Source organism: Paenibacillus planticolens (genome assembly GCF_013141725.1).
GTDB lineage: Bacteria > Bacillota > Bacilli > Paenibacillales > NBRC-103111 > Paenibacillus_E > Paenibacillus_E planticolens.
Genome location: NZ_WHNZ01000046.1, coordinates 1 through 42,052 on the forward strand (window position 1 = coordinate 1; position 42,052 = coordinate 42,052).

The following is a 42,052-nucleotide window of genomic DNA, read 5'->3' on the forward strand; positions in this document are numbered from 1 at the left end:
CTGCAATCTTCGCATTCAGCGCTGTTTTGTCCACAACCGGAACAGTAATCTGAACGTTGTAGGCAGAAAGGCTATTTAATGGCGTTTCAACGCCATATTCGTCAGCGACGACAGATTGATTGACGTAAACGGCACTATTTACTGTTTGGTTCATCTGCTGAGCCTGAAAGTTCAGCTTCAAAACACCCATAGTTCCCGTAACGGCACCAGTCGATCCTGAAGCTGCTGCAAGCAATCTCACATGCCCATTAGAGTCAGATTCACCCACAATGGAAAATCCGTTAACGATTGAATCCGCAGAAATAAATCGCAATTGTCCCGGATCAAAGCTAATCGTCAGATCCTGGGCGAAAGCACTCGTAGTGACATTCACCAAACTGTACGTCAAGCTGACAGGCTCCCCGGCTAGTACGGATACAGGACCGGTTAACTGGACGCCGGTTAATGGTTTTTCTTGCAACGAAGAGATAGCTGTCTGTAAAGCGGCTGCCGCTGCATCGATCTGCGCTTGCATCGCTTTCGTGTCGTTGCTCACAATGATGGCAGCAGTCAACGCCGTTTGCAGCGAAGACCAGGATGCCGCCGTGTAGCTATTGCTGTTCAATGCTTGAGCTTCCGCAATCTTTGCATTTAGCGCCGTTTTATCGGCTACGTTATCGGATACATTGACCGTTACGGTTGAGTTTACGACTCCACCTTTAAAGTCATCGACCTTAACTACAAAGCTGTCCGCTCCTGTTGAATCGGTGCTAGCCGTATAGGTCCATCCCCCATTTGCCTGTAAGGTAACCGTTCCTTTTGTCGGTTGGGTTAATATACTATAGATCAATATATCCCCGTCTGTGTCGCTTCCTACTACTGCGCCTGAAACGGGTACACCAGGATTTGCTTTGACACTGTAGTCACTGACTGTAGGAGGCGTATTTGGATTTATTGTCATGTTTACTGTGGTCTGTGCCACCGCAGTTCCAGTACCTTGGTCTACATCAATCGTAAAGCTATCGGTTCCCGTAAACCCTGGCTTAGGATTGTAAACCCATGTACCATCGTTATTTACAAGCACTTTACCATTTGTAGTAGCAACCGTACCATATTCACTTTTCGTACCACGAGCAGCCGTTGCAAAGGTGATCGCCGGATATTCAGGCTGTACGCCTGTTGGTACTACTTTTCCTGACACCGGTGTGTTCATGGTCGTAGCAGAACTGTAACTTGATGGTATTGTCGCAGGAACTAGTTGCGGAAGAACTTTAAAATTAACGATATATGTGGATACAGAACTATCTACTGCTGTTACCTGCACAGTTGCTGTTCCAGGCAAAGTCGCAGCCTGTGTGATAACCACATTTGAAGCAGCTACTTTTGGTGTTGCTGTAACCGTTGGAATTGTAGTCGTTCCAGCCGGCAACTTCACATCATAAGTTTTCTGCCCCCCTGTGAAATAATCAACTGAAACTGTTGTTCCGTTATTATACGTAAGGGCGCTTAAGCTTGAGTCTGGTGAATTATACGGAGGTACAGCGAGAGATGCTGAGAAATTATTAATCTGAACATCATCATAATATCCTGTTGGTGTACCGGCGTATGAGCTTGATATGTTATCTCCCAACTGAATCGTGTCAAATTTTGCATACCCTGAAACAGTACCTATCTTGTTATTGTCTAAATATATGTCTACAGAGCTATTGGAACTATAATCAACCATCACTTTATGCCAACCTATTTTTCTCGAAATCGTTGTTGCTGCGGTCTGAACGTTACTGGTTGTAACTGAATAATAGTTATTACTGATACTGCTATTGATGCCTACTCCAATCAGGCCGATTGGATTTGCAGAATCATATATCAACGCTTGTTGGTTAAGTTCTGACAAACCAGTATCGTAGAACCAAAGTGATGCAATACCATTAATTGGTTGGGGCAGTTTACTTGAAATCGCATCTTTGGCCTCATTAACAACAAAGCTATTTGCACCGTTTATTTTTTGTGCGGCATCTGTTGAAGGTGTTCCAGCTACAGGTGTCCATCTGCCAAAACCTGCTTCAAAATCTTCAAAAAATGATGCTGGTGCGGTTCCTGAAGGCACTGTTGCAAGAGCTGTAATTTCGGCAGCGCTCAGTGCTCTTTCAAAGATCCTCGTTTCATCCATTTTGCCTTTGAAGCTTGGAGAGGTAGAAGTTGGATTCTCAGCACCAAGCGTTTTTCTAGGGCCAGGAAATGCAGCCACAGGAGCCGTTGTACCAGTAGTACTTACAATCCCCTGTGTCCCTACAGCTAACGTATCTGCTAAAGTTCCGTTTACATATAGCTTTGTGCCTGCGGCTGTACCAACGAAGGCAAGATGTGTCCATTTGCCTACTGGTATTCCACTATAATTGCTAAATTGGAAGTCTTTTTTCACTCCATTAGCATCGAGGCCAGAAATTCCAACTTTTTTGCTGCCATTATACTGCTCGCTCTTAATAACGGCGCCGTCGCCAGCGGCCAGAACTACAGTAGAGGGAGCAGGAGTTATATTCTCAGTATAAACCCATTGAGCAAAAGTCCAATCATTGCCTTTAGGTATATCGGATTTACCTATATTGACATAATTTCCTTTGGTACCGTCAAAGGACAACGCATTTCCAAATGCTGGACTTAAATCATTGGGAACCGTTTTAATAGATCCTGATGGCGTTACGCCTGTCGCTACGGATATCGTTGCGTTGTTACCATTAATAACGTCTTCAAGTGTTGAACTTGATGTATTTTCATTCATATTATAGTAAGCATTTGCATTACCAGACGATACGGGCACCTTGACATCAAATACGGCTGGATCAGGATAGAAGCCGATTCCTTGATAAGTCATTCTTGTCGTATTGGCAAGCAGTCTCGCCTTATAGTCGTTCCAACCTGTTGATCCGCTGGTGCCTCTGGGTGACCAACCTATTTCTGCATAACCAGGTAGTCGTGGATAGAACAGCATGTCTAAACCTTCGGGTCTGCCTACGGTTTCAGCCCAAAGAGCAGCTTCTACTCCTAGTATCTGGTCGTCGCTGGTTGCCCCAATCAGATTACGAGGATCATCATAATACGCAACATCTGTAGGAGTTCCACTAGGGGAAGCACCACCGCCTCTACCTACGGGCATATTCGTTGTAGACATTCTCTTGGAAAGATAGGAATAGTTCTGGTTGGATACGATGACCTTCTTGCCTTGGTTAAAGGCATTCCCAGGGACGGCAGGTTTATCCAAGTTATGCCAATACTGCATGACATCGGGAAGATGATAAGTTGAATTAATAGCATCTGCTGAATCCCAGCCAATTACTTTTTTGTTGTACTTAACACCTAGAGATACAAGATAATCAATAAACCAGTTACGATCTGCTAATGTTGTTGAAGCTGCTTCGTCCGTCCCCATATGAATATAAGGGGACGGGGAGATGGCCGTTACTTCAGCGAATAAGTTATCTAAAAATGCCATTGTGGCGGGATCTCCGGCTGTCAATGAGTTGAATCCAACCCCGTTACCGGTATATGGATTCGCCGGAAGGTTCTTCCCTGTGTTACCTGACTGAGCACTGGGTTGACCATTGGGATTTACAAAGCCATAGGTTGACAAAAGCGCATTTGTATGGGACGGCACATCAAACTCTGGAATAATCTGCATATACTGCGACTGTGCGTAGGCTATGATATCTTTAAACTCATCCTGTGTGTAGTAACCCGAAATTCCTCCTGCAGGGCCAGTAGCTGCTTTATAGTAGGCAGCGCTGCCTTTGGTTAATCCGCCAAAATCATTGCTAGCATAGAAGTCGTCAATGACTTGAGAACCGCCGATCTTGGCAAGCTGCGGATAATTTTTCAATTCCAAACGCCATCCCTGGTCATCGCTCAGATGGAGGTGCAGCGTATTCATCTTATACTGCGCAGCATTGTTGATTTGACGTTTGACTTCATCAACAGTAACGAAATGTCTGGCATCATCAATCATGAAACCACGATATCCAAATCTTGGGGTATCGCTGATACTCGCACAATGTATACTCCACGTCACACCATTAGCCAAAGATTTTTTTTCAATGTCAGAGGGAAGCATCTGTCTGATGGTGTCCATGCCGTAGAATAAGCCTGCTGGCTTGTTGGCTGCGACTGTAATGCGGTCTGCGGCTACATCAAGGTTATAACCCTCGTTCCCCATTGCTGAGTAGTCGCCACCTGTTGTTGTAAAGTAAATATAGTTTGTTCCGGAAGGTGCCGATTGTACAATGTTTAACGTATACCCCGCTGCTGTGGCAAATTTGTTTTTCAGATAAGCCCCCACGTTATCAGCAATTTCTTGGGTTTCTGCGCCATCTTTGCCTTGTACGTAAATAATAGTGCTACCCGTTACGGTGAAAGTACCAGCCTTACCATTATAGCTTGCAGGCTTCGGAATAATCGGCGGCATTACATCCACCGTTTCTGCCATGATCACCTTTGCAGGTGATATCATCACCCCGCCAAATGCCATTGTAACTGCGACTGCAGTTGATACCAGCTTATTCATTATCCTTTTTTTCATAACTTCCTCCTTCTCATAAGTAAAGCGCTTTCACTTATCCTTTAATGAGTAAGACTAGCCTAATAATGTTGAGGAGGACGATGAGTCCTCCACTTCTTATTTACTTAGCGAATGTTAAGGCTGCACAGCTTTAATCGCAGGTTCGGTTGTCATGAACTTCTCAGAAGGAACCGTGCTTTGCACCTTGCCGGTATCAACGAACAGCTTTTGTAAGTTATCAAACCATTTTTTGGCGGTTCCATCTTTAAACACTTCCGCTTGCTTCTTGCTGTCAATCCAATCGATGGAGTCTAACTCTTGCTTCAGGCTGTCTTCAGGCACTTGCGTATACGTCGCAGTCAACTTGACGGCTTCGTCCAGATGGCTAATTTTGTAATCCGTCGTTTTGTTCATCGCTTTCATAAATCGCTCGGCAAGCTCAGGCTTCTCTTTCAGGAATTTCGGACTCACGACCCAACTGGACGGAAAGCTGTAATCCGGGTAAAAGCTGCTGTTATCGCCTAGCTTCACGATGTTTTCTTTTCCTACCTGCTTCTCGATTTCCACCGTATATGGGGACCAAATCGCAACGGCGTCTACTTTACCTGCCACGTAAGCAGACACAGCTCCTGCCACATCCATGTTCACTATATTTACATCAGCTGGCTTTAAACCGGCTTTCTCAAGACCTAGGTTGAGGACCATCTCGCCGGAAGTTCCTTTCGGAACGCCTACAGTCTTACCTTTCAAACCCTTCCACTCTTGTATGCCGGATTTTTTTGTTGCAAGAACCATGTCTGCCTTTCCGAGGGAGACCAAACCAATGATGTTGCCTTGACCTTGAGCAGATAAGAACGCTGCGCCGGGACCGATATAAGCGATGTCGATATCACCTGACGCCATAGCTTGAAACTCGGGAGGACCGCTAAGAAATTTAACCGGATTCAATTTAATGCCTTCTTCTTTAAAAAATCCTTTCTCCTCGCCTAACGCTACCGGAGCAGCACCTCCCATATTCGGCATATACGCGAAATTAATCGTCTCCATCTTCACTTCGGCCTTTGCAGGCTGCGGCGTGCTGACAGCTGAAGTGGCCGGTGCCGCAGGCGTCTGTGCCGCGTTGCCGGCGTTCGTAGGACTGCTGTTTGAGCCGCAAGCACTTAGAAGAAGAGTCACACTGAATAATGCAGAAGTAACCGTAAGCTTGGAAATTGATTTATATCGAGTAACCATGGATAAAGACCTCCCTTATGTATTTTGAATAATACCGGCTTTCGCCTTTGAATCCCGTTACTTCGTAACTTCAAGATATTCACGGTATACCTTGGACCAAATTTCGTTTTTAATACTGATGAACCGTGGATCCAGCTTGGTTGACTGATCTCGCGGGTAAGGAATATCGATATCAATAATTTCTTTAATTCTGCCGGGTCTTGCGCTCATGATAATAACGCGTTGAGCCAGAATCACAGCTTCCTCCACATCGTGCGTGATGAAGAAGCAAGTTTTTTTCTCTTTCTGCCATGTCTTCAGCAGTTCCTCCTGCAGTTGCGCTCTTGTCTGAGCATCCAAGGCGCCGAACGGTTCATCCATCAGCAGCACCTCAGGCTGGACGGCATAGGCTCTCGCAATCGCCACACGCTGCTTCATACCACCAGACAGCTCCTTTGGATAGGCATGAGCGAAATCTTTAAGGCCAACGAGCTCCAAGTAATGCTCGGCCTTCTCTTTGCGCTCCTGCTTACTCAGTCCTCTAAGCTTTAAGCCGAATTCGACGTTCTTCTGAACGGTTTTCCAAGGGAACAATGCGTATTGCTGAAACACGACACCACGCTCCTTACCTGGGCCCTTCACTTCGACACCATCCACCTTGACCGAGCCGGAGGTGGATGCCTCAAGACCGCCAATAATGTTTAAGAGTGTCGTTTTGCCGCAGCCGCTGGGTCCAACGACGCAGACAAATTCATTTTGCAAGATCGTAAGATCGGTATTTTGCAAGGCAACCGTATCTCCATTACGACCTTTGTACACCTTGCTTAGATCTCGAATCTCAATTTTAGGGGCCGCAATTCCACATTGTACTTTTAGACCGCTTGTTACCCTTGCCGGAGCTCCTGCCATCCTGTTAGCCTCCTTTCCAGAAATAGAACGAATCTATCCATACTTAATCCGATGATGCCAATTACCATAATGCCGAGTATAACGACATCCATTCGGAAGTATAAGCTTGCTTCCATAATCATATTGCCTAAACCTTTGTTTGCGCCTGTGAGCTCAGCTGCTACTAATGTCGTCCAAGCGGCCGCAAGACCAAGTCTGACTCCGACAAGAATATATGGAAACGATGCCGGGACAATAACCTCCAGAAAAATGTGCTTATCCGTCGCACCCAGCACTCTTGCCGCACGAATGAGCGTTGGATCGACATTACGAACACCCTGAAAGATCGAGATGACCATCACGAGGAACGTCGCTACAAAAATGACACTGATCTTTGCGGACTCCCCGACGCCTTGAGAAACGATAACGAGGGGGATTAAGGCGATGGGCGGAATCGTACGGAAAAATTGAATCCAAGGATCTACAATTGCACGGACAAAGGCGTACCAGGCCATAAGAAAAGCGGCTGGAACCGCGACTATTAATCCAAGTGAAAACCCGCCAATAACGCGCAGCAGACTTGCCCATATATTCGACAACATTCGTCCGCTTTCAATTTCAGCTAGCAATGTTTTTACTACTCTTAGCGGGCTCGTGATAATTGCTCCAACCGCAGGTATGGCAGAAAGCAGGTACCAGATGACAATCCCGATAACGATGGAAATGACGGTTAATAGCCAGCTTGGGAATTTTTTCATAGAACATGCTCCTTCTTGGTCCGATTAGCCGTCATTAGCCGTCATATGCAGGCTGTAGCGCCTCTCTCTGGTATTTTCGTTTGATGGTGTCCGCTGCTTCATGACAACCTGCCTGCTCCAATCTTCTCAACCAGTCTTCCGCTTTCAAATATTTCCACGGACCTGTTTCCAGTACTTTCTGCATAGGATCTACCTTGTAGTCCGGTCTGCGTGCCTGTTCATGCAGCCATGTGGAAAGTCGGTGATCCATCTCTTTCACAACGTCTGGGTAATCACTCGCCACATTGATAGTTTGATTCGAATCATTGACTATGTCGTATAAAATGACTTCATCAAAATGCAAGTATAAGCCAGGATGGTAGGTTCGGATGAAGTACCATTTTTCATCCCGCACGGCCCTTTGGCATACATAAAGCGCATGATCCATGACTAAGTACTCACGGCCATGCCAATGTTCGCCCTTCAGCGCCGGAAGGAACGATTTGCCGTCCCAGCCGGATGGAATTTTAAGTCCAACCAGATCCGTAATCGTTGCAATCACATCTACGTTATAAACAAATCCGTCTACAACTTGCCCCGGTTGGGTAACACCGGGCACTTTAATGATAAGCGGTATATGATGGACTGCTTCGGTTGCGCTTGGGTGCTCGACATAAATGCCTTGCTCGCCCATCGACTCTCCATGATCCGCACTGATGATGAAACAGACTTCATCTTCGATGCCCATCTCCCGCAGAGTATCCAAAAGCTCGCCCACGTACTTATCCATATAGCTGACTCCACCGTCATAACCATCGATAAGATGCTTGAAATCCGAGCGGTTCGCAATTTGCCCGGGCATTGTAGCTGGATATTTATTGCCCCAATGCAAGAATGCCGCAGATCGTGGGAAGCTATGATGCTGTTGACTTGCAATCGCAGTCTCGTCAGGGTAAGGTTTCACCGGTTCATCCTTAAATTGTTCCATATATTCGATTGGATACGTATAGAAAGCGTGAGGATCCCAGTATTGGATGTGTAGGAAGTAGTTATCGTCCTTCCCGTGCTGCTTCAGCCACGGAATTACGGAAGCGTTTACTTCATCGGCGTTCTCGTTCCCTTCCTTCAGCGAATGAGTATGAACTTCATTCCATCCTGCAAAATACCACCAGGCATGGTGCCGATCTCCGAACGTAGAGAAGGTAATTGTTTTATAACCCGCTCCGCGCAAGTGTCTGGTGAAAAATGGAATCCCCTCGCTGTGCCCGTCTCCTTCCGGATACTGAAACTCTCCGCCAGGTCCCCAGTGCGTCAAGGCTCCATGATTGATGCCGAACCGGCCAGACATGAAGCTTGCCCTGGATGGCACGCAAGGGGAGGATGCTGTATAGCAGCTATTGAAGATCATCCCGCTTGAAGCAAGCTTATCGATATTCGGCGTCGTCTTCCTGCTATAGCCATAACAACTCATATGGTCAGGGCGAAGCGAATCGATATCTAAATAAATAATTCTCATAGGGTGCTACCTCCTGATGCTTCAAATAATATTTCATGAAGATGACTTAATTGTATGTATAAATATGTATCCGTATAAGGTTGAATTTTTTTCAACCTTTTTGTCATTCTTCATGCTTGAGGTAATCGATAGAGCAAACGATATATGGAATTAAAAAAAGGGCGTCGAATGTCATCATTCCTCGCCCCTTTTTGTCGTACAACTCATCCATCTCTCGTTTTACAAGATCACTGTCCAAGAATCTTTCTGTCCCGCGCCAATCATTATAGCGGTTAGTTGGGTCATCTTAAATCCATCCTCACTAAGTTGTATCTAACACATTACTTTCGGTACGGAGCAATTCCTATTTCTTGATCTATCGCCCGATTCCCCTTTTTTCGATGCGTGTCGAATGGTCATCAACACCAGCCACCTTCAAATCCGGATAGAGAGAGTTGTATTTTCGGGTAGTCTGCAGCAATGTTCCTTACAAACTCCCCTAGACTAAGCTTTTTTAACATCCAAAGCATTATGCTCCTCAAAAAACTTTTTTCCATAACGCCTCAGCTATCCGCTTGAATCTCTACTGTTGAACATGTCAATAAACCTTTTCCATACGATTACGCTCCTTAGTAAAGCGGATATTTCTGACGCAAGTCTTCCCTGTGCAGCACATTGGAATCTTCGCGGATATAGTGGCAAAATCGTTTCTGAATCATAATATGCAATGTAAAATACAGCAAATCCGTTTAAAATGAGTGATGAACCGCTTTTCTTGTTCGCAGCTGCGAACATTGCTCAAGAGCTGATTAGTGAAATATGTCCGTTAGAAACGGTTTTGATTCCTAAACAAGTTGTTGCCATACTAAACATTTCTGAGACCTTCTCAGAACGAAATTTGCAAGATGCCGCTGAAACGCTAAGACAAACGATTCTGAAAGTCTTAAAGCATTCTGTGACTGCTCCAGACTGTTACCAGCTTTCATCGGCTCAGACTTACTCGCTACTACGAAACGAACCGCCATCTCGCAGCCCTTCGATTCGGCTTTCCCTTTAAGGTTATACCTCCCCTACCTTGTCCACGTTTGCGTCAAGGAGACTACGAGACTTCCCTCAGTCATCCGCACATTCTATTCCATCCATCCTGACCCTAATCACGTCGATGAGCCTTGCAGGTCATATCCCTTTGTTTGTTTCCCTGCAAGATATACATATTTGCATAAGTTTCCCCGTTTGTTCGGCGGGTCACCCAACATCGCCGCCACCTCTGGTTCACCGCATTCCGGGCTGGATTTTGCCTGCAGGCCCTTCGGATTCTCTCTCGCGAAAGACACCCTGCCAATCCTAACCCTGCTGGATTAGGGCCTCTACTTCGGCTACGGCACTTTAAAGGGTAAAGTTACCGAGTGGATTTGAACCACATAGATTGTGCGACTGTGAGGCGTACGAACAAAGAGCTGCCACCCGGCAGCTCTTTCAAAGCGAACTATTGTTCTCCGTAATAACGATTCAGGAAATCAGATATGTTACGTAAAAGTTCGAACCAACAAACTTACCCTAGAAGTCCTACCTCTTTTCACTCATCAGCCGAATCTTAAGGCAGCCTGATGGAAGTTCTATCTTTATTCAATGATAAGTGCATATACAACACCTGAACCATGCACGCCGATCGTCAAATCATTCTCAATGTCAGCCGAACGACTTGGGCCACAAATAAAATGGATGCCCGCCGGTCTATCCATCATTTCCAGTTTATCAAAAGTTGCATCCTGTCATGCCGATATCCGCTTCGAGAAACTTCTCGCGCAGCTTCCTGCGTACATAACCGGCCAAAATACCGGTGTCAGGTGCAAGCTTCTCACCCACATCTTCAGACAGCAGCTCGGCAATCTGATATCGATTCTTATGAATGGCCGGAATAATAATATGCGAAGGCGTTTCGCCAGCAAGTTGAATGATGTATTCGCCGAGGTCGGTTTCAATCGCCTCGACCCCAATTTGTTAAAGCGCATGGCATTCCGCAAGTAATCATTATTTAGTACAACTTTCGATCTTTCCTTGACGGTCCCCCTTACTTTATTTTCGCTCATGCGCCAGCTTCACTCCCTCAGCTAGTAATTCCGCTAAGTGCATGACCTTCACGGGCTTTCCACGGTATGATAAATTTCCAACTATATTCATCAAGTCTTGCTGAACCTCTTGCTTCATCCCAGTAACCACTATTGAACGCTGGTTGTCCGCAGCATGTCTGCACCCCAGGAAAATCCAATTTCACTCCGTATCTGGCCATTAACAGTACCATGGATTCACCAACACCAGGATATACAAGGTCACTTAAACATGTGATGAATAGAGAAACTTTCATGAGATATCTCATCCCTTCTTAAAGTGACCCCAAGGGAAAGCTCTAAATGCCATTCAAAGGATGCTTTTGCCGGTATCATTTGTGCTGTCCCATTGCCGACTGCCATTTCAAGCGAATCGTAATATCCTATGCTAGGCTCCAATGCACAAGTAACTCGATCATTGAACATACCTTCGTCCATCCAAACGCCTATATAGGGTACTTTGTTTTGGGGGACAGATACGATTAGGAAGTTGCCGCTTTCTTCACCGAATAACCCCGACCAACCTACCGGTACTTGACCACCATAATAAAACTTTCTCGCATCGCCTGTAACCGCTGGGGAGAGCAGCGATACATCATCCCAAGAATACAGTTTCCCTGTCTTCAGGGTATGACCTTCGTACACACATAGCATCTCCTTTATGGATTTCGGAAGAAGAATACGAGTTGGTTCCGTCACAGCGAACTGGGGATGGGGCACCCACATAAAAGGAACCGGTTGGTCACTTTCATTGCTAGCACGGTAATCCAGCCGTACCCGATCCGCAGAAGGGAATGAGATTCGTCTCGTGAACAGACATGGAAGTTGCAGACTCCGGACCCAGCAAATCACCTCGTTCTCATCGATCATATATTGCCATGGAAGCGCCCATAGCTCGCCATGGTCGGGCAAGTTCATGTACTTATCCATTCCCGATTTACACGCATTAATTGTCGGAAAACATTCATCCCAACCGCTCATATCCCAATCCGTGAAGGTAGATCCGTATTTCGGCTGTCGTAAAGAACGGTGGCCTGAATCCAGCATCCATTCCTTTCCGGTAGACTTATATACAATAGAAACCAATTTCCCTCCGAGTTCCGGCAACAATTTCAAGCTAATTTGTTCGCTTTCCATTCCTATGGATAAGAAACCTTTATATGACCCCTTTGTAACGTTGACCTTATTGTTTTTCATGACAAGCTCATGCCCAGATGAATTAGCGAGCCCGTATGATTAGCTTCCTGACGAAGCACACTCTCAAACTGTTCTCTCGCCAGTTCCAAATGTCCCAGACCAAGATGCCCGAGCCCCATCATGTAGCGGCAGTGAACTTCATTCCTTACTTTAAGATCATCCTCGAACACCAAGAAGTCCGGCAAGGAAACAGCGAAATAGTCGAACTTCACTTCGTCAAACAGATGTTTCTCAGCGTAATCAATGAGCTTATTGAATCGACTCTTCGCTTCCTTTTCATTACCCAGCGCTTGCCAAGCCATCCCTTGATAGAAAATCATATCAGGCGGTTGGTCGTTGTAATACATTGCGCTAGCTGGTTCCTCTAAACCTTGGGAAGCAATATTAAAACACTCTTGTGCTTGCTTTGAATCCATTAAGCTCTCATGAGCGAGTCCAAGATAGTAATAGATATTGTTCTCTTGCGCACCCGTCAGTTTACCTTCTCCCAGATTATCTGGATAGACGAGCGCTTGCCCCAATAAGATGATAGCTTCTTCAAATCGTCCTTCAGCCAAAGCTCGCTTGGCCAGTTCGACATGGGCAAAAACATGCTGCCCCGTCACTTTGCCCTCACCGCCCTCCCAAGGGTGGAATATGCGTGCATGCAGTGCTTGGACTGCTTTCTCGTGATAACCTTGTGCATTAAGCAGAGTAATATATTCCACGTAAAGATCGTCGCGTTTATTAACCAAATCTTGATGTTCCTCCAGCTTGTCGCAGCGAGTTTCCGCTTTATATCCAAGCTTTTTATACAATTGATCAAGCTCGTAGAATACCCGTGCATCTTCCGGTCTGCAAGCAAAAGCCTTCTCCATGGCAAAAAGTGCTGATGCTGTATCTCTGCGTTTGTTGAAATAAGCCAGAGACAGGTTCCGATGTACGGTTGCGAAATCATCCCGAATGGAACGTGATGCTTCCCAATGGGCGATCGCATCCTCGTGTCTCCTTTTATCATAAAACCAATTTCCCAGGTAATAATGTGCTTTGTCATCCTTAGGATCAGCAGAAATGACACTCGTCAGCACTTGCAGATCGAATAAAGTATTGGGGAAACAGTAATCCGGTGCCGCTGCATTTCCGGCCTTCCTGTAAAGCTGAGCCATTTCCGAATGCCCTGCTCTCTCATGTAGGAAGCCAAGTGTGTAATGAAGCATTGGGTACGCCTCTGAATCATGAGCTTGCACGATTCGATCAAGCAATTCAATCGCTTCCTCATACAAGCCGCAATTCGCATAATCGGAGGCCAGATTCAAATAATTATGAGCATCTCCGCGCATGAGTCGATTAAGCTCAGCTTTCGCTCCACTAGCAAGCGCCTGCTCATCTTGGCAAGAAAGCAATAAATACTGTTCATTGGCAGAACCAAAATCCGCGATATCCAGCACGAGAGTCTCCTGCACAAAGGCAATCGCTTCTTGAATCCTACCCAGCTTGCGAAGAAGCGCAGCTTTCAGGTGACGTGCCTTGTAATTGCGGGAATTGCGTACGAGCGAACGCTCAACCAATTCCAGGGCTTCTCCGAAAGCACCTTTCTCGCAAGCAATTTGTGCAAGCGTAAAGAAGCCAGCATCTTGCCAAGCCGCGGACCAAGTCGATTTGTAGAGAGCTGCAAAGGATTCTTCCAAGCGTCCTTGCAGTTTAAGCGCAACACCTAATTGATAAAGAGCTTCACTGTCATAAGGGTTCGGATTCCGCCAGGTAAGGGACTTCACCGCCGTCCGGAAGTGACCTTCCGCCTCGGCGAACAACCCACGACGAAGCAAAAGTGTTCCGTATGCCACATTAATACGGCTGTCGCTTGGGTCACGCTTCAACCCTTCCAGGTAGTAAGCTTCAGGTTCGAATGTAGCATGGCGATACTGTTCCAGATGCAACCCGGCCAAATAAAGCTGCTCATTCGTTTTCAGCTCCGCAGGCTCCTGCAGCGGCTCAGCTGCATCCGGCACCTGCTCGATCGATGGCTTAGCAGGCTGATAAGAAATCAGCATAGTGCCATTTGCATCACGTACAGTCAGCTTCAAATCGTGTGGACGATCGTTCTCGTCCAGTGTAATCACAGACTTGAACGTTTGAGTAGGAGACAGCTCAACGACTTCCTTTAAATATACTCGGTGACTTCCTTTTAACTCCACTATAGCGCCCTGGAACAAGGAGGTTGCATATGCTAACACGACGGCTTCACGAGTCTTCTCGTCGACTTCTAGATTGACTGCAGCGTCGATCGAAGCATTTTTAACGACACCGATATTTTTGTAAGGCATGAAATATTGTTTGAACGATTTTTCTTCATACGGCTGCAGCCAAGTGAAATCCGGTTGGTTGTCTGTGTAGACGCCGGTCATCAACTCAATATAAGGTCCGTCCTCATCGGTCAAGTTGTGATCCCACGCCTGCCCGAATTCGCCGTTCCCCCAAGTCCATTGTTTCTTACCTGGCGAAACATGATGGTTCGCCACGTGCAGCAAACCTGCTTGAACGCCATGATCATAACCCCCGACAAAGTTATAGTCTGATTTATAGGCCATATAAGAGGTAGGGACGGGAATGTTTTTGTAGCGTGATATATCGACTCCGGCGGAGTAATCCATTTTGTAGTACGTTCCTGTCGCGATTGGAAACCTAGAGACGTCACGTTTACCGTGGTCGAAGACAGCTGTTACATCAGGCGGAAATACGGATTGCGTATCGTCGTTAACAGCAACCGCCGGGTTCGCCCACCACAGGAATGTTTGTGGTTCCGGTGTCCGATTATACAGCTGTGCGGAAATTTCCAGATAAGCTTTGCCCGGATATAACGTGAAACCAGCTGTTACTTTCGTTCCATACATCCGGTCGATTTCGCTTACCCAAACCGTGGCGCTACCATCTTCATTTTCGGTTAGCTTGTATTCAACCGGACCATACGTATTCGGACGGTGATGCTGAGGCCAGTTGAACTCGATGCCGCCGGAAATCCAAGGGCCTGCTAGGCCAACCAGCGCTGGTTTGATAACATGATTGTAATAAACGAAGTCGTAATCATTTGTTTTGTCCAACGCACGGTAAATCCGTCCGCCAAGCTCAGGCATGATCTCGATCCTAACATATTCGTTTTCCAGAATTACGAAACGATACGACTGGGGTTTCTTTTCATCTTCAATTTTATCGATAACCGGATGCGGATATACCTTACCGGAACTTCCTTGATAAACTCGTTTTTCTAAAAACATTGGATTGCGATCAGGCTCTCCGATGCCATAAGTCGGAATCGAAGTCTCTTCTTCCCATATGCGAACTTTCTGACTCAACATCATCACTCCCTTATCTTATTGTCTCTACTTTACCTCGACGGAAAGCAATCGCCAATTGACAAAATGCTTAATATAATGGATTATATTCTTATTTAATAAGGAGAGGAATCTTGGATACCACTAGGAAACCAGAGGGCTTTGAAGAAGAGAAATTGTTTGTTCTGCCTGATTACATGCAGGAGGAGCTATCCCGCTCAGAACTAACGCGTGATTTATTCGTAAGCGATATTGGTTTTTTCCCACATGCCCGACATCACTATCGGGAACGGCCCGAGGGAAGCAACTCCCATATTTTCATTTTTTGCTCAGACGGAGAAGGCTGGATAGAGCTGGATCAACAAAAAGCTTTCTCTTTGACTCAAAATCATCTAGCTGTCATTCCCGCCAAAACGCCCCATCGTTATGGGGCATCTACCCATGAACCATGGAGTATTTACTGGTTTCATCTTCAGGGCGACCATGCTGCTGCCTTTATGCGTATTTACAGGATGGATGCTGGCCCCGTCCATCTTCCGATCGGTGCGCTGTCCAAGTTCAAGGAAGTTTTCGATCAGTGTTATGTCCTTCTGTCCGACAAAACCTATTCGCTGCCCATCCATACGCACGTATCCCAGTCTGTACGCCAGCTGATTAGCGGCATTGGGATAAGCGCAGGAGGTACTGCCAAGGACAAAAAAAGGAAGCAATATCTAGAACACGCCATCCGATACATGAATGATCGTTTGGAGGATTCTATTAAGCTCCCAGAATTGGCCAAGCACACCGGCTTGTCCAAACAGCATTTAATTTTGTTATTTAATGAAGAAACGGGATTCCCACCGATTGAATACTTTTTGCGCATGAAAATTCAAAAGGCTGCCCAAATGCTCAGTTTAACTAGTCTGTCCATCAAGGAAGTTGCTGCGAACATCGGGATAACCGATCCCTATTATTTTTCGAGATTATTTAAGAAAATAACCGGTTCCGCCCCAACCGCGTACCGAAACGTTCCGAAAGGGTAATGTCATTCTCTATGTAAAAACGGGATAATGCACAAAGCCCCATCGTCTCCACGAAAGAGTCGATGGGGCTTTGTTATTGACTTTCTCCAAATGCCATTCGAAAGATCGATCGGCTGGAATCGTGCTTAAGCGTTTTTACCGAAAACTACGCCGCCGTCGATGTAAAGCGGCGACCCCATCATGAATTTCGAGTCGTCCGATGCGAGGAATAAAGCCGCTTGCGCGACATCCTCAGGCTTGCCAAGCTCTCCGCTGAGCTGACGCTGTTTCAAGGACTCAATCGCCGCCGTCGGATCGTCGTACGATGTTTTCAAATAATTTTCAACGAATGGTGTAAAAATTGTCCCTGGCAGCAGCGCATTCACGCGGATATTGTAAGCTGCATAATCAACCTGCATCGATTTCGTTAAAGCAAGCACTGCGCCTTTTGTCGCTGCATACGAAACTCTTCGCGCCAGCCCCATCTCGGCAACGCAGGACGACATGTTGATAATCGAGCCTGCTTTGCGCTCTATCATGTGAGGAAGCGCATATTTCGAAGGCAAAAATACGCCTTTGACATTAATGCTCATGATGCGATCCCATGCGTCTGGCTCAATCTCGTGCAGTGCGCCGACGCCGCTGATCCCCGCATTGTTGAACAACACGTCGATCCGGCTGTACTCGGCAATCGCTGCATCCACCATAGCTTTCACCGACTCAGGATTAGTGACATCCGCTTGAAGGAACAGGGCTTTGCCGCCTTTATCCTTAATTTCACTCACCGTCTCCTGGCCTTTGACCGCATCCAGGTCATTCACAATGACGGTTGCCCCTTCATGGGCAAACAATAAGGCCGTGCTCTTGCCGATGCCTGAGCCAGCACCTGTTATCAGTGTCACTTTATGTTGTAATCGCATATCTACACTCCTTGATTCACTTCATTTTTTTAAAAAATAGGACTGCCCTTATTACAGCGAGACCGGGAATTGGAAATAAACATCTACCTACAGCAACCTCTGCATGCTTCGCCATAGTTTTTCGTTGTCAGCTGCATCGGTCCACAGCTCAAAATGAGGATCCATGACCTCCTGCCAGTTAGCAGGCGTGTTAGTGCTCGATAGCTTGCCTATGCGCTTCATTTCTCCAACTGCAGCAGGATGCTCGCGATAAGAGAATAAGAACGTGCCGTGAGCACCGATGATGTAAGTCTTGTTGAAGCTCTCTGGCCGCTCTTCCTGCATTTGATAGTGATAATAGATATAACTTGCCGCCATGTCCGGCTTTAATCTTGCGATACATCCGATTCGATCGTCTACCTGTCGACCTCCACGCCACGATTCCGGGTCTGTCGGCACACCGTCGTGAAAAATGTCCAGCATGGGAATTGACAGTCGACTTCCCTGCTCTCCAGGCCAAGCTTCCAGCCAATGCGCATAGGTAACTGGCCAGTCCCAGTTATGACCACCTGTATATGTCTCCATATACAGGCATAGATAACGACCACCCAAGAACAAAGAGACGGAGAGCACATTTTCATTTTGCAAATAGCTTCTCAAGTACTCATGATCTAGACGGACTGCTGTGCGAAAGATTTCTTCCATTCCAACTTTCAACTGAGAAAAGTAAAGATGTCTCTGCAATTGCAGTCTCCTTTCGCAAATCTAGATTATTGCTTTCTGCCTTCAAGCAGGACGCCTTTTTCGCGATCTGCCCAAGGCATATCATAGGATGGGGCATTTACATAACGGTTCATAGTCAAAAGCAATGAAGCACCAGTTCCTGCAGGAAGATCGACTTGCAGCCATTTATGGTTAACAGCCGTCATCTCCATGTTTGCATTTACCGATTCTAAGAAGTAAACCTCTTTAAATTGATGTTCCCCGAATGTCCCTGCCTGAATGATAACAGAGCGGTTGTCGAACTGACTTGTATTTACGAGTTCAAGCGTTACAGATTGTGCAGTTAGATCTTTAACCAGCGCAGCGATAGATTCAGGAAGACCTGGACGTTTCGCATCCGCATCATAGTATCTCACTCTTGCATGCTGCAAGCCGCCGTGCGAAATATGCATAGGACCGCCTAACGTCAACTGGACGAGACTTTCCATGTAGATCGGGCACATTTCTTGCCATATGTGAATGCTGGAAAAATCATCATCGCTGAATTGATTCGCCCAGTTATACGGATCGCCCGCTTCGGAACGCATTTTGGTCAACTGCTGCGTGACCAATTCAACGTTCGCATCGAGGATCGTTTGCGGATAATCTGGATTAAGCCCGCGAATAAATTGGAACCAAGGCTGTGTATTACCGATATAATGCTTCGTATTTCTTTTCGTTTTCTTATCTGTGCCTGAGAGCTTCGGAACGATAACCTGATTCCAGTCATGGTCTTTCGGAATACGGTCAATACGTTCCAAATCTTCGTCCGCCATCGACATCGTCCACAAATAGACAGGGTATTGCGGCGCCGCTTTGCGATAATCCGTCCAGCCAGCGTCAAAATGTTTATACGGAACGCGCACCTCGCCGTCTTGCTCCTCGCGCAGCGCCCAATTCTCATCCAATTGTTGACGCGCCAAATCAAGCATCTTCATATCGCCTGTGAGCAGGACACTATTCATGCAAGCATTGGTTAATGGCTCAATGATCGTCATGAACCCATGCGGCCAGCGCCAGCCGTAATAGCCACCCCACCATTTGCCGTCGTTATACTCGCCGATTTCGCCGGACAAGCCGACATTATCTGGAATAATGCCGCCGTTCTGACGTGTTCTTTCCTGCCAAGCAGCTAAATAATCCAGCACCCATTTGCGATATTTCTCTTCCTGCGTATGGAGGAATGCGTGGGTCACCAACCCCGTCGCATTGAGGTTCAACGGCACGTCACCGCGCGTCATGCGTTCATTCATCATGCGAATAATATTCGCATACACCTCATTGTTCGACCATGCACATTTGCCACTAGCAAAATCCACGCCTGGAATATCTTCATACGGTGCCAAATAATCATCCAAAATGCCGCGGTGCGTGCTCCAATCTTCTTCCGTCAGCACGAAGCGCGGCCCCATACTCCCTGAAATCGCCGAGCGAATCAGCTTCCGCTCTGCATCGTAATTAAGCGCTTCTGTGTCTTCACCGGTGTACATACCAGCGAAGCGCACTGCACGTTGGCGATCCTTTAACGTAACCGGGCCAGCAAGACCTAGGAAGTACGTGAACAAATAGCCCTCACCGTGATGCATCCAATCATAATAAGCATCAAACTCGCGGTGAATTTGTCCGTACTCCGTCCACTGCCACGTAATCCCTTCCCAGATTTTACGCGCAAGTCCATGCAGCTCGCTGCTTCCGCCAATCATATAGAGAAGCGCGAGATTCATGAATCCTTCATACGGATCGTCCGAGCCATCCATCCCTGGCCAATCTTCACGCCAGATTAAGGTACCGTCCGGCCGCGTATAGCGTTCAACAAATTCAAAAGCCGCTTTATTCAATTGATCGATAAGCAGTCGTTCCGTTAATGCCCATTGTGGCGGAACTACCTGACGCTTAGCGGCAATCCGTGGAATCGCATGTTCCGGATTAGACGTTGACACGGTTATCACTCCCTGATCTTAAAACTTGTGTAGAAGGAGTGCCTTTATCCGCAACCATCGTGTTAGTTAAGGAGCCCAGCTTCTCGATCTGGATCGTGACTTGATCTCCGTCTTTCAAATACACTTGCTTCTGGGGCGGGTATCCGAGTACAACACCTTCCGGAGTCCCTGTGAAAATGATATCGCCAGGCTCAAGTGTCATGTGTTGAGAAATATAGCTGACAATCTCATCGCAATAGAAAATCATATCAGACGTATTCGAGCTCTGACGAACCTCGCCGTTCACGATGCACCTAATATCGAGCTTGTTCGGATCGCCTACTTCGTCCGCTGTTACTAGGTATGGTCCAAGCGGAGAAAACTTGTCGCAGATTTTGCCCAGCATCCATTGCTGTGTACGCAATTGCAAGTCACGTGCGGATAAGTCGTTCACGTTGCAATAGCCGAATACATGGGACAGCGCGTCTTCACGGCTTACATACTTTGCTGTTTTGCCGATAACGATCACCAATTCCGCCTCATAATCCACCTTTTGCGAAACCGCTGGAAGCGGAATTTGTTCACCTTGGCTTGCCAATGTATTGTTGAATTTATTAAATAGAATCGGAAATTCCGGAATCGCAGCATTCGTTTCTTCCGCATGTTTACGATAATTTAAACCGACGCAAATCATTTTGTTCGGGTTTGTCACGCAAGGCCCTAATGTCAGCGCAGTTTCATCTAATACATACGCTTCCTTGTTATCTACTAAACTCATGACAGATTCCGCATACGCGCCAAGTAGTTCCACAGCCTCGCTGCCGCCTTCAATGACTTCGTGAATCGTAGCAGGAAGTGTTTTATTCGAAGGCACAGCCTGTAAGGCAGCTTGGACGTCCAAAACGTATTGCTCCAATTTAATTCCAAGGCGGTATTCGCCGTTTTGAACAAAAGTAAGCAGTTTCATTGCAGTAATCCTCCCCAATATGTTCTATACATGCTTGACTCGTTCTTATTCCCACAATCCCAAGTAGGGCAATTCCGCAATGCTGCTGACATCTATGTTCTGAGCCGTTTGCTCATCTGCTTTCAAATAGATCCCCTCATCGGTTTTTACAAAGACTGGCTGGTTCGGGAATAAGAAATGTTCCGGAAGTGCACGTTCTCCACCAACCCAACCCAGATCTCGCCCAAACACGGCTTCGTCTTTGCGGCCAATCAGCTTATACACATCCTGAAAGTAATAATCGTTGATCGCCCATTGCTTACCATCTTCCACCCACATACATTGGTCGCCCAGCAGGACGGATATACGCGGATAAGGCTCTTTGAGCTTAGAGCCCATCTTCTCTCCAAGTCCATGACGGTGCAACAAGTAATAAAAATCATGCGTATGCCATGCCGAGCATGGCGCAATGTCAGCTTCGTTCTGCCAGCCGGTCGCCGAAGCCATATAACCTCGGGGGGTTTGATAGTAAGCGTAGGTTTCGTCGCATTTATCTAGAAACAGCGCCAGTTCTTCATCAGCTTGATGCTCCAGGTAACGCGCAATCCCGTGTAGAGACATGCCCATTCCTGCAATAAGCATAGGCTCTTTCAGTCGAATCCATTCTCCTCCGCGAAGCAACCATTTGCGATTAAAACGCGTCTGTTCCTTCGCATCGATCCAGGCGGATCGGGCCAAGTGACGGCATAGACCGCCTGCGTGCTGCAAATAGTGTGGCTCGCCGAACATTTCATAAGCCTGCACCAGCGGCGCAATCATTAAGCCGTAATATTCAGCGGGCTCGACCATCGTCGCGTCTCCCAAATAGCGATTGCTGGCTTCACAATCCGCATCTGGAATGCCTCTAACATGATAATTCTTAATCATAAAGTTCAAATCGTCTTGAATGCCTTCGCGCCAAGGCGAATCCGGGAACAGCTGCTGATACAGCAGTTTCCCCCATAGACGGCAATATTCTTGATTGCTGATATTTCTTGTTTTTTTGAACGGATAGATCTCATCACACGCCTGCAAGTTGCGAAGCATCGCTTGCTGAATGCTTTCCAACGCTTCCGCAGGCAGCCATGAGCGACCATGAATCGCCGTTAGTCCCAAAGCAACGTTCGGCATCATGTTGTGAATTAACCCACGACCCAGCATCTCGCCGACCTGAAATCCGATGTGCTTGTACTGCCCATCCTCCTGGAAACGTGTCGTTTGAAACTGGATCATTTGTAGTACCTGATCTTCAAGTGAGGAATCTCGCTGCTCAGCGACAATTCGGCTCAAAGCCGCCATCAAAGGGCTTGCCCATGTGCTGTGCCCGCTTGTAAAGTCTGACCATCGGTATGGATTGGATCCCCAAACAGAATGATTATGAAAGCCGTGAATGGCTCCGTCCTCTTGTACCCAGGACATCAACCAATTTCCGAGTGCGTTAATGTTCGATTTCATGTTGCGCTTCCTCCCTACCAAAACAGCTCCGTACGTCCCCGCAGTTTGGCAATCGCTTCGGCATAGTAATAATCGCCGTATATAATAGGTACATTTACGTAGGCTCTCTTCGGAAAATTTGCAGTTGCCATCGTCAAGATGCCCTCTTCGTCTTCACCCCACGAGACGTATTGCTCTGTGAGCAACAGCAAAATACGCTTAGCAGCATCGATGTAAATATGTGCCTCGTTCTCAGGAACAGCGCGGCTGATTTCCAACAATCCAGTGGCTGCACAGGCTGCCGCTGATGTATCAAAGGCCGTTTCCGGCTCAACCGGGGCGCGGAAATCCCAATAAGGCGCAGCATCTGCCGGCATATTGGCGATATAGAAATGAGCGACACGTTTCGCTGCGTCCAAATAACGCTGATGGCCTGTATACCGATAGCTGAGCGCCATACCGTACAGTGCCCATGACGTACCGCGAGCCCAAGCCGAGTCCGGCGAGTAGCCTTGTCCGCCTCTAGCCTCAATTCGCTCGCCTGTCTCAGGATCGAAGCAGACGATATGATGCGAGGAGCCATCAGGACGGATAAACTCGCGAAGCACGGTATCTGCATGTGCCACCGCGATATGACGAAAGCGCGGATCATTGGTTGTTTCACTTGCCCAGTAGAGCAGAGGCAAATTCAGTAGGCAATCGATAATTGCCCAGCCCTGTTGATTTTCGCCATTCCATGCGCGAATGAATTGGCCTTTAAGGTTGAAACGGCCCGCAAGATGGCTGGCTGCCATCAGCCCGCGGATTTTAGAAGCTTCCGTGCCCAGCAGCTTATATTGCGCCACAGACGTCAAGCTCCACATAAAGCCGACGTCATGATGAAGCTTTTCGTACCCTAACAGCGTTTCGTCCATCTGATTCTCTACAGATACTGCGATGTCACGAAAATCTGCATGCTCGTTTTCTTTGTATATCAGCCACAGCAAACCTGGCCAAAATCCATTGGTCCACCAATCATTCGATTCCGAGTTATAGGTGCCATTCACCGATGCATATGGAAATGAATCTCCGATCCGTTTGCTTGTTCGTTCAACTTTCGCAACGATCTTTCCCCACACATCCTTAACCCATGCTTCATTAACGACGCCTGTTGTCATGTTCATTTCCTCCCACATAATCTGCTATAACAATCGCTGTCCAGGGAACAACGCAAATACTTTCTCAAGTTCCTGATCCAATAATCCTACACCATCACAATAGTTCGCATTGGCTTCCAACGAACGGATGGACGTGGTTCCCGTTAACGTAATCGCGATTTCCGGACAAGTTAAGCTAAAGCGCATTGCCGGCTCCACGAGACCTTTCGGCTCAGTCTTGCGCAGAAATTGCAGCTGTTCCATCCTTCTGTTTGATTCTTCAAGCAAGGCATGATTTTGTTGTAAAAATGGCGCAGGTTGATCCGCTAATATGCCCATGCATAGCGGACTGCCATGAATGACGCCGATATTTTTTTCCTTGGCGAGCGGCAGCAGTTCGTCTTTGGCTGTATAATCAACCAACGTATACTTCGCGTAGGTCTGGATGGTATCGACCAAATCCTCCTTGAGGAAAGGCATCAGAAGTTCGAGCTTCCCCGCGTTAACACCGATGGCTCTCACCTTGCCTTGTTCCTTCAGCTTTAGAAAAGCAGGAATCGTCTCGTTCACCGCTTGTTCGTAGCTCGTTTGCTCCAGTTCATGCAGCTGAATGAGATCGATATAATCCGTCTGCAGTCTTTGTAAGCTTTCTTCTACGGATTGAATTGTGTTCTCATACGAATATGGAGTTCCTCTCATCACAGCCTTCGTCGCCAATATGACTTGATCGCGCTTCCCTTTCAATGCTAGTCCGATTCTGCGTTCGCTCTCTCCACGACCGTACAATGGCGCTGTATCGATAAAATTGATACCCAAGTCCAGAGCGGCATCAATGACACGCGTCACCGTCTCATCGGTCGTCCCACCGAAATCTCCGCCAAGTGGAGCGCCGCCTAAACCGATTTTCGAAACTTTAAAGCCTGTTTTCCCTAGAAATGTATACTCCATTGATATCATCGTCCCTTCATGAAAGTATTGAAACTAAATCTTGACTTTATTCCCTGTTCGCACAGATTCTAAAGACGCTTGAATCATACGAATAACCGGCTGAAACAATAAAATATCTAAGTCAGACTTTCGTCCTTGTTTGCATGCATCTATAAATTCATTCACAATACCCTCGCGCAATTCAAAGCTATAGGCATCATCCGGTGCGATCTTCTCCTCTGCCCCGTCACGGTGGATGAAAACCAGGCCGTTGCTGCGCAATTGCAAACTTCCCTTCGACCCGTCGATTTGGAATTCTCCTAGCCATGATGTTGCCGCGCCGTGCGCAGCCCAGGAAGCGTAATAATTCAAGTTTAGCCCTTCGTCACTCTGTGCAAGGAGTGATACAACGGATGGCGACTGCTCAATAGACCATGAAGGAAGCACGGAAGTCGCATAGACTTGCTTAAATCGTTCGACACCGATCAAGTAATGGATTACACCGAGATGATGGTAGGTTAAATCCTCCAACATAACGTGCTCATACTCATTCATCCATGCTGCACGAATATTCGGCCGTTGGCATCGCCATACGATTTGCTCCAAATTGCCGAGCCTGCCGCTTAAAATGACTTGCTTCGTTTGCTCAACAAATTTATCGAATCTGTATGATTCTCCAATTGCAATCTGCCTGCCTGTCGAACGGGAGAGCGAAATCATAGTCGCCCCGTCTTTCCAGGACTGCGGTCTGAATTTCTCAAGATATATATCGAATCCGCTATCCAGTACTGTTCGGATTGTCTCCATACAAGTTTTGGCAGAAGGCGGCGTCACCATCGTGACTAGGTCAGGCTTCAGCAAGCGAAGCGCGCCAGGTATATCCTCGAACTGAGGTAGATGGGCACAATGCTCAGTCGCTTCCCCATATCGGTTGCTGACTCCGGCCACCTGAACATCCGGGCGAGAAACCCAGTGTGAAAGCCAGTGATTGTTCAAGCCGATACAAAAGACCCGAAGCGGTTGTTGCTCCATACGGTCTCCCCTCCTCAAAAATCTAGATAATAAGATGCTCTCATTATCAGCTTTATGAAACCCAGCTACTACTGTAAAAAATGAATAAAGCTCTACTTTTTGTCCATACAATACGGAAAACACTGTATTTTTCAAGTTTGGGCAGACACACGAGTGAGCGGTGGCGATCCCGCCACCTATAGCATAGCAACCGTGCGGATATCTGCTTGTAAATTCCCTCCACCGTATCTAGATCACCTAAAAACAAACACGGTCAGGAGCATCAAGCCCCTGACCGTGTTTGCAACAAGCTTATGTTGCGGCATTCTTTACTACTGTAGCAAACGCTTCAAAACTGTTACTGCTTCTGCACGTGTAGAGATGCCTTGCGGATCGAACTCATCAGCCGTGCGCCCGTTGATCAAACGAAGCGTTGCTGCAGATTGGACGGATTCCGTTGCCCATGAAGAAACTTTACTCGCATCCTTGAACCTTAAAGTTGAAGGTGCAATGGATTTATCAGCATGCAACAACGCATAGGCACGCATCATCATCGTAACCATTTCTTCACGGCTGATGGAACTGTTCGGATCGAATGTTTTCGCATCTTTACCTGTTACAATACCTGCTTTTACTGCTTTGGAGACTGCTTCTGCATACCAAGCCAAGCTCGATATGTCAGCAAACGACATCTCGCTTACATCCTTCAGGTTCAACGCTCTAACTAGCATGGCTGTGAACTCGGCACGTGTAATCACACGTCCAGGTTCGAATGTTGTTTCCGTTGCACCGGTCACAACATGCTTGGAAGCCATTTCTTGAATCGCATCGGCTGCCCAATACGTAGAGGAAACGTCAGTGAACGATTTTGTGTACTCTAGAGCTGCATATTTACTGAAATGATGAATTTCAGCAACTATCTCGCCATCTACATATTTGCCGCCAATGAATTCAAGCTTCCCGTTGTCGTCAATGTAGTAAATTCCCGTCAAGTTCGGATTTGCTGAAGAATTTACTTTTAAACGAATTGTAATCGGCTTGTTGAATATGGTTACGTTTGTTTCAGTTCCGTCTTGTGCGACTAGTAACAGTTTCAAGTCAAACACTTGACCGCCAGCTTTCACTTGCTCTTGCTTGGAAATGTTACCTTTCGCAAGCAAATCCAGTGCTTCAGCATCATTCAGAGGTTCAACTTTGACCACAATTTTATTGTTCTTCTTGTCATCATTCGTTGCCGTATCTACCAATTGTCTGAGTAGATCTGATGGAATATTCATCGTGATATTATCCGAAGAAATCGACAGTTGATTCTGACCTAGCAAGTCAGCTGTGTTGGAAGGAAGCACAATTTCCTTCACTTCATTCGATACTTCGATGACGACTTTGTTATCATCAGAGGATTTCTTCAATTCATCTGGCTGTACGACGACTCGTTTTGGATCCTGTTCTTTTTTAGGCTCATCCTGGTTAGTTTCATCTCTCGGACCTACAGGTTCAATCGGCGTTTGTTTAAATGTAACACTGATCGTATGATTGCTTGTTACGTTAGTAAATGTATACGTACTGCCTGTTACCGTTGTGCTATCTACGGTTAGCGTATCGATCATATAGCCGTTGTTCGGCATAACCGCGAAGGTTTGGTTGGTTCCTTCCGTTACGATAACACTGCCGCGCGGGCTGATAATACCGTTGCTTCCAGCACTTGCCGTGATTGTGTATTCCGTTAGAGGCAATTGTGTTGGATCTTGCTTAAACGTAACATTGATTACGTGATTCGTTGTTACATTGGTAAACGTGTACGTATTGCCTGTTACTGTTTCGTTTGCACCGTCTACGATCAAAGTATCAACCATATAACCGCTGTCTGGTGTGAACGTGAAGATTTGGTCTGTTCCTTCCGGAACAGAAACACTTACGCTAGGACTAATTGAACCATTGCTTCCTGTACTTGCATAAATCGTGTGAACTGTCGTTGCGATTACGGTCACTTCACATGTGGCCGTGTAATTACCGTCCTCAGTCGTTACCGTAATCGTTGAATTACCAGGAGCAACGGCATGAACAACGCCATTTACTACAGTAGCTACAGCTAGATTACTGGAACTCCATGTAACGTTTTGATTTACGGCATTGATTGGTGCAATTGAAGGAACCAGCGTTGCATCTTGCCCTCCTACAACCAAAGAGAGTGTACCTTGATCAAGTACTACACCCGTAACAGGGCTTGCTGTAACATTGATTTGAATGACAACTGCTTTCCCCAAATTGATACCATCATAGCCTACAAAACTCAAACCACGTGATGCAAAAGTTGGAGTTGGGCTAATTGTTTTATACTGCACAGCTTGCAAAGCAGCCTGCCATTGAGCAGCATTTGCAGAACTTGCAGAAGAAAGCGTAAGAATACCTGTGGTTGCATCGTAGCTGCCTGCAATATCTCCCATTGTGCTAGGAGCATTGGTAAGCTGCAATACATCTTCTGCACTCTTGAAGCCATCCACGATACTAATCATTACTTTTGCAGTATTGGGTATAGTGGGGGTATCCATGTCTTTAAAGGTGATAGCGCTATCAACAACTACATCAGTTGTATCCGCAAAGTACGTGGTCGCATTGGCTGATGGTGTGATCACAGGACCCATGGTGTCTGTTGAGTTGGTTACAGCTACATTGTCCCAGTAGGTGGTTAGAACATCTGATAAGGCATTACCCCAAAGGCCACCAAAGGCAATGAAATCGGGAGATTCTGTCGTCAGTGTTTCTGTATGCACCAGTGTACCATCAATAGATTCTTTTAGCTTACCTGATTCGGTTAAATCAAACTTAAATTGATGCCATCCTAATGATCTTGTGACACCAGATGGAACAAACTTATTACCACCAGTACCGAGGCTCGGTGCTCGTTTAGCATACTGGTTTCCTGTGTCTTGTGCAGCATCCTTAAACTGTGCAAGGAACCAAGAGTTGGTAGGAGTAACAGTATTCGATTTCAACTGAAGAGCCTGATTAATCTGAGTGGCATCTGGCTTACTGTCGTAAAACCAGCCGCTAAGAACCTTATTATTTAGATTCCAGCCTGATAGTATTTGAGAAATACCATTCCTATTAGCGTTAGTTGCACTCGTAGAAGCACCCGTAGAAGCAAAACTTTGATAACCATCGAAGCTATTTGCTGTACTCGTATCAGGTACCACTGCGGTATCAATGGCCGTCCAGTTACCAAGCTTTGAAGGGCTTGTTGATGTATTTGCTTTAATATTTTCAAAGTTTTCAAAGAGGTATGTTTGGATTACATTCACAAAAAATGTCTTTGTGATGACTGTAGCCCCATCTCTTACCGTACAGGTCATAGTGGACAAACCAACAGGAAGAGAACCACCAGTTGTAAATGGCTGATTGGTACCAGCGGCATTTGTCACAGTCATGGTTACCTGTGGGCTATTTCCACCTCTAACTTTGGGTACAAAGTTTACTGCGGCACTGGTGTCTGTCGCAAGGGCCGTTCCCACGGTCAAATTTCGGGGTACAGTGAGGTCAAGCGGTGGTTTGATAGTGGTTGTATCCGCAACAGAAACATTATCAAAGTTGCCTGTACTGTTTACACCTGTGAAAAAGTCGCCCAACGCAATGGTATTAAAAGAAGATGCCTTGTCGGAATACCCAATCCAAGTTTGATCAATATACAGATCCACGCCGTTACCGGATGAATAATCAAATGTCAGCTTATGCCAACCTGATGTACGAGCAACACTGGATGTTGCCCATGCTCCCGTACCCATTGTATACGAGTAATATTGTGCGGAATTGTCTGTATGAACTCCCATGCCATACATGTTGCCGAGTGTAGCAAAACCACCTGCACCACTCTTATCTACATGTGCAATCAGACTCTTGGTCGAAGCCATGTCATCATAGAAATCCACAGTGGCAACCTTTGAATAGGATGTCCCGAATATCTTGTAAATTGCACTTTGGTCGGCACTGCCGTCCAGCTTGTAGCTATGAGTACCTTCTGTATAAAGAGATGTATCCAGTGATGCCGGTGTGCCGAGACCCCATACCCAATTTAATGGGTTCCATGTCGTGTCTTCAAAACCATCCTGATAGGTGTAAGGTGCTGGATAGGCTGGGAATACAGACTCTGTCAAACCAAACACATCCACATAACCTCTTAATTTGCCGCCGGTACCTTTTTGAGCAGCATAGATGGTAACACTCGTGTCATTTGGTCCTGTCGTAAAGGTGACATTGATCGGACGTGTTGATGCGCCAGCAGGACCATAGCTGGAAGAAGAGTACTCCTTTTTCATTAAACCGCTGCTTAACCCTTCGACTCCAAACTCAATAAAGTCTGTAGTACTATCAGGTGTAGAGTCATAAAGTACAAAGTCACTGAAATAGCACGTTCGTGGAGTCGATGGTACAGTGTTCGTAAATTTCAAATAGACATCGTATTTCCCAGGTCCAGGTACATTACTAAGAGTGATGGCAGTTTTATATGACCATCCAGCTGTAGTGGAGTATCCTGTAAATGGTTCTGTCGCAATCAATTTACCACCTGCAGCCGGATCGCCAATGTACATCTCGATCTTACCAGTAGTGGAAATAGCCGTTGTACCAAAATATACTTTATCCACGCCCGGTGCAAACTCAACATCTTTGAATTTCAAGGTAGTGTTTGCTCCAGTGATCAAGTAACCGTCAGATGAACGGAAGCTTAGGGGATTAATTAGCGTACTGCCTGACGGATCTCTATCACCTGCGAACACGCGTTGTCCCATTTCTCTACCCCAAACACTTGCATTGTATTTGGTGTTGGGTTTCACAGGAATCGTTTGGGTAATCTTGTCACCATTTTCTAAAACAACTCCGGTAAACCCATCTTTTACTAGTCCACCGGTTTTGGCTCTGTAGTCCCATGCGTTATGCTTCACAACTTCCGGACTTCCTGTTGCAGTCCATCCAGCCAAATCGTCATCAAAACCGCCATTCTTCACCAACTGCTTATAAGGAATATTGTGAATCTGGAAAGTTGGGTTGATATTGGCAGCATTGGCAAAGTCATATCCTGCTTTCCATGTCACACCAGGTTGGACTGCACCCGGTACAGCGTAAGATGAGGTATGCCCATCAGTAACACCAGCGATCTCAGCACTACGGTAGCTGTCTGGATTGACCAATGCAAAATTGCGGTTAGCTGCATCTACAAACTTAGAACCAAGTGCAGCAACAGTACCGAGTACATTGAGTTGCTCTACCGCTCCGCCCGCCGCTTGTGAGTTAAATGTACCTGTGAAGATATTGCCCATAATCACGGTTCCATAATTGTCGATTGTATCGTTGGAGTCACCCCAGCTGCTATAAGCCGTAGCATTGTCATATGCCGTATTGTTCAACACGATCATACGCTCGCTAGGTGTGTTAATGAGAAACCCTGTGCTAGTCTTATAAACGATGTTGTTATAAATCATGGCATTATTTGTCACGTTGTCAAAATAAATACCTTCACCGTTTGGCGTATCATGTACCGTATTGTGGTGAACTTCTGAACCACCAAAATCATGGTTCACAAAATAAAGGACGCCACCGTCATAGGATATCTTCATGGCATCATAGATGTCATTGTACTGAATGACGGAGTTGCTGAATTTGCCGCCAATACCACTACGACCTGTAGCATGTATGGTGTTGTGGCTAACCAACTGATTGTACCCATATATGGTTACACCGTCAGCATACAAGCCATAACGGTCAACATCGTGAATGTGATTGTTAATGACCTTGTTGTCATGACCTTTCATAATGATTCCAGCGCCAAACATGTCTTTGATTTCACTATCACGTACAGTGTTGTTATAGCCATCCACTGTAAAACCGGAAACCAAGCCATCCGTAATAATACTTACATCAAAAAGCCTGTTGAGGGAGTCCACTTTTTCAATAACAGCACCTTTAAACATGTTGTCATGCGAATTGGCAAAGTTGATTCCTGCAGCACGTACGTCAATACCTTGGATGGTAATACCTGAACGACCATCTAGGTTAAAAACAAATGCTCTATTCTTTGCCTCAACGGCACCGCCGCTAGGATCCACCACAACATTGGAGGCATTCGTCAGAACCACATACAGTTTCCCAGCGGCAACATCCTTATACCACGCTGCTGTGTTGGCTGTTGTAGCTGCTGCGATCTTCTTCAGTGCAATGAGAGAGTTGGTGAGATAAAAGCCATAGCCTGGACTCGCACTTTTCGGGGTATACCCCCCGGTAAAAGGCCACTTAAAAGTTAATTTTGTATCACTGTTCGTAACCTCACCTGTATAAGTGGTAAATCCATTACTTACTGACGAAACCAGTAATGCACCTTTCCAAGCATCGGCTGTCGTAACAGGCAAGCCGCCAGTGACAGCTATGCCAGAATACGTCATATATAGACCATCAGATGTTCCGACAGGCGATGTAGGATCGGCAGTAAATTTTGCATACTTTGTCTTGTCAAACATCTCGCTATCCTTGATGTTTGGCCATCTGGCTTGGCTCATGGATATGGGATTCCCCGCTGCATCTGTATAAAAGAGAATATTGCCATTACCATTATCAAAATCCCAAGACATCGGCGCCTCATAAATATTAGCACCAGCAGCTGACGGTGCCCATCCTGTCACCAAGTCGCCTCCGGACATGATAACTTTTTCACCGTTGTAGTTTTTAAATGTTACATTGTCACTTGCAGGGGTAACAGTCTCACGGTAAACACCACCCCTAATCTCGATTGTGTCACCGCTAGTTGCCACAATAGCGGCTTTTTGGATGGTCTGAAAAGGTGCTGCTAAAGAACCAGCATTAGCGTCGCTTCCGTGTGTACCATCAACGTAGTAGCTTGTTGCCGCTGCTGCAGAAGCTTTGGACGGGAATGATAAAACTGGAGTGCAAATCATTAGCAAAGCTAATACCAGGGACATCCATTTGTAAGTCTTGGTCGCGCTTGCTTGAAGCATTTTCTTTACCTCCTAGTGGCTTTGTTAGCGTTATCATTAGCTTGATAAAAATAAAATCTATGTTTCTAGATGCTGTTGATCACAAACCGGAATGGACTCTCCATACTTGCACTTACGCATGTTCGATTACACATCAGACGATAATACTTACTTTCTACCCCATAATGAGATGTCGCTGTTACCTCTTCTACTTCAATTAACCAGTCGCTAGGGCTAAAGTGCATCTCCACCGTACCGATCGCGATTCGGCCCTTCTCGATCTGCTTCGGCTCAACACCGCAAATGAACACTTCTTGAAAAACCGAGGGCGTTTCACGGAATGCCGCTTTATCCGTAATGATCAACTGTGAGGCCTCATCGCTCGGGCGATGCCACAGAAACTCGCGCGTAAGCGATTGCAAGGTTGAACACGCATAGGCTTCGGTTAAGTCGAGTTCAAAGCGCACCTCGTCTTCCGTCACCTCGTGCTGCAGTAATTGAGATCGGTACTGCCTCCCGAAGCCTTGTCGATGGCCGTCAACAATGGGCACAGAATGTCCATGCGAGCCTGCATGAATCGTTTCGTAGCGGTGCTCCGGCTGGAAGTACTGCTTCGTGTATACGCCGATTCCCACATCTGCAAGCACGTTTACACCGTCAACATGCAGGATAAAATGACCCAAATCATTATGATTATGCGGTTCTTCATTGTACCCTCCCTTTGCAGCAAAAGCTGCGATACGTCCATCTGGCTGAAGCACCTTCGAAATGACCCATTGATTTCCTGTAAAAATCCGATCCTGAACGCCTTCTTGTCCCTCCGAAGAATGCTCCGTTTCAGCATCCTGCTGATCTGATGACCAGAACATCAAGCGCGTTGCTTCCACCCATGAAACCGGAATGACGTTCATCCGATATTCGTCTGGCGGTAGCTGCAACGTAGGGAAGTATTCGCACAGCCGCTGCATCAGCCCTGTATGAAAACGAGCTTCATCTGGTGCATCTGAAAAGTTAACAACCTTTCCGTTTGTCAGCAGGCAGAATTGCGGGAATTGGGCAATCTTCCCGATTTTGTGCTCATCAAGCATCGTGATTTGTCCACCTGTACGCTCTTTCAGCAATTCGGCAAAATAAACGAGATGCGAAAAACCGAATTGCCAGTAAACCGGCCCTTCTGGCGTCCCTCCTTGCTCATCAAAGCCTGATAAGTATTGGCGCAGCACATTTATGACACGCCAGAGCATGCCGGCGAGCTTTTCACTGTCCTCAATCAAATAAATCGCCATTGCGCCGATGCTGGATGCGCAAACTGCAGGCCAGTTATTCGTCTTCAATTCCCAGTTCTGCGGAGTCGCATCATTAAAATACACCTGAAAAATTCGACGCTCAATTTCCGCTTTCGCGCGCTGGGCAACCCAGGGGTGCAGTCGCGGCCCAACCATGTGCAAGACTTCCGCTAGCGCAAAGCCGGCTACAGCCGCATCCAAATCCACCGTTTCGCGAGGCGCGAGCGGTTGATCCCAAATGCCGTTCGGATATTCATTCACATACAAACCAACATGTGCCGGCAGTACCCACGTATATTCATTGCAAATAGCCCAAATTGTATTTTCAAGCCCTTTCTTCCAATCAGGACGCTCATCTGTCATGGCCAGAAGACCGAAAACGTGCAACCCTGAAAAAAGCTGAGTTCGTTTCGTTTGATAAGTAGCTCTATCACCTGTTTCGCCAAATAAGAGAAAGTCGGAAAACGGCGGCGAACATAGGGGTTGATCGGTTAAGCAATCAGCTTCTTTTTCAAGCTTCTCCCAAAACTCCTTGTACTGTTCATCGCTCCGAATTCGCGTCCATCGCTCAGATGAAGCGATTTCAGGAAAAAGCGCAGTGGTTTCAGGCCTCGTTTCTTCCAAAGCATTCTTCAATTGCCGAAGTGTTAACGTTGATAGCATTATTTCCCACCCCTTACTCATCTCCAAAACTAAAATCATGCTTACAGCAACAAGCTCTTCACTTCTATCGCTGCAAGCATGATTTTCACTTTATTAAAGCTTTAAATTACTTCGCTTTTTTCCACTCATCAAGTTGCTTTTGAGCATCAGCGACAACTTTGTCAATACCAGCTGCTTTCAACTTGTCTTGGAATTCTTTCAGTTTATCGCTTGCAGCCACAGTACCTGTTTCAAGACCTGGTCTGTATTGGTCAATTACAGTCGCGATGTTAGCAATTTCCGCTATAACCGCTGTATTCACAAACTTGAAGCCCATAAGCGGTGATGGTTTAGCTGTTTCGTTTTCTTTTTGCGTATCAGCTACAACGTTTGGATCTGTACCTTCAACTAACAAACCGTTGAACGTGTTGCCGAATACCCAACTTGCGTTAGGAACGTAACCAGCTTCTTTGTTAATTTTGATCGTATTATCTGCATTTTTCGTATAGTGCTTACCTTCAACGCCAAAGCTGATTGTGTTATACAGCTCTTTGTCCGTGTTCAGCAAATTAATGAACATCATCGCGCGCTCAGGGTTTTTGGACGTTTTGCTGATCGCTTGCATAGTTGTAATAATGGAACCAGTTCCTGCCCATACTTCAGTTGTCGGAATCGCGATTACATCATTTCCGCCGTTTGCAGTCTTAAACTGTGTTTCAACGCCTGGCTTCAATACGTTGTGGACTTGAACAACTGCGTTGCCTGTTTTCTCAATGTCCGCTTTGTTTTTCAAGGTCGCCGCGTTCTCGTTGATATAGCCTTTATCGTGCCAGCTCTTCGCCACATCTAAATATTGAGCGTATTGTGGAGTATCAAACATATTGATAACTTTGTCTGGATTTTTAAGATCAACACCAATACCTGCATTAGCAACAATTGCTTCTAATCCGTAACCACGGTACATATTACTAAATCTACCTGTACGATCCATCAAGAATGGAACGACGTCTTTAGACTCGCCTGCTTTTACTTTTGCCAAGAATGGCTCAAGATCTTCAATCTTTTTGATAGAATTAACGTCTAGATTGTATTTATCCGCAAATTTCTTTTGGATTAAGAAGCCTTGTTTGTTCGTTACGGTTTGATAGTTTGGAATACCGTAAACTTTGCCGCCAATTTTTGTAGCATCCCATACGAATTGCGGCATGGATTTACCTAGTGTTGGCGCATATTTCGCCATCAAATCGTCTAGTGGAATGAAAGCACCTTTCGATTGATTTGTTACATAGTCCCAGTTCCAGTTAGATACCCAAGCGATGTCGTAGTTCTCACCAGAAGCAGTAGTTGTGTTCATTTTTTGAACATAGTCAGCGAAAGTTTGCGGTTGCAATTTAACTGTTGCATTGATTTTCGCCTTCGTAATTTTGTTGATAGCTTCTTGTACACTTGCCATATCTTGCGGAATCGCGCTTAATGGATAATTCCAAATCAATTCTACTGGCGCTAATTGCTCTACCTTGGTAGTTGCAGCCGAGCTAACCGCTGGACTTGCAGTAGAAGCGCTTTCGGATCCTTTGCCGCCGCATGCTGACAATAGAACAGCAATACCTACTGCGCCTGTTAATACCTTAAACATTTTCTTTCTCATACAATTACCCCCTGCGATAATTTGTTTTTGAATGTTGCATATATATCAACTGCAGCAGCTTATTGAGACGCTGCAGTTTGATAACGAATGACGTGCCTAACCTTTGATGGAGCCCACTGTGAGCCCGCTTATGAAAAATCTTTGGAACATAGGGAAAATAAACATCATCGGTCCCGCTGCAAGCACAGCCATGGCCATTCTTGCCGATAAGCTCGGGAAGTCAGCTAGATTAAAGTCGACGTTCACCGTTGCGAGGTTGTTCGATAAAAATTCAATCGCGCTCATCACGCGGTAAAGCAGCAATTGAAGAGGAATCAGCTTCTGGTTATCGATAAACAATAAGCCAAGCCACCAGTCGTTCCAATATTGGAATGAAATGAACAGACCAATCGTGACAAGTGCTGGTACGGATAACGGAAGCACCATCGTGAAAAATATGCGCCACTCATTCGCACCGTCGATTTTGGACGACTCGAAAATTTCGAGTGGAAGCTTATCCAAGAACCCTTTCATGACGAGAACAAAGAACGGGCTCAGCAAGTAAGGAACGATCAGCGCCCAAATGGTATCCTTCAGGTGCAAATACTGCGATATCAGAATGTAGAACGGAACTAGTCCGCCACCGAATAACGTTGTAAAGAAAACGTAAAGCGTCATGATTTTGCGGTAGCGATAATCGCGTCGCGACATCGTATAAGCTGTCAAAGTTGTGAAGAGCAAACCAACAATTGTCCCTACGATTGTTACGAAAACAGTAACCCCATATGCACGAATCAGTGCATCAGGAGCATTAAAGATAATTTCATAAGCTTTCGTGCTGAAAACCTTCGGAAATAAATGATAGCCATGTGTTAATAGCGATTTTTCATCCGTAAACGAAATGGATATGACCAGAACAAGGGGCACTATAAGCGCCAATGACAATATGCAGAATAACACATTAATGAAATTGCCTGTCCAGTTCACTTTGTTGCTTTCCGTTTGCATGCATGCTTACCTCCTTACCAAAGCGCATTGTCTGAGTTAATTTTTTTGATAATCCAGTTGGACAATAGGACAAGAATGAACCCAACAACAGACTGGTAAAGCCCGATTGCGGTAGACATTCCGACATCTCCGACAACTCGCAGCGATCGATATACAAACGTATCGATTACATCGGTTGCATTATATAAGAAGCTTGTGTCGTTCGGAATAAAGTAGAACAATCCGAAGTCAGCACGGAATATATTACCGATAGCAACGATTAGTAAAATCACGATTAGCGGTGTCAATAGCGGTATAGTAATCTTGCGAATCATTTGCCATTTCGATGCGCCGTCAATTTTGGCAGCTTCGTAATAGCTCGAATCAATGGAAAGAATACCGGCATAGTAGATAAGTGTTGAGAAGCCTACACCTTTCCATATTTGTGTTAGAATGATAATAAACGGCCAGTACTTTGCTTGTTCGTACCATTTAATGGGTTGATCACCAAGTGACTGAAGCATGACGTTCATGAACCCGTTTTTATGATCCAGAAACCCGAAGACGATATACCCCACAACAACCCAAGATAAGAAATAAGGCAGAAATAAAGTCGTCTGGTGAAGCTTAATCCATTTTCGTGGGATTTCATTTAACAAAATAGCAAATGTTAAGGCAAACACTAAAGTTAGTAAGATAAAACTCATGTTATAAAGAATCGTGTTGCGTGTTACTGTGAAAGCGTTGTCGGATTTAAAAAAGAATTCAAAGTTTTTTAACCCGATCCATTCGCTTCCCCATATCCCCAAATCGTATCGATATTGTTTAAATGCAATAACGAGACCGAGCATGGGCAAATAATTGAAAATCAATTTATACAGGATTGCCGGTAATGACATAAAGAACAATTCCTGATTTCGTCTGAAGTGCTTCCACTCCCTTTTCAGCATTTGCTTCCCCCCTTGTGATGTGTTCAACCTCTGTTGTATGCCCTTATTATTGAGGGAAACCGCATAAATAACTACTGTAATAATCAAAAAACACTCCACTTTCGTCCCGCACAATCGCTAAAACACTGCATTTTCAACTGAAAAGGGCAAAAAGAAAAGCTTCTAGGTACTTCCGTACCCAGAAAGCCCTATCAAGCCTACTCTTGAACAACTGTTTTAAACCGATATTCTTTCGGCGTAATCCCGAATTTCTTTTTAAATAGCTTGAAAAAATAGCTTTCGTTGTTGTAACCGACCATTTCCATGATACGAGTGATGCTGTAATCTTTGGTTTCAAGCAATTGAAGTGCTTTTCCCAAGCGAACATCATTAATATACTCACTAATGGACACCGATTCATGCAGTCTGAATTGCTTGCTCACATGGGCCGAAGACAGTTTCATGGCAGCCGCGATGCTTTGCATGCTCAGATTCAAATCCTTATACTGCTCTTCAATCATTTCTTTAATGGTATCCGTTAAAATTTGATTCGATTGTTCTTTGACATCTTGCGTTCGCTGCTTCTGAATGGCTTTGAATATGTCAAGGAATACGTGATATATAGGCTCTAACGTTTCTTGCTTCATGGTGTCCTGAACATATCGCTTAAAGTCCAGGCTGACTTGTCTTACGGTTCGACTGTTCATTTCACGCACGATATTTTCCACCAGCGCAAGCAAATGAAGAATGGCATACATGATATTGTTATAGTGCATGACTTTCATATGTTGGAACAATTGATCCAAATGTTCCTGAAAATCCTTCTCTTGCCCAGACTTTAGGGCTTCAGTTATTTTCTTCACTGCATCAATTGGAAATTGGAACGTAATATTATCATTATTGTGTCCTACGAGATCCGGTGTGATGATACTACCTTTACCGAAAATCATTCGGTAGTTTGAATTATCCAATACATGACCGTATTGCTGTGAAATTTGCTGATATCGGTCAACTTTTTCTCCAATCGAAACGGTAATCGAGAGACTGTAGTATTGGAGAATAGTTTGCTGAAGCTCTTTTAACGTGTGTGTCAAGGTTGTCATATCATCACTATGAGACCTATTTCCATCACTAATGAGTAAGACAAAGTGATCATTGCCCATTGGGACAACTTCGCAGTTGGCACTTTTCGAAATAAGCTCCTTGGTAATATTCGCGATCGCAAACTTATACAATCTCTTCTCGCCATCACTCGTTTTCGATTCAAATTCAGCAAAATCATCCATCAACAGTACACATACTCGCAGCCCTTGATTAAAATCCATATCCCAATTGACTTGCTCCATTTCTTCCTGGGTAGGCAGACTCGCATCGGATATCAGTCTCCGCAACGCGTAAGTCTTCTGTGCATCCCTGTTCGTATGCTCCTCCGATTCATGTTTCACTAATTGATGCATCGCATCTTGATAGGCAGTCGAAATGACTTTCAACTCATCCAATTTGGACCTGTCGTCCGTCTCTTTACGTCGGATTCCCGTCACTTGATTTAATAAATTTTCAATTGGACGATATAGGCGGTAAGCAATCAGCAGTGAACCTGCGATAGATAGAATTAAGAATACAATGATGATCGCAAAGGAAATCACCCGCATTTTGCTTAGCTTGCCCCATACAATTTTGTAAGGTTGATCACTCGCAATGACCCAGTCGTTTTTGTTGGATGACATAAAGCTCAGAATGGACTTGGCATTGCCCGAGCCGTGTACGAGATAGTCCTGTGTTATGCCGGCGCTCACTTTTTCTCGGATAATGGATTCAATTGAAGCAACATCGCTCTGCTGCTCAGCCATAAGTGGAATTCCTGATTTATCTGTAATAAAAATAGAGCCTCGAATTCCTTCAGACGTTTTATTCATATTCGCTAAGTTATCAAACAACCAGGACGGCTTGATTGTTACGACCAGCTTACTCTCAGAGACATTATCATAAATGAACATCGCCAAAGATGGAAATGGCATTTTATTCGTATATAAGGGAACAAAAGTTAGAACGGGTATATTCTTCTGCGAATGGATATACTCATCAATGACACCATTCATGCCGTCATCCTGGCAATTCAAACTACTCAAAGTTGAATAATAACAGCCTGTTTTGGCATTATAGATCGTTATATTTTGCAAAAAAGATGAGTTCGATACGGTTTTCTCCAACCTGTTTAGTTTCTGTGCAAGTTCGCCCATATCCATCACATTGATGTTTGATAAATAGACGACGTCAGGGTCAAAAAAAGTGGAAACCGCAATGTTTTTAACCGTATCATGCATGTAGTCAATATTGTATTTGATTTGCGAAAGCACCTTTAATTCCGCTTGCTGCTGCATTTGCAGCATCGTTTTATCAGAGTTGTAGAACAGAAGCGTCGTGCTAACTGATAAAAATGCAACCATGAGAACTGTAATAGAAAGCAAAAGCTTCAGCAAATATTTTCTTGATTTGTACAGACGAATAAAATTCATGTGTCCACCCTCTTCTAGAAAGCTATATGTTAATATGTGTTATTTTAAAGTAACCCACACTGAGGAATTCATTATAATGGATAAAAAATCATATCATGGATACAAAGTTAATACTTTTGAAATAGAATTAGTGTTTACATACGTTCCCACTCTATTATTAAGTCAATCTCACATACTTCGCTACTGTAAAAAATAAAAAAAACTCTACTTTTTAAGTAGCGCTCTATATTTCTGCGTTTACATTCAATCGCCGCACGTGATCAGTACTGCAGAGAAAACAATTGCCGGGATAGAAGTTATACATTTGATAAAGAAAGGGCAGGTCGAATGCAATCATTCGTCTGTACTTTTATACGAAAATAAAAAACGTAACTCCAATTACCCAATTCAAAAAATAGACCACCTTCCTGTTTTGCTGGCTTCACTCGGTTTATATTTTTATTATAGGTTTTTTGAAATTTCATGCCAATATAATTGTTTTTGTTTTAAAATATAATTTCAATTCTATGTTTCACATCGTTATGCCTGACTTGGCTCATTCTGCGAGAAGTTTTTTTAACATCAAAGTAATCCGCCCTTTCAAAAATTTGTTAATAGCTGGACATATTGGCAACAGAAGAGGGGGGGGGAGATAAGCTCCCCCCCACATTTCACTACCGGCCCATCTTAGATATCACTAAAGCAAACATAATTGCGGGTTTGTTTTATTGCAGGATCGCTTTAGCTACGATGGCAAGGTCTGTAATGTCAACTTTGCCGTCATGGTTTACGTCCGCTTTCTCATTCCAGCCTACTTGACCTTGTTGTTTGCCGTAAGCGGCTGCAACCACAGCCAAGTCACCAATGGAGACACCGCCTCCATTAATATCTGCTGTTATTTTCTTGCTTTCGAACACTTGTATTGCTGCTTCCAACGCGGCTTTCGCGCTATCCACCTGCTGCTGGGTCGCATTCGAATTGTTTGCTGCAGCTTTGGCTGCATCGATAGCCGACAACAATTGCGCTTTAGAGCCAGTCACATACAGTCCGTCCTCATTGCCTTCCACTGCTGCATCGCACTTCACCTGAGCGCTTGCAATTGTTGCGTTCAAGAACGACTTATCTACAGGTATACTAGGTATTGTTATTTGTATCTCACGGGAAGCTCCACCGAGCTGCAGCTCATTCCCCTGTGCATTGGCAATCACAACATGTTCAACAGAAATTGTCGTATTGGTTGCTTCGGTTACAGATTTGGTCTTAAATTGGATTGCAAGCAAATCGCCTTGAGCAGGTACATTCGCGCCCACGCTGGCAGCGACAATCCGGAGTTGACCCGGAGCTGTTTCCTTTTGATCGATGACTTGGAACCCTTCTTTCAGGGATGTCACCGAATCGAATTGCACACTTGCAGGGTCATACTGTAGTGTAAAATCTTGGGCGTACAATTGTTGGTACACGTTTTCCGTTACGTTGGTCAGCCCCATCGTTAGAGTGAAGGTTTGGCCAGCGTTCACTTGCTGTGCACCTGTCAATGTAGACTGAGGCATTGCTGGATT

General features: G+C 45.5%; 25 protein-coding genes and 3 pseudogenes. 2 read left to right on the forward strand and 26 right to left on the reverse strand.

Annotated elements, in window-relative coordinates; all coding sequences use genetic code 11:
• From GC097_RS22800 to GC097_RS22820, 5 genes are all read right to left on the reverse strand, one after another.
• On the reverse strand, positions 1–4,549 hold a 4,549-nt coding region (locus GC097_RS22800), incomplete at its 3' end, for a family 20 glycosylhydrolase (RefSeq protein WP_171685611.1).
• A 114-nt stretch (positions 4,550–4,663) separates the two neighbouring features.
• Entirely contained in the window at positions 4,664–5,761 is a 1,098-nt protein-coding gene (locus GC097_RS22805) for an ABC transporter substrate-binding protein (protein ID WP_171685612.1), read from the reverse strand.
• Positions 5,762–5,818: 57 nt separating this feature from the next.
• Complete coding sequence (locus GC097_RS22810) at positions 5,819–6,649, reverse strand: ABC transporter ATP-binding protein (protein WP_171685613.1); 831 nt, start codon at positions 6,647–6,649, stop codon at positions 5,819–5,821.
• Positions 6,625–7,386, reverse strand: a complete 762-nt coding sequence (locus tag GC097_RS22815; RefSeq protein WP_171685614.1) for an ABC transporter permease — start codon at positions 7,384–7,386, stop codon at positions 6,625–6,627. Before GC097_RS22815 ends, GC097_RS22810 begins: the two co-directional genes overlap by 25 nt.
• A 34-nt stretch (positions 7,387–7,420) precedes the next feature.
• The gene (locus tag GC097_RS22820) at positions 7,421–8,881 is read right to left on the reverse strand and encodes a sulfatase family protein (RefSeq protein WP_171685615.1); all 1,461 of its coding nucleotides are present in this window, start codon (positions 8,879–8,881) and stop codon (positions 7,421–7,423) included.
• A 733-nt stretch (positions 8,882–9,614) separates the two neighbouring features.
• On the opposite strand from GC097_RS22820, the gene GC097_RS22825 reads away from it, so the two are divergent.
• Positions 9,615–9,917, forward strand: coding sequence for a hypothetical protein (locus GC097_RS22825; RefSeq protein ID WP_171685616.1), 303 nt, complete (start codon positions 9,615–9,617; stop codon positions 9,915–9,917).
• Between the two features lie 97 nt (positions 9,918–10,014).
• Here GC097_RS22825 and GC097_RS22830 read toward each other — a convergent pair whose 3' ends face one another.
• The 6 genes and pseudogenes from GC097_RS22830 to GC097_RS22850 all read right to left on the reverse strand — a co-directional run bounded on the left by GC097_RS22830 (position 10,015) and on the right by GC097_RS22850 (position 15,500).
• Positions 10,015–10,194 carry a hypothetical protein gene (locus GC097_RS22830; protein WP_171685617.1) on the reverse strand — a complete coding sequence of 60 codons (180 nt, stop codon included), beginning with the start codon at positions 10,192–10,194 and terminating at the stop codon, positions 10,015–10,017.
• A gap of 288 nt (positions 10,195–10,482) precedes the next feature.
• A pseudogene (locus GC097_RS34430) lies at positions 10,483–10,596 on the reverse strand (LUD domain-containing protein); the annotation flags it as partial.
• A gap of 22 nt (positions 10,597–10,618) precedes the next feature.
• Positions 10,619–10,858 (reverse strand): annotated as a pseudogene (locus tag GC097_RS22835) (LUD domain-containing protein); the annotation flags it as partial.
• A 187-nt stretch (positions 10,859–11,045) separates the two neighbouring features.
• Positions 11,046–11,225, reverse strand: a pseudogene (locus tag GC097_RS22840) (heterodisulfide reductase-related iron-sulfur binding cluster); the annotation flags it as partial.
• The gene (locus GC097_RS22845; RefSeq protein WP_171685618.1) at positions 11,191–12,105 is read right to left on the reverse strand and encodes an aldose epimerase family protein; all 915 of its coding nucleotides are present in this window, start codon (positions 12,103–12,105) and stop codon (positions 11,191–11,193) included. The gene GC097_RS22845 and the pseudogene GC097_RS22840, both read right to left, overlap by 35 nt.
• A 56-nt stretch (positions 12,106–12,161) precedes the next feature.
• Positions 12,162–15,500 carry a tetratricopeptide repeat protein gene (locus GC097_RS22850; RefSeq protein WP_171685619.1) on the reverse strand — a complete coding sequence of 1,113 codons (3,339 nt, stop codon included), beginning with the start codon at positions 15,498–15,500 and terminating at the stop codon, positions 12,162–12,164.
• Positions 15,501–15,607: 107 nt separating this feature from the next.
• Here GC097_RS22850 and GC097_RS22855 point away from each other — a divergent pair, with 107 nt between their 5' ends.
• On the forward strand, positions 15,608–16,498 hold the full coding sequence (locus GC097_RS22855; RefSeq protein WP_246294413.1) for an AraC family transcriptional regulator: 891 nt from the start codon (positions 15,608–15,610) through the stop codon (positions 16,496–16,498).
• Between the two features lie 125 nt (positions 16,499–16,623).
• Here the strand turns inward: GC097_RS22855 and GC097_RS22860 are convergent, their stop codons facing one another.
• The 15 genes from GC097_RS22860 to GC097_RS22930 all read right to left on the reverse strand — a co-directional run.
• Positions 16,624–17,397: an SDR family NAD(P)-dependent oxidoreductase gene (locus GC097_RS22860; protein ID WP_171685620.1), complete on the reverse strand. Its 774-nt coding sequence runs from the start codon at positions 17,395–17,397 to the stop codon at positions 16,624–16,626.
• An 87-nt stretch (positions 17,398–17,484) separates the two neighbouring features.
• Positions 17,485–18,120, reverse strand: coding sequence for a hypothetical protein (locus GC097_RS22865; RefSeq protein WP_171685621.1), 636 nt, complete (start codon positions 18,118–18,120; stop codon positions 17,485–17,487).
• 26 nt (positions 18,121–18,146) lie between these two features.
• Positions 18,147–20,078, reverse strand: coding sequence for a DUF8034 domain-containing protein (locus tag GC097_RS22870; RefSeq protein ID WP_171685622.1), 1,932 nt, complete (start codon positions 20,076–20,078; stop codon positions 18,147–18,149).
• A complete protein-coding gene (locus GC097_RS22875; protein WP_171685623.1) occupies positions 20,065–21,024 on the reverse strand; it encodes a fumarylacetoacetate hydrolase family protein in 960 nt (319 codons plus the stop codon). Before GC097_RS22875 ends, GC097_RS22870 begins: the two co-directional genes overlap by 14 nt.
• Positions 21,025–21,069: 45 nt before the next feature.
• On the reverse strand, positions 21,070–22,497 hold the full coding sequence (locus GC097_RS22880; protein ID WP_171685624.1) for a hypothetical protein: 1,428 nt from the start codon (positions 22,495–22,497) through the stop codon (positions 21,070–21,072).
• A gap of 14 nt (positions 22,498–22,511) precedes the next feature.
• Positions 22,512–23,633: a glycoside hydrolase family 88 protein gene (locus GC097_RS22885; protein ID WP_171685625.1), complete on the reverse strand. Its 1,122-nt coding sequence runs from the start codon at positions 23,631–23,633 to the stop codon at positions 22,512–22,514.
• 24 nt (positions 23,634–23,657) lie between these two features.
• A complete protein-coding gene (locus tag GC097_RS22890; RefSeq protein WP_171685626.1) occupies positions 23,658–24,560 on the reverse strand; it encodes an aldo/keto reductase in 903 nt (300 codons plus the stop codon).
• 33 nt (positions 24,561–24,593) lie between these two features.
• A complete protein-coding gene (locus GC097_RS22895) occupies positions 24,594–25,571 on the reverse strand; it encodes a Gfo/Idh/MocA family protein (RefSeq protein WP_171685627.1) in 978 nt (325 codons plus the stop codon).
• 311 nt (positions 25,572–25,882) lie between these two features.
• Positions 25,883–32,548, reverse strand: coding sequence for an S-layer homology domain-containing protein (locus tag GC097_RS22900; protein ID WP_171685628.1), 6,666 nt, complete (start codon positions 32,546–32,548; stop codon positions 25,883–25,885).
• A gap of 65 nt (positions 32,549–32,613) precedes the next feature.
• A complete protein-coding gene (locus GC097_RS22905) occupies positions 32,614–34,476 on the reverse strand; it encodes a heparinase II/III domain-containing protein (RefSeq protein WP_171685629.1) in 1,863 nt (620 codons plus the stop codon).
• A 106-nt stretch (positions 34,477–34,582) separates the two neighbouring features.
• Entirely contained in the window at positions 34,583–36,103 is a 1,521-nt protein-coding gene (locus GC097_RS22910) for an ABC transporter substrate-binding protein (RefSeq protein ID WP_171685630.1), read from the reverse strand.
• A gap of 96 nt (positions 36,104–36,199) precedes the next feature.
• Positions 36,200–37,090 carry a carbohydrate ABC transporter permease gene (locus tag GC097_RS22915; RefSeq protein WP_171685631.1) on the reverse strand — a complete coding sequence of 297 codons (891 nt, stop codon included), beginning with the start codon at positions 37,088–37,090 and terminating at the stop codon, positions 36,200–36,202.
• Between the two features lie 14 nt (positions 37,091–37,104).
• Positions 37,105–38,019, reverse strand: a complete 915-nt coding sequence (locus GC097_RS22920) for an ABC transporter permease (protein WP_167064683.1) — start codon at positions 38,017–38,019, stop codon at positions 37,105–37,107.
• Positions 38,020–38,216: 197 nt separating this feature from the next.
• The gene (locus tag GC097_RS22925; protein ID WP_171685632.1) at positions 38,217–40,514 is read right to left on the reverse strand and encodes a helix-turn-helix transcriptional regulator; all 2,298 of its coding nucleotides are present in this window, start codon (positions 40,512–40,514) and stop codon (positions 38,217–38,219) included.
• 704 nt (positions 40,515–41,218) lie between these two features.
• Positions 41,219–42,052 (reverse strand): cohesin domain-containing protein (locus GC097_RS22930; protein ID WP_246294414.1); only part of this gene is annotated, 834 nt, incomplete at its 5' end.

Coding starts and splice junctions, on each gene's coding strand:
- GC097_RS22920 (WP_167064683.1), bottom strand. CDS start 38,019: ATGCTGAAAAGGGAGTGGAAGCACTTCAGACGAAATCAGGAATTGTTC.
- GC097_RS22845 (WP_171685618.1), bottom strand. CDS start 12,105: ATGGAAAGCGAACAAATTAGCTTGAAATTGTTGCCGGAACTCGGAGGG.
- GC097_RS22915 (WP_171685631.1), bottom strand. CDS start 37,090: ATGCAAACGGAAAGCAACAAAGTGAACTGGACAGGCAATTTCATTAAT.
- GC097_RS22850 (WP_171685619.1), bottom strand. CDS start 15,500: ATGATGTTGAGTCAGAAAGTTCGCATATGGGAAGAAGAGACTTCGATT.
- GC097_RS22890 (WP_171685626.1), bottom strand. CDS start 24,560: ATGGAGTATACATTTCTAGGGAAAACAGGCTTTAAAGTTTCGAAAATC.
- GC097_RS22885 (WP_171685625.1), bottom strand. CDS start 23,633: ATGACAACAGGCGTCGTTAATGAAGCATGGGTTAAGGATGTGTGGGGA.
- GC097_RS22905 (WP_171685629.1), bottom strand. CDS start 34,476: ATGCTATCAACGTTAACACTTCGGCAATTGAAGAATGCTTTGGAAGAA.
- GC097_RS22820 (WP_171685615.1), bottom strand. CDS start 8,881: ATGAGAATTATTTATTTAGATATCGATTCGCTTCGCCCTGACCATATG.
- GC097_RS22875 (WP_171685623.1), bottom strand. CDS start 21,024: ATGAAACTGCTTACTTTTGTTCAAAACGGCGAATACCGCCTTGGAATT.
- GC097_RS22895 (WP_171685627.1), bottom strand. CDS start 25,571: ATGGAGCAACAACCGCTTCGGGTCTTTTGTATCGGCTTGAACAATCAC.
- GC097_RS22880 (WP_171685624.1), bottom strand. CDS start 22,497: ATGAAATCGAACATTAACGCACTCGGAAATTGGTTGATGTCCTGGGTA.
- GC097_RS22805 (WP_171685612.1), bottom strand. CDS start 5,761: ATGGTTACTCGATATAAATCAATTTCCAAGCTTACGGTTACTTCTGCA.
- GC097_RS22815 (WP_171685614.1), bottom strand. CDS start 7,386: ATGAAAAAATTCCCAAGCTGGCTATTAACCGTCATTTCCATCGTTATC.
- GC097_RS22925 (WP_171685632.1), bottom strand. CDS start 40,514: ATGAATTTTATTCGTCTGTACAAATCAAGAAAATATTTGCTGAAGCTT.
- GC097_RS22900 (WP_171685628.1), bottom strand. CDS start 32,548: ATGCTTCAAGCAAGCGCGACCAAGACTTACAAATGGATGTCCCTGGTA.
- GC097_RS22910 (WP_171685630.1), bottom strand. CDS start 36,103: ATGAGAAAGAAAATGTTTAAGGTATTAACAGGCGCAGTAGGTATTGCT.
- GC097_RS22825 (WP_171685616.1), top strand. CDS start 9,615: ATGAGTGATGAACCGCTTTTCTTGTTCGCAGCTGCGAACATTGCTCAA.
- GC097_RS22860 (WP_171685620.1), bottom strand. CDS start 17,397: ATGCGATTACAACATAAAGTGACACTGATAACAGGTGCTGGCTCAGGC.
- GC097_RS22810 (WP_171685613.1), bottom strand. CDS start 6,649: ATGGCAGGAGCTCCGGCAAGGGTAACAAGCGGTCTAAAAGTACAATGT.